Here is a 53,878-nt window from a genome sequence, read left to right as displayed (position 1 = left end):
TGAGGCCAGGCGCAGCGCCACGGCGCCGCCGAGGCAAACCACGATAATCAGCAGCGCCGCGATCATGGCTTGAGCAACCCGCTGAAGCCCATGAACGCCAGGGACATCAGCCCGGCGGTGATCATGCCGATGGCCGCGCCCTTGAACGGCTTGGGCACGTCGGCGATGGCGATGCGCTCGCGCAGGGCGGCGAAGAGCACCAGCACCAGGGTGAAGCCCAGCCCGGCACCGAAGCCCTGGAAGGTGGATTGCAGGAAGCCGAACTCGGCCTTGCGCGCATTGAGCAGCGCAACGCCCAGCACGATGCAGTTGGTGGTGATCAGCGGCAGGAAGATGCCCAGCGTGCGGGCCAGCAGCGGGCTGGTCCTGTTCACCAGCAGTTCGGTGAACTGCACCACCACGGCGATCACCAGGATGAAGCCGATGGTGCGCAGGAACTCCAGGTCCAGCGGTTGCAGCACGTAGCGCTGCAGGATGTAACTCAGCGCCGAGGCGAGGGTGAGGACGAAGGTGGTCGCCAGGGCCAGCGCGAGCGCCGTCTCGATCTTGCGCGACACGCCCATGAACGGGCAGATGCCGAGGAACTGCACCAGTACGAAGTTGTTGACCAGGATGGCGCTGACCAGGATCAGGGCGAGTTCGGTCATGGCCGGCGCCCCGTGCTCGGATGTGGGCTGTTCATGCTCAGATTCCGCTGATCAGCAGGTCGATGGCGGCGATGATCTCCAGGCGCAGGTGCGCCAGACTGCCCACCGGCTCGCCCAGCTCACGGCGGGAGATACCGGCCATCTGTGGGGTCAGCAGCAGGAGCGTCTCATCGCCCACGTGCACTTGCGGCATCAGTCGATGGATGCCGGCCAGGCCCCTGGCGCGGCTGAGCGGGATCACCATACGCGTGTTCAGCGAGGCCAGCAGGTCGCTCTGTACGTCCAGCAGCAGCGGGATCGCCTCGCAGGTGCGCGGGTTGGCGTTGCGGTAGAGATCGAACTGCTTCATCAGAAGCTCCGCAATCCATCGCTAAACACGCCGGTTTCCTCGACGTGCTGGTTGTAGGTTTCGATGGCTTCGCGGTTCTGCTCCAGCCAGCGCTGGCCCAGGCGCTCCTTGACCACATCGGCCAGCGCCTCCTCCAGCACCGCCGAGAGGTTCACGTCCAGCTCACGAGCCTGTTTCAGCAGGTCACTGTTGAGGCTCAGATTGGTGGCTTTCTTCGGCGCCTGGGGGTCGTAGATCATGTGCATGAGCACCTCCACGGTAGATGCGCATAGGTTATGCGCATTGCTCAGCGGGGACAATCTTGCCGCGCTGTAAATCAGTTGCGGTGCCAGGGGCGGCCGGAGGAATATCGGCGGCTGCCGAACCTGATCGGTTCCTCTCACGGAAGTCGCGATGCGCACCCCCTTGTCCGGACGCTTCATAGCCCTCTACCTGTTGTTCTCCAGTAGCCTGGCTTCGGCCGCACCCTTCACCACCGCTGACCTAGTCGGTTGGCCGCGCATGAATCTCGCTGACTTCGCCTGTCTGCTGGAGCAGCGTACCGGCCACGCCGACGCACAGTTCAGCTGCGCCGCCAGCAAGAAGCTGAGCAACTGGGGCGATGCCTGCCACGACACTGACCTCAGCTACGCCGGCCCGCAGTTGCCCGAAGCGCTGGTGCGCCAGATCGACCCGCGCATCGCGGCGGTGGACCTGGACTGGGAGTTCGGCCGGCTGCAATCGGTCAACGTCACCTTCGAGAGGATCATGACCGCCGAGGAGGTCGCCGATATTTTCCCGCAGGTGAACCTGGAAGACCCCACTTCACGGGACAACCTGAGCAACGCTTCGCTGCAGGACTGTGCGTCGGATGCGTCGTGCCTCTACCTGGAAGGCTTCGAGCACCTGGGTGGCGGCGACGTGGACTGCGAAGACGCTCAGTAGGTCATGCACGCGGCGTTGAGCAGGCCGATGCACAGCGAGGCGCCGCCGAGGAATACGCCGTGGGCCAGGGTGTTGCTTTCGATGCCGCCCTTTAGCTCCGGCACCAGGCGCGACAGGCCGAGGAACACCAGCACCTGCACCAGCATGGCGATCACGCCCCAGATCAGCATGTCGACCAGGCTGACGCTGTGGGCGATGGCGCTGGCCAGCGGCAGGGCGAAGCCCAGCAGGGTGCCGACCAGGGCCACGGCGGCGCTGAGGTTGCCCTGGCGGATCAGCTGGATTTCCGCGTAGGGCGTCAGGCGGATGTAGAGGCTGGTGAACAGCCCGAACAGCCCGAACAGGCCGATGGCCGAGGCGAAGTAGGCGAGGAAGTTGGGCAGGGTCTGCAGCAGGTTCATGGCGGATCCTTCAGACGAAATAGTGGGGAACGAAGCGGCTGCTGTCGCGGGTGATGGCGCTGGCGTCCTCGCGGATGCCCAGGCCGGCGGCCTCGCCGTCGATCACCCAGCAGCCGAGCACGGCGTAGTTGCCATCGTTGTTGGCCAGCGGCGCATAGCCCTGGTAGATGCAGGGCGCGTCGGCGTGGGGGCCGTTGCTTTCCAGCTGCAGGTCGCCGGCGACGATGCGGATGTTCTCGCCCTCGCGGGAATACAGCGGCTTGCGTACGTAGGCGCCGGGAATGTCCTGGCGATAGCTGGCGGGCAGCAGGTTGGGGTGCTGCGGGTTGAGCTTCCAGAGGATCGGCAGCATGGCCTTGCTCGACATCAGCAGCTTCCACGCTGGCTCCAGGAAGCGGACGTCACTTCGCTCCAGGTGCTCGGCGAAGCTGTCCTGCAGCAGCCATTCCCAGGGGTAGAGCTTGAAGCAGTGGCGGATGTCCTGCTCGTACTGGTCGATGAAGGTGCCGCGTCCGGCGTGATGGCCGATGAACTCCAGCGGCAGGTAGCGTGTGGACAGGCCGGCCTGGTGCGCGGTGTCGAGCAGGTAGAGGGCGTTGCCGGTGTCTTCCTCGTGGCCGTCGATGGCAGTGAAGTGCAGCAGGCCATCCGTGGCGATGGCCTTCCAGCGCGCGATCAGCTTCTCGTGCAGCGAGTTGAACTGGTCGGCGGCCGGGTTCACGTCGTTCAGCCACTGCCACTGCACCACGCTGGCTTCCAGCAGGCCGGTGGGTGTGTCGGCGTTGTACTCGAGCATCTTCGGCGGGCCTTCGCCGTTCCAGGCGAAGTCGAAGCGGCCGTACAGGCTCGGGTCCTGGCGGTTCCAGGAGCGGATGATTTCCTCGCGCGCACCCGGCGGCAGCTGGAAGGGCTCGAAATGACCGGTACGGATCACCCATTCCACGCATTCCAGGTAGCGCTGGTGCAGGTCTTCGCTGGCGGCCTCCAGCGTCTCGATCTGTTCGAGGCTGAATTCGTAGGCCACCGATTCGTCCCAGTACAGGCCGTCGATGCTGTGGAAAGTGAAGCCGACCGCCTCGCAACGCTCGCGCCAGTCGGTACGCGGCGTCATGACCAGGCGACGCATCAGCCGCCCCCGGAGAAGCGCGCGCCGGAGTGGCCGAAACCGCCGCGGGTGACCAGTTGGCGCGATTGCACCTGGTAGGTCTGAGCGGTCCTCGGCCGCGAGCCGTCCTCGTAGCTCGGCCCGCGATAGCGCCCAGAGCTGCCGACGTAGCTGCCGCCACCGCTGCTGGTGGATTCCGGCTCGCAGGCGTTGGGCGTCGTGCCCCAGTCCTTCAGGCAGTCCTCGCGATTGGCGTAGAGATCACGGTACACCGGGTTGTGGTGCAGCACGCTGTAGAGCACCCCGCCAGTAAGCAGGGTGGTGAAGACGATGTTGGATTTCTTCATGCTTGGTTCGTGGCGCGCCGGGTTCCGAGTTTTCGCCATAGCCAGCGCAGGAGCAGGCCGGCGATCAGCAGCACGACCAGCAGTGGCAGGCCATACGCGGCTGTCTGGATGGCATTGACGGTGCCGTCGGTGAGTTCGTCGAGCGAGTTGCCGAAGGCCTTGCCGATGCGCGACCAGCGACCGCTGGGCTGGTATTCGCTGGAGAAGTCCAGGGTCAGCAGGTTGGTGGAGATGCGCCGTTGTTGCTGTGCGGCGTCCTGGCTTGCGGCGTGCAGTTGCTGCTCGACCTCGGCGGTGGCCTTCGCCAGGGCCAGCAGGTCGCTGACGCTCATGTCCTTGCGGCCCTGGAAGCCCTGCAGGGTCTGGTACTCGCGCTCCAGCCGCTCGCGCAGTTGCTGGTTGTCGCTGACCGCCTGGGCGAGGTCTTCGGCGCGGGTGCTGCGACTCTGCAGTTGCCCGCCTTCGGCTGCGAGGGCGACGAGTTTTTCCACGCCTTCGGGAACGATGCGTACGACGAGGTGCGCTCTGCGCATCTGGCTGTCGCCGCTCTGCTCGATGGCGATCAGCTCGCACTGGCCAAAGTGGCTCTGCGTGCAGGCATCGCGGGAGGCAGCCAGTTGCGCGTCGATGCGCTCGCTGGCCAGGCGGATGCCGACCTGATGTTCATAGGCGAGGAAGGAACCGGCTTTCGCCGCTTCCCCCTGGAAAGCGGCGCCGGAGCCGGCGGCGTGCTCCGAGGGAGCGCCGCAGCCGGCGAGGGCGGCGCTCAGGCCGAGCGCTGCCCAGAGGTGCAGTTTCATCGATGGCCTCCTTGCCTTGATGAGGTGCGCTTACTTGACGCGCTGGCCGGGTTTGGCGCCGCTGTCGGGGCTCAGCAGGTAGATCTCTTCACCGCCGGGGCCGGCGGCCAGGACCATGCCTTCGGAGATGCCGAACTTCATCTTGCGCGGGGCCAGGTTGGCCACGTACAGGGTCAGGCGGCCTTCGAGCTTGCTCGGGTCCGGGTAGGCGCTCTTGATGCCGGAGAACACGTTGCGCTTCTCGTCGCCGATGTCCAGGGACAGGCGCAGCAGCTTGTCGGCGCCCTCGACGAACTCGCACTTCTCGATCAGCGCGATGCGCAGGTCGACGGCGGCGAAGGCGTCGAAGTTGATCTCCGCGGCCAGCGGGTCCTTGGTCAGTTCGCCATTACCAGTGGGCTGGTTGGCGGCGGCGAGGTCTTCCTTGGAGGCTTCGATCATGGCTTCGATTTTCGCAGGCTCGATACGGGTCATCAGCGGGTTGAACGGGTTCAGTTGGTGGTTGGCCAGCAGTTGCTCGTGGTCGGCCCACTTCAGCGGGGCGACGTTGAGGAAGGCTTCGGCGGCTTCGGCCAGCTTCGGCAGCACGGGCTTAAGGAAGATCACCAACTGACGGAACAGGTTCACGCCCAGGGCGCAGATGGCCTGGACTTCGTCCTGCTTGCCTTCCTGCTTGTTCAGCGACCACGGGGCCTTGTCGGCGATCCAGGCGTTGGCCTGGTCGGCCAGGGCCATGATCTCGCGCATGGCGCGGCCGAAGTCACGGGCTTCGTAGGCGGCGGCGATGCTCGGCGCGGCAGTGCGGAAGGCCTCGACCAGTTCCGGCGCAGGATTGGCGTCCACCAGCAGGCCGTTGTTGCCCTTGTGGATGAATCCGGCGCAACGGCTGGCGATGTTGACCACCTTGCCGACCAGGTCGGAGTTGACCTTCTGCACGAAGTCTTCGAGGTTCAGGTCGAGGTCGTCCACGCCGCGGCCCAGTTTGGAGGCGTAGTAGTAGCGCAGGTATTCCGGGTCCAGGTGGTCCAGGTAGGTGCGCGCCTTGACGAAGGTGCCGCGCGACTTGGACATCTTCTGGCCGTTGACGGTCAGGTAGCCGTGCACGTTGACCGCGGTCGGCTTGCGGTAGCCGGCGCCCTGGAGCATGGCGGGCCAGAACAGTGCGTGGAAGTTGACGATGTCCTTGCCGATGAAGTGGTACAGCTCGGCCTCGGAGCCCTCTTTCCAGTAGGCGTCGAAGTCCAGTTCCGGGCGGCGCGCGCAGAGGTTCTTGAAGCTGGCCATGTAGCCGATCGGTGCGTCCAGCCAGACGTAGAAGTATTTGCCCGGTGCGTCGGGAATTTCGAAGCCGAAGTACGGCGCATCGCGGGAGATGTCCCACTCCTGCAGGCCGGAGTCCAGCCATTCGGCGAGCTTGTTGGCCACCGAGTCCTGCAGGGTGCCGCTACGGGTCCACTGCTGCAGCATGTCCTGGAAGTCAGGCAGCTTGAAGAAGTAGTGCAGCGATTCCTTGAGCACCGGGGTGGCGCCGGAGATCGCCGATTTCGGGTCTTTCAGCTCGGTCGGGGCGTAGGTCGCGCCGCAGGCTTCGCAGTTGTCGCCGTACTGGTCGGCGGTGCCGCACTTCGGGCAGGTGCCCTTGATGAAGCGGTCGGCCAGGAACATCTGCTTTTCCGGGTCGAAGTACTGCGTCACCGGACGGGTGGCGATGTGGCCGGCGTCGCGCAGCTTCAGGTAGATCGCCGAGGACAGCTCGCGGTTCTCTTCCGAATGGGTCGAGTGGTAGTTGTCGAAGTTGACCATGAAGTCGGCGAAATCGGCCATGTGCTCGGCGCGCACACCGTCGATCAGTTGCTCGGAAGTGATGCCTTCGCGCTCGGCGCGCAGCATGATGGCCGATCCGTGGGCATCGTCCGCGCACACGTACGCCGCCTGGTTGCCACGCATCTTCTGGAAGCGCACCCAGATGTCGGTCTGGATGTACTCCAGCATGTGACCCAGGTGGATCGAACCATTGGCGTAGGGCAGGGCGCTGGTGACGAGGATCTTGCGGGCTTCGGACATGATGATCGGCCGTTCCGGTTAAAACGAGGGAATCGGCAACTATATAGGGGCGGGGCGAAATTTTCATCCGTGGCCCGCTTGGCTGCAGGGGCGAATTCACCTTTGAGCATCAGGCGCTTGGGCTGTTCGCGAGCAAGAACTAGGCGTCCCCCTCGTTCCTACGAAGAGCGGCAACTCTGCATGAACCTGTAGGAGCGAGCTTGCTCGCGAACCGGGCCTACCCCCGATGACCCGAGCAAGGCCGCGGCGAGAGGCGTAAGATACCCGCCCATTCTGCTCAGTCTTTCATCGGGAGTACCCATGGGCGCCGCCAACCGAGCCACGGTGGAAAACCTTCTCCGCCAGATCAACGACCCTCATACCGGCCAGAACCTGCTGGACGCCGGCTACCTGCGCGAGCTGGACATCCAGGGCGGGCGTATCTCGCTGACCCTGGAACTGGGCTACGCCGCCGGCCTGTTCAAGAACGGCCTGGCGCAGACCGTGCAGATGGCCCTGGAAGCGCTCGACGGCGTCGACTCGGCCCTGGTCAAGGTGGAAACCCGCATCGCCGCGCACAAGGCCCAGGCCCAGGTGCCGGGCATGAGCAACGTCAAGAACATCATCGCCGTGGCCTCCGGCAAGGGCGGCGTGGGCAAGTCCACCACCGCCGCCAACCTCGCGCTGGCATTGGCCCGCGAAGGCGCCAAGGTGGGCATCCTCGACGCCGACATCTATGGCCCGAGCCAGGGCATCATGTTCGGCATCCCCGAGGGCACCCGGCCGCAGATCCGCGACCAGAAGTGGTTCATCCCGCTGGAAGCCCACGGTGTGGAAGTCATGTCCATGGCCTTCCTCACCGACGACAACACCCCGGTGGTGTGGCGCGGCCCGATGGTTTCCGGCGCGCTGCTGCAGCTGATTACCCAGACCGCCTGGAACGACCTCGATTATCTGGTCATCGACATGCCTCCGGGCACCGGTGACATCCAGCTGACCCTGGCGCAGAAAGTCCCGGTGGCCGGCTCGGTGATCGTCACCACCCCGCAGGACCTGGCCCTGCTCGACGCGAAGAAGGGCGTGGAGATGTTCCGCAAGGTCAACATCCCGGTGCTGGGCGTGGTCGAGAACATGGCCGTGCACATCTGCTCCAACTGCGGGCATGCCGAGCATCTTTTCGGAGAAGGCGGCGGCGAGAAGCTGGCCGCGCAGTACGGCGTGGAGCTGCTGGCCTCGTTGCCGCTGTCCATGGCCATCCGCATGCAGGCCGACGGCGGCAAGCCCACGGTGATCGCCGACCCGGAAAGCCAGCTGGCGATGATCTACCAGGAAATGGCCCGCTGCGTCGGCGCCCGCATCGCCCTGAGCGAGAAGGCCGCGCCGGACATGCCGAACATCTCCATCAGCGACGACTGATCTGTGACCACGCCGCCGGGCGTGCCCCTTTGCCGGGCGGCGCGCCTGCCGGTAAGATTCGCCTTCTTTTTTCAACCGCCGCACAGGACACCCGCCATGAGCATCAAATCGGACAAGTGGATTCGCCGCATGGCTCAGGAACACGGCATGATCGAGCCGTTCGTCGAGCGCCAGATTCGCGGTGCCGATGACAGCCGGGTGATTTCCTACGGTGTTTCCAGCTACGGCTACGACGTGCGCTGCGCCGCCGAATTCAAGGTGTTCACCAACATCCACTCGGCGGTGGTCGACCCGAAGAACTTCGACGAGAAGAGCTTCGTGGACATCAACAGCGACGTCTGCATCATCCCGCCGAACTCCTTCGCCCTCGCCCGCACCGTCGAGTACTTCCGCATCCCGCGCGACGTGCTGACCATTTGCCTGGGCAAGAGCACCTACGCGCGCTGCGGCATCATCGTCAACGTGACTCCTCTGGAGCCGGAGTGGGAGGGCCACGTGACCCTGGAGTTCTCCAACACCACCAACCTGCCGGCGAAGATCTACGCCCACGAAGGCGTGGCGCAGATGCTGTTCCTGCAGTCGGACGAAGCCTGCGAAGTGTCCTACCGCGATCGCGGCGGCAAGTATCAGGGCCAGACCGGCGTCACCCTGCCCAAGGCCTGATCGCGCCGCACAGAGAGAAACGGACATGACCTCGCAAGGATTGCGGGGCCTGCTTTGCGCCCTGTTGCTGGGCGCCAGCGGCCATCTGGCGGCAGCCGAACTCAACGTCACTCCCGGTGGCGAAGTGCTCGGCCTCCCGTCCAACGCTCCCCTGAACCAATTCGTCGAACGCCTGGGCGAGCCCACGGCGCGCTTGCCCATGCGCGGCGGCGAACAGGGCCTGCTCTACGGCAACGCCACGCTGCTGGTGTTCAAGGGCCAGCGCCTGACCGAGCTGCGCTGCTGGCTGCATAGCCGATTCACGCCGTCGTTGTTCCTCGGTTGGCTGGATCAGGTCGAGCCGGGCAAGGACCCGCTGACCTTCGCCGTGGATGACACGCTGCATCTGGGGCAGGAGCGCGGTGCCGCGTCCGGCTGGCTCAATGGCCACGAAGGTGACGGTGACGAGCTGTCCGATGTCCGCATGAGCGGCAACAGCGAAGTCTGGCTGGGTTATGGCAACTCCGACGACTACGGCATCCAGGGCGAGAGCCGTCAGGTCGTGGTGTCCCTCAGTGTGAGTATTCCCGAACCGCCTGCTGCCGCTGCCTCAATGGGCGTGATGAGCCGTCCCTAGGACTTCCAGTACGAAGGCCGCTCGTTCCTCCAGGCTCGCGAGTGGCAACTGCACGACGCGATACCCCAGCGCCTCGTAGACTGCGGCCATCACCGCCGCCGTTCGCCGCGCTTCGCTGAAGTCCTGCCAGCGTTCGGCGTCGTTGCGGTAGATGGCTTCCCACGCTGGTGCCAGGAACACGGTCCGCCCATAGCGCAGTGCCTCTGCAGCGGTTTCCAGCGCATTGGGAATCGGCAGCCCGCATAGCCGCGCGTATCCCAGCACATCCGGCAGGCCGCGATCGAACAGCCATAGTCCACCCGCGGCGAGCGCTTGTTCGCGGGTCGTCAGCGCATGCTCGAACATTTCCCGGCAGAAAGCCTCCCGGTTTGCCCACGGCAGTGCATCGCCGCCACGGGCCAGTTGCTCGCGGATGATCGCGCGGCCACCTTCCTCAACGATATTCAGGCCGTGATGCTGGTGCAGATGTTCGAGCAGCGTGCTCTTGCCGGCGCCAGGGCCGCCGGTGATGACGATGAGAGATTCGGACATGACGATGACTCCTGTGGGAAAGGATGCGAGGGAGTACCGGCCGGAGAAGAGTGTTGCGAAGGGAGGTGCAGCGGAAACGAAGCGGGGAAAAAAGAAAGGCACCCAGAGGGTGCCTGAATATGATCATGGAGTAAGTCGACAAATCTGATTCCGGGGCGGGGACCAAGTTCCCGGTCCCCGGAAATATTTTTCAGATCATCACTTCTCCGGCACCAGTGTCAGGCGTTTCACGCCGTAGACCTTCTCCAGGTTCTGCGACTGGAAGGGGAAGCTCATGTAGTTGCCTTTCAGCCAGGCATCAATGCCGTCCGCGTAGTGCGGACTGGCCGGATTGCCGGACTGGCCGCTGCTGTTGAGGCCGATCATCGGCTCGCTCTGGCCGAAGTCGACGACGATGCGCATGGCCGGGATCAGCCAGGTGTTGAAGTCCTGGCCCCAGTGGTAGGCCGAGACGTTCAGCGTGCTGTGGTCGCCGCCGGCCGGGTAGGGGCCGCGGTCCAGATAGCCCTTGATCGCGCCCAGGCTGGCACGGTCGCCGGCGCTCAGGTTGGGCGCCATCTTGGTGCTGTCGCTGACCCACTCGTAGGTGTGCAGCTTGCCCCACTGCCAGGCGTGGCGGTCGCTGCCCAGCTTCTGCTCGCAGAAGGCGGTGGCGGCAGCCAGGCTGCGGGCGAGGATCGCCGGCTTGTCTTCCTTCTGCGGGGTGCGTGTGTCGTCCCAGAACGGGCTGTCGTCACGGCCCAGCAGGTGGTCGGCCTGGGCCGAGTAGGAGAGGTTGGCAGTCTCGACGAAGGCCTTCCACGACGGGCTGTCTTCCGGGCCCAGTTCGTCGAGGAAGATCTGTTTGGTGCTTTCCTGCAGGAAGGCTTCGTAGAGCGCGGCGTCGCCGGAGGTGGCCGAGAGCTTGCCGTCGAATGCCATGATCCGGTCCAGCGCTTCGCGGGCGCGGGCGCGCTGGTCGGCGGGCAGGGCGTCGATGGCTTTCTTCAGCGGCTGCGCCATGCCCGGTGCATCCAGCATCGACTGCAGCTTGCCGGCGAACGGCGTGGTCTGGTCGTACTGCATGGCGATCATGCTGCGGTAGTCGTGGCTCTTGCTGCCGCCGGCGAGCTGGGCAATGCGCTCGTAGCGCTCCGGGTAGTACCAGGAGCTGGACAGCTGCGCGCCGTAGCCCGGCTGCACGCTGCGGTGGTTCGCGGTGCCGAGCCAGCCCTGCGCGGGGTCCTGGTCGGACGGGTGCAGGATCGGGTCGGCGTAGCCGTCCCAGTCATAGCGGCCGTCCCAGCCGGGGGAGGGCAGCAGGCCGCGGCCTTCCTTGCGGTTGGGGAAGCGCCCGGTGACCTGCCAGCCGATGTGTTTTTCGTCGGCGAACACGATGTTCAGCGCCATTGCGCGCACGTCGCGGGTGGCGTCGAAGGCCTGCTCGACGTTCTTCGCGCGGGACAGGTCGAAGAAGGCGTCGAGGGTGCGGTCGGTTTCGCCCTGGATGCTCTGGTAGGCGATGCCGTAGCCGCTGGACAGCGGCAGCGGTTGCAAGTCGTGCTTGCGCTCGCCCAGCGCGCTATTGAGCAGCGGGCCGTGGCGGGTCTCGTAGATGACTTCGCGGACCGGGCTCTGCCCCTTGATGAAGAAGGTCTCGTTGCGCTCGATGGTGGGCTTCCACTGGCCGTCGGCGAGGTAGTAGAGCTTGCTGCCCTGGCGCTTCACCTGCTCGAGGAAGAGGTCCTGGTTGTCGCCCATGACCATGGTCATACCCCAGGCCAGCTTGCCGTTGAAGCCAGCAACCACGCCCGGCACGCCGGCGATGGAGACGCCCGCGGCGTTGTACTTGGGCGAGCGGATCTGCACGTAGTTCCACACCGAAGGCATGGACAGCGGCAGGTGGGTGTCGTTGGCCAGGATGCTCTTGCCGCTGCGCGTGCGCTGCGGGGCGATGGCCCAGTTGTTGGAGGCGGCGACGCCCATCATCTGCAGCGAAGCAACCTGCCCGGCGGCGCGGTCGAGGGCGTCGAGGCCAGCGATTTTTCCATCCAGGCGCAGGCCCTTGAGTTTCTCGGCTTCCTCGAAGGGCAGAGCTTCGTCCGGGTAGATCGGCGTCAGCCAGGGCAGCTTGTCGGCGCCGACCTTCTGCGCGAGCACCAGGGAGGCGATCTCCTCTTGCAGGTTCACCGCCAGGCCGAAGTTCAGCAGGCTGAAGACCAGCGCGGAGTCTTCCGGCTTCCAGTATTCGGGACGGTAGCCTGACTCGGCGAGGTCCATCGGCAGCTTGTCGCGGTAGCGGTACAGGTAGGCGTTGACGCCGCGCGCGTAGGTCTCGAAGAAGCGCTTCAGGCGTGGCGAGGAGCCGGCGTAAAGCGCATCGGCGGCCTTCTTCAGGTTCACCGTGCGCATGAAACGGTCGGTCTCCAGGGCGCCGGGGCCGACCATCTCCGACAGGCGTCCCTGGGCCATCAGGCGCAGGCCGACCATCTGGCTGATGCGGTCGCTGGCATGCACGTAGCCCAGGGTGAACAGCGCATCGTGGAAGGTGCTGGTCTCGATCAGCGGCATCCCCAGGCTGTTGCGGCGGATCGACACGTTGTCCGCCAGGCCCTTGATTGGCTGCACGCCGTAGCTCGGCGGCAGGCTGCCTGCATAGCGGTCGTTGAGCCAGCCCTGGCAACCGGTGAGGCTGACAGCGGCGCTGAGGGTGGCGGCAAGGCCGAAGCTGGGAAGCCGGCGGAAGGCTCGCGGGGCCATGGGAATGTGCTCCTGCACGAAGAGGATCGCGGAAAAGGCGCTACGTTAGTGAGCCGAGGAAAGCTGCGCAAGCCGCGCGCGGCGGGATTTTCAGCGGCAGGCGAATAGTTGGGCCGGACAGCAGAAGGCCCGCGCTTGGCGGGCCTTCTTCGCAGTACTCGGGGCCTGGGTCAGGCGCCGTGGCACTTCTTGTACTTGCTGCCGCTGCCGCAAGGGCAAGGATCATTGCGGCCCACGTCCTTGAGCGGGTTACGCGCCGGCTCCTGGCTGTGGTTGCAGTGCGGGCCGTGCACGTGGCCGTGATCATGGTGGTGGTCATGATCGTGGTCGTGGTTGCAGTTCGGACCGTGTACGTGGGGTTCCTGGCTCATGGTGACGCTCACTCGGGGATGAAATCGCCGGGAATTATCTCGCCATTACGGGCGATGTGCACGCTCTGTCCGAAAAGCAGGCCGGTCTTCACCTCGCCGGTGAGGTTGTACCTGATCGGCTTGTCCGGGTCTTCCAGCAGCTTGACGATGTACTTCATGTGCCGCCACAGGTTGGTGGTCACGGGCACCTCGAAGGTTTCGTAACCATTGGCCGGCACTGTGAACCAGTTATTCGACTCGCCCTCGGCGAGATCGACATCATTGAGCTTGACCTTGTAGGCCAGGCCGCGAACCGGAAGGCTGAAGTCGTTCGGGTTGTCGATGCGGAAATGCAGGACGAATTCCTGCTCCAGCAAACGAGCTTTCACGACGTCGACTTTCTGCAGCTTCACGTCGGGTTGCTCGAAATTGCCTGACATCCAGCCGCAGCCGGAGACTAGGCCGAACAGCCAGAACAGGCTGAGAATTCTTATCATTTGCGCCTGATAATTCATGTCTACCCCTCAAGACGCCCCAGTGTACCAAGCACCTGCTCGGCCGCAAGTTGTTGTTACGTTAAAAGAAGCTGCACCATACTGGCCGAATGTAACCGGCGGGTTAACACAGGAGAGTGAAGATGAGCCGCTATGAGATTGCCTTCTCGGGACAGACCGTACCGGGTGCTCAGCTCGAAACGGTGAAAGCCAACCTGGCCAGGCTGTTCCAGGCCGACGCGCAGCGCATCGAACTGCTGTTCTCCGGCCGGCGCATGGTGATCAAGAACAACCTCGATGCCGAGGCCGCGGAAAAGTACCGCAGTGTGATCGAGCGCGCTGGCGCCGTCGTCGAAGTGGTCGACATGGACGCGCAGATCGAGGAAATCGAACTGGCCCCGCCGCCGCCCGCCGAGCCTGTCAGCGCACCCGTACAGCCTGCTGCGGCGCAGGGTCGCCTGAAAGTGGCGCCGCGAGACGAATACATGGCGGCATTCGCCGACGTGGATGCTCCGGACTTCGGGCTGGCGCCGGTGGGCACCGACCTGCAGGACGAGAAGCCCGACGCCCAGGCGCCGCGCGTGGACCTCAGCCAGTTCAGTGTCGCCCCGGTGGGCAGCGACATGGGCCAGGCCAAGCCCGAGCCTGCTGCGCCTGCGCCAGATACCAGCCACCTCAAGCTACAGGACTGATCAGTCGCCCTGGTGCGGGTCGTCCTTGTAGACGAACTTGGGCATTTCCCAACGGAAGCGGATCGCCAGCATGCGGAACAGGAAGCCGGCAAACAGGGTGATCAGCATGGCCTGCTCCTTGGGCAGGTCGATCTGCAGGCAGATCAGGTAGCACCAGGCGCTGGCGAACGACACGCTGGCGTACAGCTCGCGGCGGAAGATCAGCGGCACGTCGTTGCAGAAGATGTCCCGCAGGATGCCGCCGAATACTCCGGTAATCACCCCGCTCACGGCGGCGATCAGTAGGCTGTGGCCCATCTCCAGGCTGACCTGGCAACCGATCAGGGTGAAGGCCACCAGGCCCACGGCGTCCAGCGCGAGGAACATCGAGCGCAGGTGGCGCATCAGCGGCGCGATGAACACCGTGACAAGCGCCGCGCCGGCCGTCAGTGCCAGGTACTCCGGGTGACGCACCCAGGTCAGCGGATAGTGGCCCAGTAGCATGTCGCGCACTGAACCGCCACCCAGGGCGGTGACGCAGGCCACCAGCACCACGCCGAACAGGTCCATGCTCCGCCGGCCGGCGGACAGCGCGCCGGTCATGGCTTCGGCGGTGATGGCGATGATATAGAGAACGGTCAGCAGCATGGCGAGGTCCGGCAGGAGTAGCCGGTGCGGCGAAACACCGCCGCCCCGGAAAAAAGCGCGGATTCTAGCCCAGACACCGAACGCCCCCAAGTGGGGCGAGTTCGCGCCTTACTCGATGCTGTCTACTCAATCCAGGGCCCGCAGCATTTCTTCAGCTTGCCGCCGGCGCCGCAGGGGCACGGGTCGTTGCGTCCCAGCTTCATCGCTACGGTGGGGTCGAGGAAGTACCAGCGCCCGTCGCGCTGGACGAATCCCGAACACTCGCGGTGGCTGTGTTCGCCGCCGGCATCGTGCCAGCGTGCAATGAAGGTCACTCGTGCATGTTCCGGCTGGCCGCCGAGCACTTCATGACTCACCACTTCCAGGCCCAGCCAGGTGCTGCCCAGGCTCCAGGTACGGATCGCGTCCAGGTCCAGGCCCTGTTGCTGGGCGGGCAGCGTCGTGTCGCGCAGGTAATCCACCAGGCCCAGCGCGTAGGCGCTGTAGCGCGAGCGCATCAGCGCCTCGGCGGTGGGCGCCGCGACGCCGGCATGGAAGCGCCCGCAGCAGTCGGGTAATGGGCGGCCGCTGCCGCAGGGGCAGGTCGGTTCGATCATGGTCACCACCAGTACTTGCCGAAGTTTTCCGGGTTGGCCCAGAACTTCGCATTGAGCCAGTCCGGGACCTGTTTGTATTCGTGCAGATCGTAGGTGAACAGGGTGATCACCTGCTCGTCGCGCTGGAAGCGCTCGCAGGCCTGCATGGCCAGGGCGTAGAAGTCGGCGTCCTGCGCCTGGGCCGCGTCGAGGTCTACCAGTACCGCCACGCGGCTGCTGTTGAGGTTGCGGATGCCGCCCACCAGTTGCTGCGCTTCGCGCCGCGGCAGGTGCTCCAGGCAGTCGGCCAGCAGTGCGAGGTCGTAGCGCTGGCCGGCCAGTTCGGCGGGCAGCGCCCCGGCGTCGGCGTGAAACAGTTCGCAATCCGGATGCGCCGCGAGGAAGGCATCCACCGCCGGGATCTGGCTGGCACCTACCACCAGGAGGCGCTGCGGCGCGTAGCGATCAAGCAGGGCGGCCAGGGCTTGTTGCGGCGTGCGTGTCGAAATCATGGGGCTCGTCGAAGGCGAAAAATAATGAACGAAGACTAGCGTGTGACACCCATATGGCCTAGTGCTGGCGCATTCTGTCAGTCACGTCTTTACTCGGTAATTGTCGGTCAAGACCCGATCATTAGAGGAGACATAACTTTATGAGCATCACAAGGACCGCTTTACCCCTGCTGCTGGTAAGCACGTTGCTCACCGGCTGCGCAGGGTTGCAGAAGTCCGATTGGCCAACCTGCGCCGTGGTTGGCGGTGTCGGCGGCGCCGGTCTGGGTTCCATCGAAAGCAGCGCCTGGGCTGGTTGGGGGGCCCTGATTGGTGGCGTGCTGGGGGCGTCCTACTGCTGGGTGCATGGCGCCGCAGAGCAAGTGGCCGAGGTTCCGCCGCCTGCACCGGCTCCTGAGCCTGCTCCGGCTCCGCTGCCCAAGGAAGAGACCATCGTGGTGCGTGACCTGCACTTTGCCTTCGACTCGTCGAAGATCGATGCGCAGGACAAGGACAAGCTCGATACCATCGCTACCCGCCTGAAGGGTGAGGCCGCGACCACCGAGCTGAACATCGGCGGTCACACCGACAGCATCGGTACCGACGCCTACAACCAGAAACTGTCCGAGCGCCGCGCCAACGCCGTGTCCAACTACCTGGTCGACTCTGGCGTACCTGCCAGCAGCATCAAGTCGGTCGTCGGTTATGGCGAGAGCCAGCCGGTTGCGGACAACAAGACCAAGGAAGGCCGCGCCGAGAACCGTCGCGTGGAAATCAAGATCACCCGTCAGTAAGTCCGGCGTGATCTGTACAAAGGGGGCCTTCGTGGCCCCCTTTGTCATTCCCGGTTGCCACTGGCACAGGCGGGGGCAGAGGCGTATGTTCCCCGGCAAAGAAAAACACGGGGGCACTTCATGAAAGCGTTGTTGGGGCTGGGCAAACTGATTGCCCTGTTGTTCTGGCTGGCGGTGCTGGCGAACCTGATCCAACCCTTCGCACATCCCTTCGCGCTGCTGCTCAATGCGGCGGGGGCGCTGATCCTGCTGATCCACATTGTCGAAGTCTTGGCGCTGCGCAAGCGTCTGCAGGGCCGCCCGCATCCGGGCATGGACCGCCTGCAGATCCTGCTGTTCGGCGTCTTCCATTTCGCTACCCTGCCGCAGCCAGCAGTGGAACAACCGGCATCCGCAAAAGTAGAAGGAGATACCCATGCGTAAGTCGATGCTGGGCCTGGCGCTGTTCGCACCGCTGGTGTGTTCGGCCGCCGGCACTGTCTCGGTGGAAGCCAATACCGTGCTGCGCCTGCCGGTGAAGGGCGAGAGCCTGAGCCTGGACCGCATCAGCGTCGGCCCGGAAGGCGCGCTGCTGATTCCGTCGCGGGTGAAGGAACTGAAGATCGGCGAGCTGGACCTGGCGAAGAATGCGCGGATCGGCGTGTTCCCCGGCAACGATGCGCTGCAGATCGACGTGCAGCACGGCAACCTCGCAGACGGCAGCGTGATCGCCGCGCAAGGCAGTTCTGGCAGCTTCGACAAGCCTGCCAGCAGCGGCCGCAACCTGGTGCTGCGGTTGCAGGACGTGCAGGTGGAGAACCTGCTGATCGACGTCCGTGGCGGCGTCGGCGCGCCGGGCTATGACGGCCTGGATGGCGGCAGCGCGCAGACTTCCGGCTGCCTGTGGGGCAGCGGGAAGTCCGCCGGCGACGGCCAGAACGGTGCTGACGGCCAGACTGGCGCGTCCGGCGGCGTGGTGCGCCTGGAAGTGCCGGAGCAGTTCGACGTCGAGAAGATCAGGGTGCGCCTGGAAGGTGGCGCTGGCGGAGCGGGCGGCAAGCCCGGCAAGGCAGGCCCGCGCAGCAGTGAGAAGGGCTGCTGGTTCTATTCGGTGGCGGGCGAGAAGCCCGGCGCGGAAGGCCAGGGCGGTGCGGAAGGGGCGAAGGGCAGCGAAGGCCGCCTGGACGTGAAGCGCTTCTGAGTCGAGGTCATGAAAAAGCCCGCCTGGTGAAAATCAGGCGGGCTTTTTTTGTCCCGGCGGAGTGGCGTCTTACCAGTGCGGACGCGCGGCGACGAAAGCCACCAGCGCCATGCCGATCAGCAGGTTCAGGCCCACGGTCTTGCGGATCTTGCCCAGCGCGGCGCCGCCGGCCGGCCAGTCCTCGGCGCCCACCGCGCGGCGCAGCTCCGGCAGTTGCAGCGCCTGGATGCGCAGGAACAGCGCAAGCATCGCGACATACAGTCCCATCATCACCTGCACGTAGCGTGGCGCGCCGGCCATGCCGTTGAAGCTCAGGTGCAGCATGCCCACGCCGGTCACCGGCAGCAGGATCACCGCGGCCCACACCCAGCGGAAGAAGCGCGGGAACACCTCCAGCCACAGCTTCAGCCGGGGCGGCGCCTCCAGCGCGACGACGGCGGCCGGGCGCAGGATCATCCAGGCGAAGAACATGCCGCCCACCCAGACCAGGGCGGCCAGGACGTGCAGGGCATAGACGAGGGCAAAGGGTGTCATTCGGACGATCTCCGCTGGCGATTGAAGTCAAGCGCGCTATCATAGCCGCCGATTCGAACCACTGAAAATTTATCCAGCATCCGGATGTGTCCTCGAGGCACGCTCCGGGGCCCGGGAAGTCCATGCTCAGCACCGAACTCAAGGCCACGATCCAGGGCGCCTACTCGCGCTTCCTCGAGGCCAAGGAACTCAAGCCGCGCTACGGCCAGCGCCTGATGATCGCCGAAGTCGCCAAGGTCCTGGGGACCATCGCCAGCGACGAGGAAGGCCATCGCCTGGGCGATGCCGCCGTGGTCGCCGTGGAAGCCGGCACCGGCACCGGCAAGACCGTCGCCTACAGCCTCGCCGCCATCGCCTGCGCCAAGGCCGCCGGCAAGCGTCTTGTAGTCGCCACCGCCACCGTCGCCCTGCAGGAGCAGATCGTCCACAAGGACCTGCCCGACCTGCTGCGCAACTCCGGGCTGTCGTTCAGCTTCGCCCTGGCCAAGGGACGCGGTCGCTACATGTGCCTGTCCAAGCTCGACCACCTGCTGCAGGAAGGCCAGGCGCAGAGCGCCACCGCCCAGCTGTTCGAGGAGGAAGGTTTCCGCATCGACGTGGACGAGACCTCCAGCAAGCTGTTCAACCAGATGATCGAGCGCCTGGCGGGCAACCGCTGGGACGGCGACCGCGACTCCTGGCCCGAGGCAATCGAGGACGCTCAGTGGGCGCAGGTCACCACCGACCACAGCCAGTGCACCAATCGCCATTGCCCGAACTTCCAGCAGTGCGCCTTCTACAAGGCGCGCGAAGGCATGACCAAGGTCGACGTGATCGTCACCAACCATGACCTGGTGCTGGCCGATCTCGCCCTGGGCGGCGGCGCGATCCTGCCGGACCCGCGCGACACCCTCTATGTGTTCGACGAAGGCCACCACCTGCCGGACAAGGCCATCGGCCACTTCGCCCACTTCACCCGCCTGCGCGCTACAGCCGACTGGCTGGGTCAGGTGGAGAAGAACCTGACCAAGCTGCTGGCGCAGAACCCGCTGCCGGGCGACCTCGGCCGCCTGATCGAACAGGTGCCGGAGCTGGCCCGCGAGCTGCGCACGCACCAGCAGTTCATGTTCACCGCCTGCGAGGAAGTTGGCGATTTCCGCGCCGGCGAGGACATGGAAGGCCGCGAGCGGCCGCGCCATCGCTTCGAGGGCGGAGTGATCCCCGAGCACATCCGCGAGATGGGCATCGAGCTGAAAAAGGGCTTCTCCAAGCTCACCGACCTCTTCACCCGCCTCACCGAAGTGCTCAAGGAAGCCATGGACGGGGAGGGCAGCGTCGGTATCGCCAGCCACCAGGCCGAAGAGTGGTACCCGCTGTTCGGCAGCCTGCTGTCGCGCGCCCAGGGCAACTGGGAGCTGTGGACCGCCTTTACCAGCGAAGACCCGGAAGACAGCCCGCCCATGGCGCGCTGGCTGACCCTCGCCGAGAGCGGCACCTTCTACGACATCGAGGCCAACGCCAGCCCGATCCTCGCCGCCGAAACCCTGCGCCGCAACCTGTGGAACGTGGCCTACGGCGTGCTGGTGACCTCCGCCACCCTCACTGCGCTGGGCACCTTCGACCGCTATCGGATGCGCGCCGGCCTACCGCGCGCCGCCGTTACCGCCGTGGTGCCGAGCCCGTTCCACCATGCCGACGCCGGCGTGCTGCGCGTGCCGGACCTCAAGGCCGATCCGCGCGATGCCGCCGCCCACACAGCGGCGATCATCCGCGAGCTACCGGAGATCGTCGAAGGTTCGCGCGGTTCGCTGATCCTGTTCTCCTCGCGCAAGCAGATGCAGGAAGTCTTCGACGGCCTGGACCGCGACTGGCGCAAGCGCGTGCTGATCCAGGGCAACCTGTCCAAGCAGGAAACCCTGAACAAGCACCGTTCGCGGGTCGACGATGGTGAGCCGAGCGTGCTGTTCGGCCTGGCCAGCTTCTCCGAAGGCGTGGACCTGCCTGGTGCCTATTGCGAGCACGTGGTGATCGCCAAGATTCCCTTCGCCGTGCCGGATGACCCGGTGGAAGCGGCGCTGTCGGAATGGATCGAGGCGCGCGGCGGCAATCCCTTCATGGAGATCGCCGTGCCCGACGCCTCGCTGCGCCTGGTGCAGGCCTGTGGCCGCCTGCTGCGGACCGAGCAGGACCGCGGCACCATCACCCTGCTGGACCGCCGTGTGGTGACGCAGCGCTACGGCAAGGCCATCCTGAACGCGTTACCCCCATTCCGCCGAGAAATCGCTTGAGTGTGCGGGAGCGAGCTCCCGCGCTTGCTGTCAAACGAACGCCCGCCGTCCGGCGGGCGTGTTGCAAGGACTCGAATCCATGACATCGATGCGTTGGCATCTGCCTCTGCTGCTCACCCTGGCCATCGCCAGTGCCCCGGCCTGGTCGGCTGGCGGCAATGAAACCCTGTTCAACTTCGTCAAGCCGATGGCCGTGGTCAGCGTCACCACTCAGAACGCCGACCTGCCCAGCTCCACCGCCGAGGCCACGCCCGAAGGCGAGATCCTGCGCCGGGTGAACTTCAACCCCGCGCCGCAACCGACCTTGCGTCTTGCGCCATCCAGCGGTAGCTGGGACTGGTCCCAGGCCGACAGCATCAGCCTGCGCATCCAGAACGCCATGGACTGGGCCATCACCCTGGAAGTGGAAATCGAAGGCGTTGCCGGTGCCCCCGGTCTGCGCGCGAGCATCGCCCTGCCGCCGGGCCCGGCGCAGACCTTGGTGATCCCGCTGCACGCCATCGCCCCGGAAGACTTCGGCATGCGTGCAGGCGTGCCCATGCCCGTCACCCAGGACGGCCAGCGCCTGCTGCTGGCTAGCAAGGTCACGGGCGAGCTGAACCGCAGCCAGGTTGGCGCGGTGAAGTTGTTCCTCACCTCGCCCAAGGCAGCCCAGGACATCCTCGTCGGCCGCTTCGGCACCCGCGCCGGCAACGACGAATACCACAAGGCCTACACCGGCATCGTCGACGCTTTCGGCCAGTCCACCCGCAGCGACTGGCCGGAGAAGGTGAAGAGCCCCGAGCAACTGGCGAGCGCCTGGAAAGCCGAAGGCGAGCAACTGAAAAAGTGGCAACCGGCGCCCGGCCGCGACGCCTTTGGTGGCCTGCTGGATGGCCCTGCCTTCGAGGGCACCGGCTTCTTCCGCACCGAAAAGCGCAACGGCCGCTGGTGGCTGGTGACGCCGGAGGGGCATTCGTTCTGGTCCGTGGGCGTCAACGCGGTGAATGCCGATAGCAGCCAGACCTACGTGGAAGGCCGCGAGTACATGTTCGCCAGCCTGCCGAAAGAGGACGAGCCGCTGGCCGCATTCTACGGTCAGCGCGATGACCGCAGTGGCGTCGGCGCCCAGCAGGGCCGCGCGTTCGGCAACGGCCGCTGGTTCGACTTCTACGCCGCCAACCGCTTCCGCGCCGACGGTGGTCTGAGCGCCGAAGCCGCCGCGGTTGCCTGGCGCGAGCGCACCGTGCAGCGCCTCGGTTCCTGGGGCTTCAACACCCTCGGTGACTGGAGCGATCCGGCCTTTGCCGACGAGCCACGCATGCCGTACAGCGTGCCGCTGTCGATCAGCGGTGACTACGCCACGGTCAGCACAGGCTACGACTGGTGGGGCGCCATGCCCGATCCGTTCGACCCGCGCTTCGCCATGGCCGCCGAACGCGCCATCGCCATCGCCGCCCGCGACCACCGCGAGGACGCCTGGCTGCTGGGTTACTACGCCGACAACGAACTGGCCTGGGCCGGCCGTGGCGACGATGACCAGGCGCACTTCGCACTGGCCTTCGGCGCGCTGAAACTGTCCACCGACAGCCCGGCCAAGCGCGCCTTCATCAAGCAGCTCAAGGACAAGTACGAGGATCATGAGCAACTCGCCGAGGCCTGGGGCGTGCAGTTGGGCTCCTGGGAGGATCTCGACGCGCCGGGCTACCAGGCACCGGTCCCGAGCGAGGCGCACCCGGCCATCGCCCAGGACTACAGCGCCTTCCTGCGCCTGTACGCCGACCAGTACTTCAAGACCCTGAAGGACTCGCTGAAGTGGCACGCGCCGAACCACCTGCTGCTCGGCCCGCGTTTCGCCGTCAGCACGCCGGAAGCACTGGCCTCCTGTGCGCAGTATTGCGACATCCTCAGCTTCAACCTCTACGTGCCGCTGCCGCAGCAGGGTTTCGACGCCAACTACGTGCGCAGCCTGGACAAGCCGGTGCTGATCACCGAATTCCACTTCGGCTCCCGCGATCGTGGGCCGTTCTGGGGTGGTGTCGCCGAGGTGTACAACGAGCAGCAGCGTGGCGAGGCGTACCAGCGCTTCCTCGCCGAGGCCGCGAAGGAGCCAAACATCGTCGGCGCGCACTGGTTCCAGTACCTCGACCAACCGGTGACCGGCCGCCTGCTCGACGGCGAGAACGGCCACATCGGCCTGGTCGGCATCACCGACCTGCCGTTCACCGGCTTCGTCGATGCCGTGCGCAAGGCCAACCAGCAGACGCTCAAAGGTATCGACGAGCAAGCCCGCGCCGCCGCCAAGGTGGCGCCGGAGCTGCAGCCAAAACCCACGCCGGCCTCCGACGACAGCGGCGACGAGGAACAGGCCTCGGAGCAATGATCCGACATTCGTGAGACCGCACCCTGCCTTCGGCAGGGTTCCCAGGGGCGGGGTGCGCTGAAAGAATGGCGCCTCCCGCCCTTGTGCATTTCCGGAGCTTGAGATGACCCTGAACGGCCACTGTGATCCGCGCTTCACCCCTGTTGCCGATGCTTTCAGTGCGCTATTCGAGGACCCGCAGGAACGCGGCGCGGCGCTGTGCATCCAGATCGGCGGCGAAACCGTCGTCGATCTCTGGGCCGGCAGCGCAGGCAAGGAGCCGGGCCAGGACTGGCAGGCCGATACGCTGCTCAACCTGTTCTCCTGCACCAAGACCTTCGCCGCCGTCGCCGCGCTGCAACTGGTGGGCGAGGGCCGGCTGGAACTGGACGCACCGGTTGCGCGCTACTGGCCGGAATTCGAGCAGGCCGGCAAGCAGAACATCACCGTGCGCCAGCTCCTTTGCCATCGCGCGGGCCTCCCGGCGATCCGCGAGCCGCTGGCTCCCGAAGCGCTGTATGACTGGTCGAGCATGACCGCCGCGCTGGCCGCCGAAACGCCCTGGTGGACGCCGGGCGCCGAGCACGGCTACGCGCCCATCACCTACGGCTGGCTGGTCGGCGAAGTGATCCGCCGTGTCGACGGTCGCGAGCCCGGCGCGGCCATCATCGCGCGCACCGCCGAGCCGCTGGGGCTGGATTTTCATATCGGCCTGGATGACGCCGAATTCCACCGCGTCGCGCACATTGCCCGGGGCAAGGGCAACCTGGGCGACGCCGCCGCACAACGCCTGTTGCGGACCATGATGACCGATGCCACCGCGCTCTCCACGCGTGCGTTCACCAATCCTCCTTCGGTGCTCACCAGCACCAACAAGCCCGAATGGCGGCGCATGTCGCAGCCGGCGGCCAACGGCCACGGCAATGCGCGCTCGCTGGCCGGTTTCTACACGGGCCTGCTGCAGGGCCGGTTGCTTGACGAAGCGCTGCTGGCCGAACTCACCCGCGAGCATGCCGTTGGCGAGGATCGAACTTTATTGACCTGTACGCGCTTCGGTCTCGGTTGCATGCTTGACCAGCCGAGCGTGGCCAACGCCACCTACGGCCTTGGCCCGCAGGCCTTCGGGCATCCGGGCGCCGGTGGTTCCATCGGTTTCGCCGATCCCGAGCGCGAGCTGGCGCTGGGCTTCGTCGTCAACACACTCGGCCCCTACGTGCTCATGGACCCGCGCGCCCAGCGCCTGGCGCGTCTCGCCGGCGACTGTCTGTAGCGACGAGCGGGAGGAACCTTCCTCCCGCTGCGCCTTCTTAAGGTCGTCCGCATTTGCCGTCGCGCTGGCCGCGACGGCCTTCCCTTGCGCACAGGTATGCGCCGCTCGTCAGTTCGGGATTAAAATCTCGTTCCAACTGAGTAAGTTATGTACAACTCTTAAGCTGATTGCTGAAGTCAGGGTGCCGGGCTTGCCCGTCGCGCCCGGCCTCCCGTCATGTTCCGCCTTTATGGAATCGCTCCCATGAACCTGCTGTTCTCGAATTCGCTGAAAGTCTCCACCCTTGCGCTGTGTGTCGGTCTGTCCGCCTGCAGCCAGTTCCAGTCTCAGGCCAAGGACCCGGCGAATAGCACGGAAAGTGCGGCGGCGGCTGCCAAGCCCGGCACCGGCCACTGGTGGTGGCCGTTCGGTGGTGACGAGGCAGTGAGCGCCGCGGCTCCCGCTCCGGAGAAGAAGCCCGTCGAGGCGGCCAAGGTCGCCGACGCCGGCAGCAAGCAGCCTGGTGGCCACTGGTGGTGGCCGTTCGGCGTGAGCGAGAGCAAACCGGGCACCGACAAGGCCATCAAGCCGCAGGACACCAAGGTCAGCAAGGAATGGCTGGATCAGCACGAGAAGTCCCTGCGGGCAGCGGTGGCTGGCAGCAAGTTCACCGTCGAGCGCCGCGAGAACGCTCTGGTGTTGATCGCACCGGTGGAAGGCTCCTTCAACCCCAAGCGTCCTGAACTGCTGCTGCCGATCACCCTGGCGCCGCTGGGCAACGTGGCGAAGATGCTGCAGAACGATCCGGAAAGCGGCGTGCTGGTGCTCGGTCACAGCGACAGTTCGGGCGACAAGGCGCTCAACGACAAGGTCAGCCTGCAACGTGCCCAGGCTGTGTCCTCGATTTTCCGCCTGAGCGGCCTGGGCGCCGATCGCCTGCGCCTGAAGGGCGTCGGCTCCAGCCTGCCGCGCGCCGACAATGGCAGCGCCGAAGGCCGCGCGCTGAACCGCCGCGTCGAAGTGCTGGTGACCCAGCGAACCAGCCTGCTGGCGCTCGCCCAGGCTAACTGATCCCTTGTGCGCACAGCGTCATTCCAGCCGGAATGACGCTTGTCGTGGATCAAGCGCGAAGGCGCAACTCTGGATAAGCTTAAGGACTTCTTCTGCAGGAGATTTCCGATGGCTCAGACCCTGGCCGATATGCGCCGCGAATATACCCGTGACGGACTGACCGAGACCCAGGCACCCGCCGAACCCTTCAGCCTGTTCAGCCAATGGTTCGAGGATGCGGTAAAGACCGAGCAACTGCCGGTCGAACCCAACGCGATGATGCTCGCGACCGTGGACGCCGACGGCCAGCCGCACTGCCGCGTGCTCCTGCTCAAGGGCCTGGACGAGCGCGGCTTCACCTTCTTCAGCAACTACGAAAGCGCCAAGGGCCAGCAACTGACGGAAAACCCGCGCGCGGCCATGACCTTCTTCTGGCCGGCGCTGGAACGCCAGGTGCGCATCGAGGGGCGGGTCGAGAAAGTCTCTGTCGAAGAGTCAGTCGCTTATTACCGCGTGCGCCCGCTGGGCAGCCGCCTGGGTGCCTGGGCTTCGCCGCAGAGCCGGGTGATCGACGGTCGTGGCGAGCTGGAGCAATTGCTGGCCGAGACCGAGCGACGCTTCGCCGACAGCGCGCCGACCTGCCCGGACTTCTGGGGCGGCTACCGCCTGCTGCCGAGCCGCATCGAATTCTGGCAGGGCCGCCCGAGCCGCCTGCACGACCGCCTCAATTTCCGCAACGAAAACGGCGCCTGGGTGCGCGAGCGCCTCGCTCCCTGATTCGCTGTTTGTTTATCGTAGGAGCGAGCTTGCTCGCGAACCAAGCCTCGCTGAAGCGGTTCGCGAGCAAGCTCGCTCCTGCAAAAGCATGTCCGTCTGTTGTGCGGTGTAGGATGCCCTCCATCCTCCCGCTCAACGGACCTGCCCCATGAAAGTCGTCATCGCTCCCGACTCCTTCAAGGAAAGCCTCTCCGCCCCTGAGGTCGCCGAGGCCATTTCCCGTGGCTGGCTGCGTGCGCGGCCCGGCGACGAAACCCTGCTGCGGCCCATGGCCGACGGCGGCGAAGGCACGGTGGACGCGGTGCTGGCGGCGCGGCCGGGCGAGCGCCGCGAGCTGGACGTCTGCGGCCCGCTGGAACAGCCGGTGAAAGCCCACTGGGGCTGGCTGGTCGACGCCACGGCGGTCATCGAGATGGCGGCCGCCAGCGGCCTGCACTGGGTCCCGGAAGGGCAGCGCGACGCGACTCGCACTACCAGCCGCGGCACCGGCGAGCTGATCCGCGCAGCGCTGGATGCGGGAGCGAGGAAGATCATCATCGGCCTGGGCGGCAGTGCGACCAATGACGGCGGCCTGGGCCTGCTGCAGGCGCTGGGCGTGAGTTTCCTCGATGACCAGGGCAAGGAGCTGGGTGCTGGCGGCGCGCGGTTGGTCGAGCTTGCGCGCATCGACCTGTCGAACCTCGACCCGCGGCTGGACTCAGTTGAGGTCGAAGTGGCCGCCGACGTGAACAATCCCCTTTGCGGTCCCCACGGCGCCTCGGCCGTCTTCGGCCCGCAGAAAGGTGCGAATCCGGCGCAGGTGCAGCAGCTGGATGCCGCACTCAAACGCTTCGCTGAAGTCGCTGCGCTCGCACTCGGGCAAGATCACAGCCTATTCCCCGGTGTCGGTGCGGCGGGTGGCCTCGGCTTCGCCTGCCGGGCTTTTCTCCAGGCGCGCTTCCGTCCGGGCATCGAGCTGATCGCCGAGCTGTCGGAGCTGGAGCCGGCGCTGGCCGACGCGTCGCTGGTCATCACCGGCGAAGGGCGGCTGGATGGCCAGAGCCTGCATGGCAAGACGCCGGTGGGCGTGGCCCATGTAGCCCGGCGCGCGGGCGTGCCGGTGATCGCGCTGGCGGGTAGCGTCGGCGAAGGGCTGGCTGAGTTGCGTGAAGTGGGGATCGAGGCGGCGTTCAGCCTGGCGCCAGGGCCCATCACCCTGGCCGACGCCTGCGCACGGGCGGCGCAGGAACTGGAAAACCGCGCCGAGGCGCTGGCGCGCTTCTGGTCGCTGGCTCAGGCGGCGCGGTAGTCGTCGGCGGCGCGCTGCAGCCAGTCAGGCAGGTCGCTTCGCTTCACCTTCTCGCGCTTGGCGTCAGCCAGGCGTTGCAACAGGTAGATACGTTTTTGCGGATCATCGCCAGCCAGCGACAGCGCCAGGTCTCGGTCCATCCAGCGGCGGATGCGCCAGTAGATCCACCAATGGAAATACAGCCCGGCGGCAGTGGTGACGACGATGATGAAGTAATCCATGTAGATATCCGTGTGGGGTGCTTCTGCTGCGCGCACCAGCCTAACCGATACCCGGGTGCGAAAAACTGAGCCATGGCAGGCGTTTTCGGTGGATATGGCACAAACTGTACGAAAGCTGAATCGAGATCAGCATGTTTCATGACCTGGCGTGACAGGCGGGCTGCTGCCGGAGTCTAATAGTCGTAGCCCTACTCGGAGGTTTCCTAATGCGTAAAACTGCCCTGATCGCCGTGACTTTCGCGGCCCTGGCCATGACCCTCGGCGGTTGCCAGTCCAGCCTGACCGGCGACACCTACACCCGTGAAGAAGCGCGTACCGTGCAGAACGTGCGCATGGGTACCATTCAGGCCCTGCGCCCGGTGAAGATCGAAGGCACCAAGACTCCCATTGGCTCCGTGGCCGGCGCCGCCGTTGGCGGTATTGGCGGCAGCGCGATTGGTGGCGGCAGGGGCAGCTATGTCACCGCCATCATCGGCGCCGTGGCCGGCGGCCTGCTCGGTGCGGCTACCGAAGAAGGCCTGACCCGCACCCAGGGCGTGGAAATCACCGTTCGCGAAGACGACGGCAGCACCCGCGCCTACGTCCAGCAGGTCGACGAAGGTGCCGTGTTCCGCGTTGGCGAGCGCGTGCGCATCTTGACCGTCAACGGTACCAGCCGCGTCGCCCACTGACCGGCAACGGCTGCCCGCCCGTGGCAGCCAGCGAAACCCAGCGCGCGGCAGTCGTTTCGACTGTCGCGCGCTATCGTTTGGGAGATAGGAAAACCTGCCGTAGCCCACTGCGGGCGCGGGTCAAGCTTGCAATTTCGTAATAATTCAATCCATGACGCGTAATCGATAGATATGGATAATCGTCGCCTTTGCAAGTCGGCCGCCTTTGCGCGGTGTTGCCTGTCTGAACGCCGTCCGGCGGTGAAAAGGAGTGGGTCATGACATTGGCGCTGATCATCGCGCTGCCTTTCTTCGGGGTATTGCTGCCGCTGCTGGCCGAGCGTTTCGGCCGTACCGCTTGCGCCGCCGCTACCGGGTTGGTGCCGCTGCTGGGCCTGGTCCTACTGATGGGGCAGCGCTCGGTGCTGGGCGCCGATCCACAGGTACAGCGCCTGGAGTGGCTGCCGGAACTGGGCCTGAACCTCAGTCTGCGTCTGGACGGCCTGGGCTTCCTGTTCGCCCTGCTGATCCTCGGCATCGGCCTACTGGTAATCCTCTACGCCCGCTATTACCTGTCCGAGAGGGAACCCGCGGGGCGCTTCTTCGCCTTCCTGTTGCTGTTCATGGGCGCGATGCTCGGCGTGGTGCTGAGCGAAAACCTGCTGCTGATGCTGGTGTTCTGGGAGCTGACCAGCCTGTCGTCGTTCCTGCTGATCGGCTTCTGGGGCCATCGCTCGGACGCGCGCAAGGGCGCGCGCATGTCGCTGGCGGTCACCGGTGGCGGTGGCCTGGCGCTGCTCGCCGGTATCCTGCTGATCGGCCATGTGGTCGGCAGCTTCGAACTCTCCACGGTACTCGACGCCCGCGAGGTGCTGCAGGCCAGCCCGCTGTTCCCGCTGGCGCTGTGCCTGGTGCTGCTGGGCGTGTTCACCAAGTCCGCGCAGTTCCCGTTCCATTTCTGGCTGCCCCACGCGATGGCGGCGCCGACGCCGGTGTCGGCCTACCTGCACTCGGCGACCATGGTGAAGGCCGGCGTATTCCTGCTGGCGCGCCTGTACCCGCTGCTGTCGGGCAACGACCTGTGGTTCTACCTGGTCAGCCTGACCGGTCTTGCCACCCTGCTGATGGGCGCCTTCATGGCGCTGTTCCAGAACGACCTCAAAGGCCTGCTGGCCTACTCGACCATCAGCCACCTGGGCCTGATCACCCTGCTGTTCGGCCTGGATTCGCCCATGGCCAACGTCGCGGCGATTTTCCACATCATCAACCATGCCACCTTCAAGGCCTCGCTGTTCATGGCTGCCGGGATCATCGACCACGAGACCGGTAGCCGCGACATGCGGCGCATCAACGGCATGTGGAAATACATGCCGCACACCGCCGTGCTGGCGATGGTGGCGTCGGCTTCGATGGCCGGCGTGCCGCTGCTCAACGGTTTCCTCAGCAAGGAAATGTTCTTCGGCGAGACCCTGGCGCAGAACATGATGGGCAGCTTCAACTGGGTGATCCCGGCGCTGGCGACCGTGGGCGCGCTGTTCTCGGTGAGCTACTCGGTGCGCTTCATCCACGACGTGTTCTTCAACGGCGAGCCGATCAACCTGCCCAACCCGCATCCCCACGAGCCGCCGCGCTACATGAAGGTGCCGGTGGAAATCCTTGTGCTGATCTGCCTGCTGGTGGGCGTCATGCCGGGGGTTATCGTCGGCCCGCTGCTGGCCGGCGCCGCCGCGTCGAGCCTGAACGGCGTGCTGCCCGAATACAGCCTGGCGATCTGGCACGGCTTCAACGCGCCGCTGGCGATGAGCTTCGTCGCCACCGCCGGCGGCGTGCTGCTCTACGTGCTGCGCAAGCCGCTGTTCGACTGGTACGCCGGGCTGCCGGCGATGGACGCCAAGCTGGTGTTCGAGCAGCAGGTGCAGCGTGTGGTGCGCTTTGCCACCCGAGTGACCGGCTACCTGGAGAACGGCTCGCTGCAGCGCTACGCCATGCTGCTGGTGCTGGCTGCCGTGGTGGTAGTGTTCGCCGGCCTCGAGCCGCTGCCCGCTATCGAAGGTGATCGCGCGCAGACGCCGCTGGATGGCATCACAGCGCTGGGCCTGGTCCTGCTGGCGATTGCCGGGCCGCTCACCGTTTGGTTCCATCGCCAGCGCCTGACCGCGCTGGTGATCCTCAGCATCGCCGGGTTGCTGGTGGCGCTGGCCTTCGCCCGCTTCGCCGCACCGGACCTGGCGCTGACCCAGCTGTCGGTGGAAGTGGTGACCATGGTCCTGCTGATGCTGGCGTTGTACTACCTGCCCGCGCGCACGCCGAAGACCTCCAGCAGCCTGCGCCGCCTGCGCGATTTCGTGATCGCCATTGGCGCCGGCGTGATGGTTACGCTGCTGACCTATGCCGTGCTCACGCGCCCCTACGACAGCATTGCCGGCTACTACCTGGAAAACAGCGTTTCCGGTGGCGGCGGGCACAACGTGGTGAACGTGATCCTGGTGGACTTCCGCGGCTTCGATACCCTCGGCGAGATCACCGTGCTGGCGATTGCCGCCGTTGGCATCTTCGCACTGCTCGACGGCCTGCGCCTGCTGCGCCGCGAGGGTGACGACGAAGGCCGCGCCTGGGCGAAAGACCGCTTCCCGCCGATCCTCGCCACGCTGTCGCGACTGCTGCTGCCGCTGGCGCTGCTGGTCTCGGTGTTCATCTTCCTGCGCGGCCACAACCTGCCGGGTGGGGGCTTCATCGCCGGCCTGATCACTTCGGTGGCGCTGATCCTCCAGTACATCGCCTGCGGTAGCCGCTGGGTGAGCACGCGCCTGCCGCTGGACTACAGCCGCCTCGCCGGCCTCGGGGTGCTGATCGCCGGGCTGACCGGGCTGGGCGCCTGGTTCTTCGGCTTCCCGTTCCTCACCTCGGCGTTCGGCCACTTCCACATTCCGCTGGTGGGCGACGTCGAACTGGCCACGGCCATGCTCTTCGACTTGGGCGTGTACTTCACCGTGGTCGGTGCGACGCTGTTGATCCTCTCGGGCCTCGGTTCTGTCACTGCACCGCCCCCCTCGTTAGAGCCAAGAGAACCGCTGTTGTCCAAGGAGGCGCCCTGATGGAAGCGCTGTTCGCCATCGCCCTCGGCCTGCTGACCGCCAGCGGCGTCTACCTGTTGCTGCGTGCGCGCACCTTCCCGGTGGTGCTTGGGCTGACCCTGCTGTCCTACGCGGTCAACCTGTTCCTCTTCGCCATGGGCCGCCTGGCCGGCGACCCGGCGGTGATCGGCAAGGTCGCCAACGCCGGTGACCCGATCCCCCAGGCGCTGGTGTTGACCGCCATCGTCATCGGCTTTGCCATGACGGCCTTCGTCATCGTGCTGGCCCTGCGAGGGCTGGCGGATACCGGTGGTGATCATGTCGATGGCGGCGAAGGGGAGGACGGTCGATGAACCACTGGCTGATCCTTCCGGTCCTGCTGCCGCTGTTCGCCGGTTGCGCACTGCTGCTCGTGGGCGAGCGCCTGCAGCGCGGCCTGTCGCTGCTCGCCACCCTGGCCCTGCTGCCGCTTTCCGCCGTGCTGCTGCAACAGGCCGACAGTGGCGTGGTGCAGTTCTACGCGCTGGGCAACTGGCAGCCGCCGTTCGGCATCATCCTGGTGCTGGACCGCCTCAGCGCGCTGATGATCGCTGCCACTGCGCTGCTCGCCAGCCTGTCGCTGATCTACGCGGTGCGCGGGGATGACCGGCGCGGCAAGCGCTTCCATGCGCTGTTCCAGTTCCAGTTGCTGGGTCTGAACGGGGCGTTCCTCACCGGTGACCTGTTCAACCTGTTCGTGTTCTTCGAGATCCTGCTGATCGCCTCCTACGCGCTGCTTCTGCATGGCGGTGGGGCAGGGCGGGTGCGAGCGGGTATGCACTACGTGGTGCTCAACCTCGTCGGCTCGGCGTTCTTCCTCCTCGCGGTAGGTACGCTCTACGGCATCACCGGCACCCTGAACATGGCGCACATGGCCGAGCGCGTGGCCCAACTGAGCGCCGAGCAGGCGCCGTTGGTGCGCGCGGCGGCGTTGCTGCTGCTGGTGGTGTTCGGCCTGAAGGCGGCGCTGCTGCCGCTGTACTTCTGGTTGCCAAAAGCCTATGCCGAGGCCAGCGCGCCGGTGGCGGCGCTGTTCTCGATCATGACCAAGGTGGGTATCTACTCGATCCTGCGGGTCTACACGTTGATTTTCGGCGAGCAGGCCGGCGAGCTGGCGAACCTCGCGCAGGCCTGGCTGTGGCCGCTGGCGCTGGCCGGGATAGTCGCCGGGGCGCTGAGTGCGCTGGCGGCGACCACGCTGCAAGGCCTGCTGTCTTACCTGGTGGTGGTCTCTGCTGGCACATTGCTGGCAGCTATCGCGTTGGGCACGCCGGAGGCGCTGTCCGCCGCGCTCTATTACCTGCTGCACAGCATCTGGGTGGCTGGCGGCCTGTTCCTGCTGGCTGACCTGATTGCCCGCCAGCGTGGGGAGAAGGGTGGCCGACTGGTTCAAGGGCCGGCGCTGCTGCAACCGCACCTGCTCGGTGGCGCGTTCTTCTTCGGTGCCATTGCCGTTGCCGGACTGCCGCCGCTGTCGGGTTTCCTCGGCAAACTGATGTTGCTGCGCTCGGTAAGCGGGGGCGGCGAGGCCATCGCGCTGTGGAGCGTGGTGCTGGTCAGCGGGCTGGTGACCATCGTCGCGCTGAGTCGCGCCGGCAGCACGCTGTTCTGGCGCACCGGCCTGAGCGTGCTGGGCAGCGCCAATCGCGAGCCGGTGAAGATGCTGGCGTGCTTCGGCTTGCTAGCGAGCGCACCGCTGATGGTGGTCGCCGCGCGGCCGCTGATCACTTATGCACAGGCCACGGCAGTGCAGTTGCTGGATGCAGGCCTCTACCGTCAGGCGATCCTGCTGGGAGGTGGCGCATGATCCGGCGCATCCTTCCGCACCCGCTGCTCAGCGGCGTGCTGCTGCTGAGCTGGCTGCTGCTGGTCAACGATTTCTCACTCGGCCACTGGCTGCTCGGCGCCTTCCTCGGCCTGACCATCCCGCTGCTGTGTCGCAACCTGCTGCTGGCTGCGCCGCGTATCCAGCGGCCGGGGCTGCTGCTGCGCTTCATCGGTCTGGTGCTCTACGACATAGTCGTGGCCAACCTGCAGGTGGCGAAGCTGGTGCTGGGGCCGAAGGCGAACCTGCAGCCGGGCTTCGTCGAGATTCCCCTGGAGCTGACCGATGACCTCGCCATCAGCATCCTCGCCAGCGTCATCACCCTGACCCCAGGCACCTGTTCCGCCGACCTCTCTGCCGACCGTCGTACGCTGCTGGTCCACGGTATCGACGTGCCGGACCCGCAGGCGCTGGTGTTGGACATCAAGGCGCGCTACGAGGCGCCGCTGAAGGAGGTGTTCGCATGCTCGGCATCGTGATCCCGATCTGCCTCGCGCTGCTGGGCATCGCGGTGCTGCTCACCGTGGCGCGGCTGATTCGCGGGCCCTCGGTGGCGGACCGCATCCTCGCGCTGGACACCCTGTCGGTGGAAGCCATCGCGCTGATCGTGCTGTTCGGCATCTGGAAGGGCAGCGGCCTGTACTTCGAGGCGGCGCTGCTGATCGCGGTGATGGGCTTCGTCAGCACCGTGGCCCTGTGCAAGTTCCTGCTGCGCGGAGACATCATCGAATGAACGGCGAAATCGTTATCGAAGCGCTGGTCTGCCTGCTGCTTTTGGCCGGTAGCCTGTTCGCCCTGCTCGGCGCCATCGGCCTGTACCGGCTGCCGGATTTCTACACGCGGCTGCATGCGCCGACCAAGGCTTCGACCCTGGGGGTGGGCGGGGTGGTGCTAGCTTCGCTGCTGTACTTCAGCACCCGTGGCGAGGGTGTCGGCCTGCATGAAATCCTGATCACTGTGTTTCTCTTCATCACCGCGCCGGTGAGCGCGCACCTGCTGGCCAAGGCGGCGATGCAGCAGCGGGTGCCGGTGGAGCGGGGGACCAAGGGCTGGCCCTGGGACTGATCTCGAGCCTTGTTTGTGCTGCTTCTGGATTGGGTGTTTTGCGTCGCTTCGGTGTGCGCTGGGACTTCTGGTTTCGCCCCCTCGGGCGACCTACTTTGGCAAACTCCCCAAAGTAGGCAATGGTCTTGCCCCGGACATCCGGTTTTTCGCTTAGGCGAAAAATACCCTCGTTGAATTGAAGTTTCAGGGGCACGCCGCGAAGGGCCATCCCTGGCCCATCGCGGCTTTCGCGACATCCATGTCGCTCAACCCCCGAAACTCCAATTCAACGAGGCCTCCTGAACGGGGCGTTCGGCGCGTGCGGATGTTTCTCTGAAAGTCTTTGAAAGCCAGGGGCGGGCGAGGCATTGGCTCGCTCCTACGAAAGTTCTCCAGCCCATACAGTTTCCCCACGATTCTGTACCTGTCGGTCGCCGGTGCGGGCCTCCTATACTCCGGGGACTTTTTGACTGGAGCGTCCCGTGCAGCAATCCCGGCCGTTCGCCCTCGCGTGCCTGGTGCTGGCCATGGCGCTCTGGGGCAGTTCCTTCATCGCGCTGAAGTTCGCCTTCCAGGAAATGCCGGCCATGTGGGTGATCTTCGCCCGTATGGCGCTGGGCAGCCTGATCTTCCTCGCCGCTTGGCGCTGGCGCGGGCGCATCGACTACCGCGCCGGCGACTGGAAGTGGCTGCTGGCGCTGGCCGCCTGCGAGCCCTGCCTGTACTTCATCTTCGAGTCCTTGGCGCTGCAGCAGACCAGCGCCGCGCAGGCCGGGATGATCACCGCGCTGCTGCCCCTGCTGGTGGCGGTCGGTGCGTTCTTCCTGCTGCATGAAAAGATCGCCCGCAACACCTGGCTCGGCTTCGGTCTGGCGGTGCTCGGCTCGCTCTGGCTGACCCTGGCCAGCGAGCCGGACCGCCACGCGCCCAACCCGCTGCTGGGCAATTTCTACGAACTGCTGGCGATGCTCTGCGCCACCGGCTACACCCTGTTGCTCAAGCACCTGTCGGCGCGCTACTCGCCCTTCATCCTCACGGCCATGCAGGCGTTCATCGGCTCGCTGTTCTTCCTGCCGCTGGCGCTGGCGACCTCCGGGCTGCCGGCGGCACCCGGCCTGACCGGCTGGTTCGCCCTGGTCTACCTGGGCAGCGTGGTCACTGTCGGCGCCTATGGTCTGTACAACTTCGGCGTCAGCCGCCTGCCGGCGAGCCAGGCGACAGGCTTCATCAATCTGATCCCGGTGTTCACCTTGATCTTCGCCGCGCTGCTGCTGGGCGAGGTGCTCAGCGGCCAGCAGGCGCTGGCCGCCGGCCTTGTGTTTGCCGGCGTCGCCCTCAGCCAGTGGCGCAGCGCGCCGCCCACAGCGCCCGCCGGTGTGCTGGACTGAACCCATTGAACCGCTTGCCCTGCCAGGAGAACGACACGATGGCCACCCAGGAACGCAACTGGACCCGTGAGGCGATCCGCATCATCGAAGCGGATTTCCAGCGCAGCGCCGATACCCACTTGATCCCTCTGGAGATGCCCGGCCTGCCCGGCGTGGACCTGTACTTCAAGGACGAGTCGAGCCACCCCACCGGCAGCCTCAAGCACCGGCTGGCGCGCTCACTGTTCCTCTACGCGCTGTGCAACGGCTGGCTTAAGCCGGGCGCGCCGGTGATCGAGGCGTCCAGCGGCTCGACGGCGATCTCCGAGGCGTATTTCGCGCGACTGCTTGGCCTGCCGTTCATTGCCGTGGTACCGGCAAGCACCTCGAAGGAGAAGATCGCGCAGATCGCCTTCTACGGCGGCCAGGCGCACCAGGTCGATGACCCGACGCAGATCTACGCCGAGTCCGAGCGCCTGGCGAAGGAAACCGGTGGCCACTTCATGGACCAGTTCACCTTCGCCGAGCGCGCCACCGATTGGCGGGCGAATAACAACATCGCCGAATCGATCTTCCAGCAGATGCGCCACGAGCGCTTTCCCGAGCCGGCCTGGCTGGTCTCCAGCCCTGGCACCGGCGGCACCCTGGCAACCCTGGGACGCTTCGCCCGCTACCGCCGGCATGACACCCGCGTGCTCTGCGCTGACGCCGAGCGCTCGGTGTTCTTCGACTCCTACAAGACTGGCGACCGCGACCTGACCCTGAGCTACGGCTCGCGCATCGAAGGCATCGGTCGTCCGCGCGTCGAGGCCTCCTTCCTGCCCAATGTGCTCGACGCCTGCTGCAAGGTCCCGGACGACCTGTCGCTGGCGGCCATGCACTACCTGGCGCAGCGCCTGGGCCGGCGTGTTGGCGGCTCCAGCGGCACCAACCTGATCGGCGCGCTGCTGGTGGCGCGGCAGATGGTGGCGCGGCGCGAGAGCGGCTCGGTGGTGGCGATCCTCTGCGACGGCGGCGAACGCTACGAGACCACCTACTACAACCCGCTGTGGCTGATTTCCCAGGGCTTCGACCTCGACCCGCTGATCGAGGCCGTGCGCCAGTGCGCCGAGCAGGGCGTGGCGCTGCCCGGCGAGCTGCCCTGCATCGGGCTGGACTGACCCCATGGAGACTCGCATGAAAACCATCGGCCTGATCGGCGGCATGAGCTGGGAATCGACCATTCCCTACTACCGGCAGATCAACGAACGCATCAAGGAACGCCTGGGCGGCTTGCACTCGGCGAAGGTCGCGCTGTACAGCGTGGACTTCCACGAGATCGAGCGCCTGCAGCATGCCGGCGACTGGGACGCCGCCGGCCGTGTGCTGGCTGACGCCGCCCGTTCGCTGAAGGCGGCAGGCGCGGACTTCCTCGTGCTCTGTACCAACACCATGCACAAGGTGGCGCCGGCCATCGAGGCGGCGGTGGATATCCCGCTGCTGCACATCGCCGACCCGACCGCCCAGGCGATCCGTGCGGCGGGTGTTGCAACGGTCGGGCTGCTGGGCACGCGCTTTACCATGGAGCAGGCGTTCTACAAGGATCGCCTGGTGGACAGGTTCGGGCTGAAGGTTCTGACGCCGAGCGAAGCCGACCGCCAGGTGGTGCATCGGATCATCTACGAGGAGCTGTGCCTGGGGCGGATTCGCGACGAATCGCGGGAAGAGTACCGGCGCATCATCGCTGCGCTGGCGGAGCAGGGCGCCGAAGCGGTCATTCTCGGTTGCACGGAGATTTCCCTGCTGGTCGGCCCGGCGGATGCCTCGGTGCCGCTGTTCGACACCACTGCACTGCATGCCCTGCACGCGGCCGACGCCGCCATTTGAGAAGGACTCACCGCATGAGCTTCATCAGCCTGAGGGTACGCGCAGCATTCATCATGCACGGCTACGACGAGCAGAACCGCGAAGTGATCGAGCAGGTCGCGGACCCGGACTTCGTCGAGAAGCTGGTGCGCATCGAGCGCATCCAGTCGATCAGCGAGAAGTACGTGCTGGTGACCGCCAGCGATGGCCGGCTGGCGTACTGGGAATACGACGGGGAATTCGCCGTGCTGAAGGCGCGGCTGGTGGCGGCGGGGTTGTTGGTTTAAAGCGGGCCCGTAGGGCGAATAACGCGTCAGCGTTATCCGCCGCGGGAAACCGGCGGATAACCTGTTCCAGGTTATGCGACCTACGGCCTGAGCTTCACCGGCGGTGATCAGTCGCCGCTGGAGCCGCCCGGATAGGCGCAGCCGCGCATCACCTTGTTGTCCAGGCGCAGCTCGGCGGACAGGTTGCTCAGCGCGCCGCTCATGCTGTCCTGGCAGCGTGCCGGAGCGACCCATAACTCGACCTTCTCGCCGTTGGCCTCGCTGGAATAACTGGTGCTGCCGTCGGGCACGCCTTCGGCGATGTACGGCAGCGCCAGCGATTCCTTGCCCGGCTGCTCGATCAGCATGCCCTGGCTGTTCACCAGCACGCTCCAGCCCGGCTCGTTGCCGTGGGCGCGGACGACTGCGCGCTTGAAGTTCGGGTCGTCGCAGCCGGAACCCTCGTTCTGCAGGCGATAGACCTTGGCCACTTCCAGCTTGCCGTCGGTGCCCTGGGCGCTGCTGCCGCTGAAGCTGCCGCGCAGGTCGGCGTACAGCGAGCTGGCGCCGTCATTGAACATCTCCAGCGCGTCGCGAGGCAGGCCGGTGTTGCCGGTGTCCTCGATGCTGAATAGGCGTTGCTCGGTGCAACTGCGGAACACCAGCTTGCCGTCCTGGCGGGTCAGCTCGCCCTGCAGTCGGGTGGAGGCGTTAATATCGGTCTTGTTCGGCGTCCACACCTGGCAGGCGGCGAACAGGGGCAGCAGGCTGAACAGAATGAAACGGCTGGATCGCATGGAACGGGCTCCCTCGAAAGTGCGCCCACGTTACCCAGCGAAGCCGGCCACCTCAAGCTGACATGGAGGATTTCGGATGATTCGTTGCAAGCGCGCCTACGAGCCGGCGGCGCAGGAAGACGGCCCGAGGGTGCTGGTGGACCGCCTGTGGCCACGGGGCATTCGCAAGGAAGACCTGCACATGGAGCAGTGGGCCAAGGAGGCGTCGCCGTCCAACGAACTGCGCCAGCGCTTCCACCACGATCCGAGCTTGTTCGAGGATTTCCGCAAGGCTTACCACCGCGAGCTGAATGCCCATCCGGAACACTGGATGGGCCTGCTGGACCTGGCACGCAAGGGCCCGCTGACGCTGCTCTATGCGGCTAAGGACGAGAAGCACAACAACGCCCGCGTGCTGGCTGAGTTTCTCGAGGATGAGCTGGAGAAGCAGGGCGAGGGGAGTTCGCCGGTGTGTTATGCCGGCAAGACCGAGTAGGGGACTGTTCGCGAGCAAGGAAGGGGGCCGAAACGTCACCAGCATCGTAGGGCGAATAACGCGCCAGCGTTATCCGCCGCGATGGGGTTAGCGGATCACCTGTTCCAGGTTATGCGCCCTACGAGGACGTTCTGTTACCAGATCTTGTACACCTGCCCGCTCTGCTTGCCCTCTACGCTACGGGCAAAGCCCAGCGCGGCGTCGGCGGCCGGCACCGGCTTGAAGCCGCGGAAGAATGGCGCGTAGCCCTCCATCGATTCCACCAGCACGTTCGGGCTCACCGCGTTGATCCGCTGGCCGCGCGGCAGTTCCAGGGCGGCGCTGCGCACGAAGCCTTCCACCGCGCCGTTGACCAGACTGGCCGAGCTGCCCAGCACGATGGGCTGTTCGCTGAGGATGCCGGTGGTGAGGGTGAAGGAGGCGCCGTCGTTGGCGTACTGGCTGCCGATCAGTACCAGGTTCACCTGGCCCATCAGCTTGTCCTTCAGGCCGACCGCCATTTCCGCCTCGCCCATTTCAGACAGTGCGCCGAAGTGCACCTTGCCGGCGGCGCTGATCAGCGCATCGAAGCCGCCGACCTGTTCGAACAGTGTGCGAATCGAGGCGCTTTCGGTGATGTCCACGCGATAGTCGCCGCTGTTGCGGCCGACGCGGATGATCTCGTGGCGCGGGCCCAGTTCGTTGGCGACGGCCTGGCCGAGGGTGCCGCTGGCACCGATCAGGATGATTTTCATGAGGCACTCCAGTGTGAGGTTTGGCTGAAAGTGAATTCAGTCTAGAGTGGTCTTCTGTTTTTATAATCCAGCCAATCGATAACCTTTGGTTTTCATATGGAAACAATCGCCAGCGACCTGGAAGACCTTTCCGCCTTCGCCGTGCTGCTCGAATGCGGCAGCTTCACCCGCGCGGCGGAGAGGCTCGGCTGCAGCAAGGGCCAGCTGTCCAAGCGGATTTCCGCGCTGGAGCAGGCGTTGGGTGCGACCCTGGTGCACCGCACGACGCGGCGCCTGTCCCTGACTGCCGCAGGCGCCGCGCTGTTGCCCGAGGCCCAGGCGCTCAATGCCCAGGCTGCGCGGGCACGGCAGGCGGTGCTGGCGTTGCAGGAGGAGGCGCAGGGTAAGGTGCGGCTGAGCGTGCCGGTGTCCTTGGGCGAGACCTTCTTCGATGCCTGGCTGATGGAGTTTTCCCGCCAGTACCCGGACATCCGCCTGGAGCTGGACCTGTCCAACGAACGCCGCGACCTTGTGGCCGACGGCTTCGACCTGGCGATCCGTTCCGGCAGCCTGGCGGTGGACGAGCGCCTGGTGGCGCGGCCGCTGTTCGCCGTGCAGGAGCTGACCTGTGCCACGCCGGACTACCTGGTCGAGCACGGCGTGCCGGAAGCGCCGGCGGAGCTGGCCGGGCATTCCTGCCTGCAGAACACCCATTATCAGGACAGCGACGTCTGGCTCTACCAGCGCCACCACGAACTGTTTCGGGTGACGGTGAGCGGCCTGCTGGCGAGCAACCACTACACCCTGCTGAAGAAGGCGGCGCTGGCGGGCGCGGGGATCAGCCGGCTGCCCTCCTACATGATTCAGCAGGAATTGGCTGAAGGCAGTCTCGTCTGGCTGCTGCGCGACTACCAGACTCGGACCCAGCCGGTGTTCCTCATCCACGCCTACCAGAGCCGCCTGCCGCGCCGCACGCAGCTGCTGGCGGACTACCTGCTGCGCTGGTTCGAGCGCAGCCGGATGCAACTGGTCGCGCTGGAAGGCTGACAGCTGTCAGTAAAATCATTCAGTCGTTCAGCTTCGTTCAGCATTGGTTCAGAGAGGGTTCAGGAGGAGTTCAGGGACCGATCGTTAGGCTTTCACCATCACTTTTGAGAGCCTTCCGAGGTCAACATCATGAACCGTCCCACTCTGCTTCTGACTGCCCTGTTTGCCAGCGCCGCTCTGCTGAGCGGCTGCGCTTCCAACCTGTCGGGTTCTTCCTATTCCCGTGCTGACGCCCGCGCCGTGCAGAACGTGCGCATGGGCACCATCGAATCGCTGCGCCCGGTACAGATCGAAGGTACCAAGACGCCCATCGGCACCCTGGCCGGCGCAGCAGTTGGCGGCATTGCCGGCAACTCCATCGGCGGCGGTCGCGGCAAGGCCATCACCACCATTCTCGGCGGCGTCGCGGGCGGCGCGGCGGGCTCGGCGGTGGAAGAGGGCATCACCCGCACCCAGGGCGTGGAAATCGTGGTCCGCGAGGATGACGGCGGCACCCGCGCCTACGTCCAGGCGGTGGACGCGAACCAGCAGTTCCGCATCGGTGATCGCGTGCGCATCATGACCGTCAACGGCGCCAGTCGCGTCACTCTCTGAGCGGAGGACGCCCCATGCGCCGCCTGTTGATCGCCGCGCTGGCCCTGCTCGGCTGTGGCATCGCCATGGCCGACGATGGGGGCTTTTGGTACCTGCAGACCAGCGTCTACACCACCCACTGGAACCACGACCCGGACCACAACAATCACCAGGAGCTGATAGGCCTGGAGCGCAACCGCGCCGATGGCCTGGTCTGGGGCGGTGCGACCTTCAAGAACTCCTTCAGCCAGCGTTCCAACTATGTCTACGCCGGCAAGCGTTTCGACTGGGAAGGCACGCCTTTCTACGCCAAGGTTACCGGCGGTGCGCTGCAGGGCTATCGCGGCGAGTACCGCGACAAGATCCCGCTCAATCACCTGGGCGTGGCGCCGGCGATCATTCCCTCGGTCGGCGCGCACTACGGGCCGGTCGGCGCCGAGTTCGTGGTGCTGGGTAATGCTGCCGCGATGGTGAATGTCGGCGTACGCTTCTGACCCTTCTGCCAGCCGAAATGCAACGGGCCGCGATGAGTGTTCATCGCGGCCCGCGTCGTTCCTGAAGGATGAAAGCGTCAGGTAGTAACGTCCTTCAGCGACTTGTCCAGGCAATCGATGAACAACTCGGCATGTTCCTGCTCGAAGGCCAGCAGCGGACGGATCTTCAGGATGTTCTCCAGGGGCCCGGCGGCGCTGATCAGCACGCCGCGCTCGCGCATGCCGTTGACCACCTGGCGGGTCTGGTTGGCGGCGGGAGACTTTGACGCGCGGTCGGTGACGAGTTCGACGCCGAGGAACAGGCCCGCGCCGCGCACGTCGCCGATCAGTTCATGGCGCTCGGCCAACTGGCGGATGCCGTCGACGAGGAAGGCGCCGATGCGCTGGGAGCGCTCCTGCAGTTTTTCGTCGCGGATCACGTCGAGCACTGCCTGGGCCGCCGCGCAGGACACCGGGTTGCCGCCGAAGGTATTGAAGTAGCGCACCTCGCGACCGAAGCTTTCGAGGATTTCCGGGCGCACCACCACACCGGCTATGGGCTGGCCGTTGCCCATGGGTTTGCCGAGGGTGACCAGGTCCGGCTTAACGCCGTGGCGCTGGAAGCCCCACATGGCGTCGCCGGTGCGGGCGAAGCCGCTCTGCACTTCGTCGGCGATGTACAGCAGGCCCTCGTCCTGGGCGACTTTCACGGCTTCGGCGAGGAAGCCGGCCGGGCCGGCCAGGACGCCGTCGCTGGCGAAGATGCCATCGAGCAGCAGCGCAGCGGGTTTGATGCCGTGGGCGCGCATGTCGGCGATGGCGGCGCGCACGTCGGCGGCGAATAGCTTGCGGACGTTCTCCGCACCCAGCCGGTAGGCGTCTGGCGCAATCACGGTGCGCGCGTGGGCGGGGAGGGTGATGCCGGCGCCGAGGGACGGCGACAGCTCGGAAATGCTGCCGGTGACGCCGTGGTAGGCGAAGCGGGTGATGATCACTCCGGTGCCGCCGGTGTACTGGCGGGCGATGCGCAGGGCGAGGTCGTTCGCCTCGCTGCCGGTGCAGGTGAACATCACCTGGTCCAGGCCATCGGGGAAGGTGGCGAGCAGGTCTTCGGCGTAGTCGAGGATGCCTTCCTGCAGGTAGCGCGTGTGGGTGTTCAGCACTGCCGCCTGGCTGGCGATGGCTTGCACCACGCGCGGATGGCAGTGACCGATGGAGGCAACGTTGTTGTAGGCGTCGAGGTAGCGGTTGCCCTGATTGTCGTAGAGCCACACGCCTTCGCCGCGCACGGTGTGCAGCGGGCGCTCGTAGAACAGCCGATAGGCCGGGCCGAGCAGGCGCGCGCGGCGTTCGATCAGGCGGCGCTCCTGTTCGCTCAGGCGCTCGGCGTCGGCGGCGCTGAATCCGTTGGGCATGGTCATGGGCGGGGTTCCTCTTGATGGGCACAGGCAGCGGCGATCTGTTCCTGCGCCTGTTCCCGGCTGAGGCCGGCCAGGCCTTGCAGGCTCTGCCAGGCGTGGCGGGTATTGCGCAGGATGTAGTCGCGGTTCTCGGGGTGCAGGCTGGCGCGCCAGGCGGTGATGCTCAGGGTCATGATCAGCCGCGTGGCGATCAGGTCGGGGAGGATTTCCTGTTCCTCGGCCAGCAGCGGGCAGCGGCGATGGTAGGCGGCGATCATCTCGCAAGCGGTGGCCAGCGGTACGTCCGGCTCGCCCACCTGGTAGGCGGCGGCGACGCCGAGGTCGTTGATCAGAGGGGCGTGGACCATGTCGCCGAAGTCGAGGATGTTACGCACCTGGTCCGGGTGCTGCGCATCGACGATAACGTTGTGCGGGTTCAGGTCGTTATGGATGACCTGGGCGCGCAGCGTGGCCTGCCGCGGCAGGGCGTGGCGCTCGAAGTTGTCGAGGAAGCGCTCGACCAGGGCGCGCTGTTCGCGGTCCTCGATGTAGGTCAGCAGATTGCGCAGGCGCGACGCGTGCTTGAGGTCCCAGAGCAGTTCGTGACCGACGGTGGCCGGGTGCTCGAAACCCTTGAGCGCCAGGCCCAGGCGGGCCAGGTCGTCGCCCAGGTTCTCGCGCAGGGCACGGCTGCGTTGCGGGAAGCGGTGCAGGGGGACGCCGTCGACGAAGGAGAACAGCCGGGCAATCATCGGCTGGCCGTCGACTTCGATGGGAATCTGGTGCTCGCCATTGAGCGAGGGGTAGACGCGCTGCACCGCCAGGGACGGATCCTCGGCCTCGACTCGCAGCAGGGCGCGGGTCTGGAAATCCACGACCTGCGGGTCTTCCAGCGGGTGGGAGAGCTTCAGCAGGCGGTCGTCACCATGGCCGTGGGCGATGTGGAAGTTCAGGTCGCGCTCGCCAGCAAGGCGGTGCAGCGTGCCGTGCTGGCCGAAGTATTCCTCGGCGATGGCAGCGGCCTGTGCGTCGCTCACCTGGGCGGGGGCCGCTTCCAGCAGGTGGTCGTGGACGGGAGCGGTATTGAGGGGCACAGGTACATCTCCAGCAGGGTTCAGCGGGTGTAACAAGGTTCAGCGGGACAACGGTCATGCCATGGAGCGGTGGCGCCCGCCCGGCGCTGGGCCGAGCAGGCGCGTGGGGCTTACTTGCTCGCCCAGGCGTTGAAGCGTGTTTCCAGCTCCTCGCCGTGGTCGATCCAGAACTCGGTGTCCATGGCGCGCGCGTTCTCCAGGTTCTGCGGCGCGGTCGGCAGCTTCGGCGCAATGGCCGCATCGATCAGCGGAATGGTGTTCTTGTTGGTCGGGCCGTAGGGAATGTTCTCGGCGAAGACCTTCTGGTGCTCGGGCTTGTTGGCCAGCGCGATGAACTGCTCGGAGAGCTCCTTCTTCGGGCTGCCCTTGACGATGGCCCAGTGGTCCAGGTCGTAGATGCTGCCGTTCCACTGGATGGCGAAGTCGCGGCCTTCCTTCTGCGCGGTGGCAACGCGGCCGTTGTAGGCGCTGGTCATCACGACGTCACCGGCGGCCAGCCACTGCAGCGGTTGCGCACCGGCTTCCCACCACTGGATGTACGGCTTGATCTCGTCGAGCTTCTTGAACGCGCGGTCCACGCCTTCCTTGGTGCCCAGCACCTTGTACAGGTCGGCCTGCTTGACGCCGTCGGCTTCCAGGGCGAACTCCAGGGTGAACTTGGCGCCGCGACGCAGGCCGCGCTTGCCCGGATACTTCTTCACGTCCCAGAAATCGGCCCAGCCGGTGGGCGCGCTGGCGAGTTTCTTGGCGTCGTAGGTGAGGACCGTGGACCAGATGAAGATGCCCACGCCGCAGTCGCTCACGGCGGCGTCGAGGAAGTCCTCGCGCTTGCCCAGCTTCGACCAGTCGAGCTGCTCGAACAGGCCTTCGCTGCAACCGCGCATCAGTTCCGGGGATTCCACCTCGACCACGTCCCAGCTGGTCTTGCCGGTGTCGGCCATAACCTTGATCTTGGCCATCTCGCCGTTGTACTCGGCGCCCTGGACGGTGACCTTGGCCTGCTGCTCGAAGGGTTTGTAGAAGGCCTTTTCCTGGGCCACCTTGTTGTCTCCACCGAAGGACACCACGGTGAGTGTTTCGGCATGCAGCTGGGCGGCGCCGCCGGCCAGCATCATCAGTGCTATGGCTTTCTTGAACATGCGATGACTCCTGAGCGGGCCAATTCGGCCCATGAATAAGAGGGCAGCTTCAAGAGTGGGGCGCTGCGCCAGCCCGAGCTGAAAGGCCGGCTGATACGCCCTCGGACATCAGGGAGAAGAACGGGCGGAACGGGTGAGGTCGATCATGGGAATGTGCTCCGTTTCTTGTTGTTGTTCGGATAGCTCGTTGTAGGACCAAGCTGAGCCGATTAAAACACCTTCCAAAACATGATGCATCATGTTTTTATTGGCGACATCGCTTCACGGATGTTCACAGATCGCGCGCCCCGATGGGTGGCGCAGACAGCGGCTCAGACTTGAGAGGGAAGCACCATGAACCAGACCCGCACCCTGCTGCTCACCGGCGCCAGTCGCGGCATCGGCCATGCCACGGTGAAGCATTTCAACGCCGCCGGCTGGCGCGTGTTCACCGCCTCGCGCCAGGACTGGAGCGCCGAATGCCCCTGGGCCGAAGGGCTGATCAACCATATCCACCTGGACCTGGAGGACATCGACAGCGTCCAGGCCAGCCTGCCGATGATCCGCGAGAAACTGGGTGGCAGCCTGCATGCGCTGGTGAACAACGCCGGCATCTCGCCCAAGGGCCCGGAAGGCGAGCGCCTGGGCGTGCTGGGCAGCGACTACGCCACCTGGCTCAAGGTGTTCAACGTCAACCTGTTCTCCACGGCGCTGCTGGCGCGCGGGCTGTTCGACGAGCTGAAGGCGGCCAAGGGCTCGGTGATCAACGTCACCTCCATCGCCGGTTCCCGCGTGCATCCGTTCGCCGGTGCCGCCTACGCCTGCTCGAAGGCAGCGCTGGCGGCGCTGACCCGCGAGATGGCTCACGACTTCGGCCCGCACGGCGTGCGCGTCAACGCCATCGCGCCGGGGGAGATCGACACAGCCATCCTGTCGTCAGGCACCGAACTGATCGTCGAGCGCGACATTCCCATGCACCGGCTGGGCAAGCCGGAGGAGGTCGCCTCGCTGATCCACTTCCTCTGCACCAGCGGCGCGTCCTACGTGAATGGCGCGGAAATCCACGTCAACGGCGGCCAGCATGTGTGATCCTGCTGGCATCCGGTGCGCTCAATCCGCATCATGCGCGCCGCAAATGCCGCCGCACTCGATGAGAAAGCGATGAACTACCCGATCGAAGGCCTGAATCACTCCTATCTCGGCAGCGGCGTCTACGCGCTGCTGCGCGAGGCTTTGATCACCGGTCGCTTCAAGCCGGATGACCGCCTGCGCATCCGTGACCTGGCCCAGCAACTGGGCACCAGCGTCACCCCGGTGCGCGACGCCATCCTGCAGCTGGCCAAGGAGCAGGCGCTGGTACTGAAGACCCCGCGCGACATCCGCGTGCCGCTGCTCACCCGCGAGCAGTACCTGGAAATCCGCAGCATCCGCGTGGTGCTCGAAGGCCTCGCCGCCGAGACCGCTGCCGAGCGCGCGAGCGACGTTCAGTTGGACGAGCTGGAAGCCAACATCCGCGAGAACCTCGACGCGATCCACGCGGATGACCTGGTGCTGGCGCTCAAGCTCAACCAGGCCTTCCACTTCGCCCTGGCCGACATAGCCGGCATGCCGCTGCTGCGTGCTTTTCTCGACAGCCTGTGGATGCGCACCGGGCCGCTGATCGCCCAGGCCTACGCCGACTTCAACGAGCGCATGGCCATCGAGCACCATTGGGACGTCCTACGTGCTCTGCGCGAACGCAACGGCGCCGCCGCCCGCGAAGCGATCCACGCCGACCTGCTGGACGGCAGCGAGAAGATGCTGGAGTTCATTGCCCAGACCGAAGAGCCGGAGCAGGAAGCGGGCTGAGCCGCCGAGTTTTCTGTAGGAGCGAGCTTGCTCGCGAACCGCATTGCACGGAGCTCGCCGGTTGGATTGTTCGCGAGCAAACTCGCTCCTGCAAAGGAGAAGAGCAACCGATCAGACCGCGCCATCCTTGCGCAGCGCCGCGATGGCCGCCGCGTCGTAACCCAGTCCGCTCAGCACCTCATCCGTATGCTCGCCCAGCTTCGGCCCGATCCACTCGGCGCTGCCTGGGGTGTCGGAGAGCTTGGGAACTATCCCAGGCATGCGGAAGGGCTTGCCGTCCGGCAGCTTGGCCGAAAGGAACATCTCCCGGGCGAGGAATTGCGGGTCGCTGAACATGTCCTCGGCGGAGAAGATGCGGCTGGCCGGCACCTCGGCTTCGGAGAGCACCTTGAGCACGGTATCCAGCGATTCGGAGCGCGCCCAGCGGTCGATGATGCCGTACAGCTCGTCGCGGCGCGCATCGCGGCCGTCGTTGCTGGTCAGGGTCGGGTCGTCGGCGAGGTCGAGGCGGCCGATGGCAGTCATGAAGCGGCGGAAGATGGCATCGCCGTTGGCGGCGATCTGCACATGCTTGCCGTCGGCCGTGGTGTGCACGGAGGAGGGGGTGATGCCGGGCATGATGTTGCCGGTGCGTTCGCGGATGAAGCCGAACACGTCGAACTCCGGGACCATGGATTCCATCATGGCGAACACCGCCTCGTAGAGCGCCACGTCCACCACCTGCCCGGCGCCGCCGTTCACCTCGCGGTGCCGCAGCGCCATCAGCGCGCCTATCACGCCCCACAGCGCGGCGATGGAGTCGCCGATGGAGATGCCGGTGCGCACCGGCGGACGATCCTCGAAGCCGGTGATGTAACGCAGCCCGCCCATGGATTCGCCCACCGCGCCGAAGCCCGGCTGGTCCTTGTAGGGGCCGCTCTGGCCGAACCCGGACAGGCGCACCATCACGAGCTTCGGGTTCAGCGCGTGGATCACGTCCCAGCCCAGGCCGAGCTTCTCCAGCACGCCGGGGCGGAAGTTCTCGATCAGGATGTCGGCTTCCGCCAGCAGCTTCTTCAGCACTTCGCGGCCGGACTCGTGCTTGAGGTTCAGGGTCAGCGAGCGCTTGTTGCGCGCCTGCACGAACCACCACAGCGACGTTCCTTCGTAGAGCTTGCGCCACTTGCGCAGCGGATCACCGCCGTCGGGCGACTCGACCTTGATCACCTCGGCGCCGAATTCCGCGCACAGTCGCGAGGCGAAGGGGCCGGCGATCAGAGTGCCGAGTTCGATGACCTTGAGGCCGGCGAGGGGTTTGGCGGTGCTGTTCATCGGTCTGTCCGATCAGAGAGGAATCGCCGGACTCTAACGCTTGTGCGCCACTTCGAACAGGCCGCCGGGCAGGCGTCCGGCCACGGCGCTTTGCGCCGACCTTTGGCGCGCGTAGAGTAGCGACATCCAAGGACGTTTCTTACTCCTGCTCGCCGGTTTTCGGACAGGTACACCGTGATGCGTTTGCCCGTTTCCACACAGCCCGTTGGACTGCAGACATTCCCCGTCGAATGCGCGCAGGCCGGTGGAAAGGGGGCTGCATGACGTTGAACCTGCCGACGCTGGTAGTCGTCGACCTCTATGTACTGACCCTGGTCGGTGTGCTGATGGCTTTCGCCTGGCACAGCGGCCGCCGCGACCCCACCCTGGGCTACATGAGCGCCGCGCTGCTGCTGGGCGCCGTCGGCACCTTGCTCGCCACCCTGCGTGGCATGGGCATCGACTGGGTGGCGATCCTGCTGGGCAATGTCGTCCTGCACCTGAGTTCGGCGATGACCTGGACCGCCATGCGGGTGTTCGCCGGACGCAAGCCGAGCTGGCCTCTGATCGGCTCGGGCGCGGCGTTCTGGGTGGTGCTCTGCCTGGTTCCAGCCTTCTACGAATCTCTTGCTGCCCGCGTACTGGTCAGCACGGCGATCACCATCGTCTATTGCCTGGCGTCCATTGCAGAGCTCTGGCGCAGCCGTCGCAAGCTGGAGGTGGAGCTGCGGCCGACCCTCGTGCTGCTGATCTTCCACGCGTTGGTTTACAGCGTACGTCTGGTGGTGGACCGCGGCATGCCGTTCCAGAGCGTGGCGGACAATGGCCAGGGCTCGACCTTTTTCACCTTCCTGGTCTTCGAGACCATGCTGTTTGCCATCGGCATCGCTTTCGCCACCCTGGCGATGGTCAAGGAGCGCGCCGAACTGCAGTTCCGTAGCGCGGCCCTGAGCGACCCGCTGACTGGCGTGGGCAACCGCCGTGCCTTCATGGAGACCGGCGAGCGCCTGCTGCGCCTGTGCGAGGAGCGGGGCGAGCAGGCCTCGCTGCTGCTTTGCGACCTCGACAACTTCAAGCGCCTCAACGACTCCTTCGGCCATCCGGCCGGTGACCGCGTGCTGGTGGAGTTCAGCCGCATCACCGCCTCGCGGATGCGCAAGCACGATCAGTTCGCCCGCATCGGCGGGGAAGAATTCGCCTGCCTGCTGGTAGCGGCCGACACCGAAGGCGCCTGCCAGGTCGCCGAGCGGGTGCGCCGCGAGTTCGCCGAGCTGCCGTTCATGGCCGAGGGCCAGCTCAGCGTCAGCATCGGTATCGCCACCACGCGCGAGGCCGGGCATGACCTGCTACGCCTGCTGTCGCTGGCCGACCAGGCGCTCTACGCCGCCAAGGCCAAGGGCCGCAATCGCATTGAACTGGCCGCACCGGAGCCGGGAGCCGACCGGCGTCCACGGACATAAGCCACGGCGCCCGTGCTTTCGCGGTAGACTTGCCGCCTTCGAAAATTCGCCGGGAACCCCCATGGCCCTGTCCGCCACGCCCTACAAAGCCGATATCAGCCTGACCGACCTTGATCGTGGGGTCTACGAGACCCTGCGCTTCACCGTCGCCCGCCACCCCTCGGAAACCGAGGAGCGCCTGGCGGTGCGCCTGCTCGCCTACGTCATCTGGTACAACGAGCAGCTGGCTTTCGGACGCGGCCTGTCGGACGTGGAAGAGCCCTCGCTCTGGGAAAAGAGCCTGGACGACCGCGTGCTGCACTGGATCGAAGTCGGCCAGCCCGACGCCGACCGCCTGACCTGGTGCTCGCGCCGCTGCGAGAAGCTGACCCTGGTCGCCTACGGCAACCTGCGCGTATGGACCACCAAGGTGCTCGACAGCGTGCGCCACCTGAAGAACCTCAACGTCGTCGCCATGCCCCAGGAGGCGCTGGAGGAAATCTCCCGCGACCTGCCGCGCTCGATCAACTGGACCGTGATGATCAGCGAAGGAACGATCTTCGTGACCGACGAGCGCGGCCAGCACGAGCTCCAGGTGGAATGGCTGATGGGCGAACGCTGATCGCGCTAGCTGCGCGTCGGCCCGGCTGCGTTGGAAGTAGGCCCGGGCGTGCTCATTTACTAAAGTAAACTCCGCCGCCCGTGCCTACTTCCGCCTTGCCGTGCTCTAGCTCGCAAGGCGCGAGATAGAGTCGAAAAAGGAATAGTTGGAACCCTGATGCGCATCGAATCCCGCCCCCTCCCGCCAACCCTGCCCGACCTGGGCGACCTGCCGCCGCTGCTGACCCGTCTCTATGCAGCGCGTGGCGTGCAGAGCGCCGCCGAGCTGGACAAGGGGCTGGCGCGGCTGATCCCGTACCAGCAGCTCAAGGGCGTGGACGCGGCGGTGGAACTGCTGGTCGATGCGCTGGAGAAGGGCCAGCGGATTCTCTACGTCGGCGACTTCGACGCCGACGGCGCCACCGCCAGCAGCGTCGGTGTACTGGCGCTGCGCATGCTCGGTGCGGCCTGGGTCGATTACCTGGTGCCCAACCGCTTCGAGTACGGCTACGGCCTGACTCCGGAAATTGTCGCGGTGGCGCTGGAGAAGCGCCCGGAACTGCTGGTCACCGTGGACAACGGCATCTCCAGCATCGACGGCGTCGCCGCCGCCAAGGCCGCCGGCCTGCGCGTGCTGGTCACCGACCACCACCTGCCGGGGCAGGAACTGCCCGCCGCCGACGCCATCGTCAACCCGAACCAGCCCGGCTGCGACTTCCCCAGCAAGGCCATGGCCGGTGTCGGCGTGATCTTCTACGTGATGCTCGCCCTGCGCGCCCGCCTGCGTGAGCGCGGCTGGTTCGCCGCGCGTGGCATCGCCGAGCCGAACCTCGCCGAGCTGCTCGACCTGGTGTCCCTGGGCAGCGTCGCCGACGTGGTGCCGCTGGACGCCAACAACCGCATCCTGGTGCACCAGGGCCTCGCACGCATCCGCGCCGGTCGCGCCCGGCCGGGCCTGCGTGCGCTGCTGGAAGTCGCCGGGCGCGATTGCCGGCGGATCACTTCCACCGACCTGGGCTTCATCCTCGGCCCGCGCCTGAATGCTGCCGGCCGCCTGGACGACATGTCCCTGGGGATCGAGCTGCTGCTCTGCGAGGACGAAAGCGTCGCCCGCGACATGGCGGTGCAGCTCGACCAGCTCAACCAGGACCGCAAGGCCATCGAGCAGGGCATGCAGCGCGAGGCGCTGGCCCAGCTCAAGGAACTGCCGGTAGAGGAAATGCCCTTCGGCCTGTGCCTGTTCGACCCGGAATGGCACCAGGGCGTGATCGGCATTCTCGCTTCGCGCCTGAAGGAGCGTTACCACCGCCCGACCATCGCCTTCGCCGATGCCGGCGACGGCACGCTCAAGGGCTCGGCGCGTTCGGTGCCGGGCTTCCACATCCGCGACGCGCTGGACGCCGTGGCCGCCCGTCACTCGGGGCTGATCAGCAAGTTCGGCGGTCACGCCATGGCCGCCGGCCTGTCGCTGCCGCAGGAAAACTTCGGTGCCTTCGCCGCCGCTTTCGACGCCGAGGTGCGCCGCCAGCTGGATGAAGAAGACCTCACCGGCCGCCTGCTCTCCGACGGCCAGCTGGGTGCCGAGGAGTTCCACCTGGAACTGGCCCGCGCCCTGCGCCAAGCCGGCCCTTGGGGCCAGCATTTCCCCGAGCCGCTGTTCCACGGCATCTTCCAGATCGTCCAGCAGCGCGTGGTCGGCGAGCGCCACCTGAAGCTGGTGCTCAAGACCGAATGCGGCTCGCTGCAACTGGACGCCATCGCCTTCAACATCGATCGCGAAATCTGGCCGAACCCCACCGTGCGCTGGGCGGAAGTCGCCTACAAGCTGGACGTCAACGAGTTCCGCGGTAACGAGACCGTGCAACTGATGGTCGCGCATATCGCGCCGCGCTGAGTTCAGGGCGGCTTTTCGTAGGAGCGAGCTTGCTCGCGCACCCGGCTCCGCTGCGGCTCGTTCGCGAGCCAGAACCAGGCGTCTCATTTCTGCAGGCTTTCCCCGGCGTTTGTTGCGTAGGCGGCAGGCACGGTGGCGAGTAAACTGGCGCCTAGCCCGCTACCCGCCGAATCAGGAGCTGCCGTGTCACAAGATCATTCCTCCCTGGCCGCCTTCGCGCTGGAAACCCCGGCGCCCCTGTATGCGCGGGTCAAGGAGATCATCCTGCAGCAGATCCGCAACGGCGTCTGGAAGCCCAACTCCAAGCTGCCTTCGGAGAGCGAGCTGTTCGCCCTGCTGGGGGTGAGCCGCATGACCATCAATCGGGCCTTGCGCGAGCTGACCATCGAGGGGGTGCTGGTTCGCCTGCAAGGCGTCGGGACTTTTGTGGCGGAGCAGAAGGGCCACGCTGCGCTCTTCGAGATCCACAACATCGCCGAAGAAATCGCCGCGCGCGGCCACGAGCATCGTTGCGAAGTGGTGCTGCTCGAACCGCTGGCCGAAGGCGCGAACCTGGCCATGCCCTTCGAGCTGGAGAACGTCAGCCGCATCTTCCACTCGGTGGTGGTGCACTACGAGAACGAGGTGCCGGTGCAGCTGGAGGAGCGTTTCGTCAATGCCGAGGTGGCGCCGGAGTACCTGCAGCAGGACTTCACTCGCATCACGCCCTATGCCTACCTGATCCAGCTGGCGCCGCTGACCGAAGGCGAGCATGTGGTCGAGGCGATCAATGCCGAGGCCGCGGACTGCAAGCTGCTGCGCATCAAGCGTGGCGATGCTTGCCTGCTGATTCGCCGGCGTACCTGGTCGGCGAAAGGGCAGGTGGGGGCGGCTCGACTGGTCTATCCGGGGGCGCGCTATCGCCTCGAAGGTCGCTTCGGGCAGTAGCCTTTTTCGCCTCTTCTCCGGAGTGGAATTTTCGCTCCGGATGCACCGCTTTGTTACCTTCGCGCACCACGCTGTTACTTTTTTGCCTTTCCCTTCCGCCGCTTCGCTCGCAAACGGCAGGCCTTGAATCGTCCGTTCGGAAAATTCGAGGTTCTCTTATCTATTTGAAATAAAAGATCTTATTCCATTTCTCTGGCAGCCCAGGTGGCGCAGTGGCTGCTTCTGGCCCTCACTTTGCATTAGCTTGTATATACAGGTTGATATAAGGCCATATACATATTAGGTGACAGCAGATGACCAAGGCGTCTTCTGCCACCCGTTTCCGCCACGCCGGGATGCTCCCCGGCAATTGCCTGGCGCCACCACCCGCAACGAGGAAGACCCGATGAGCTCCACCGGACGTTACCGCGATACCGAAATCCGCGCCCCGCGCGGCACCAACCTGAACGCCAAGAGCTGGCTGACCGAAGCGCCGCTGCGCATGCTGATGAACAACCTCGACCCGGAAGTTGCCGAGAACCCCAAGGAGCTGGTGGTGTACGGCGGCATCGGTCGCGCCGCGCGCAACT

General features: G+C 65.9%; 59 protein-coding genes and 1 pseudogene (1 of these 60 cut by a window edge). 36 read left to right on the top strand and 24 right to left on the bottom strand.

Features of this window, described 5'->3' with window-relative positions; translation table 11 throughout:
* The 4 genes in view from rsxB to IB274_RS28270 are tightly spaced (at most 37 nt apart) and all read right to left on the bottom strand, a layout consistent with a single transcriptional unit that may run on beyond the window.
* On the bottom strand, positions 1-66 hold the start of the coding sequence (rsxB, locus tag IB274_RS28285; protein ID WP_192436102.1) for an electron transport complex subunit RsxB. It extends 489 nt beyond the left edge of the window; 66 of the gene's 555 nt are visible here — the first part of the coding sequence; it begins with the start codon at positions 64-66; its stop codon lies beyond the left edge, outside the window.
* A complete protein-coding gene (rsxA, locus tag IB274_RS28280) occupies positions 63-647 on the bottom strand; it encodes an electron transport complex subunit RsxA (protein ID WP_192436101.1) in 585 nt (194 codons plus the stop codon). Before rsxA ends, rsxB begins: the two co-directional genes overlap by 4 nt.
* Before the next feature lie 37 nt (positions 648-684).
* Positions 685-996, bottom strand: coding sequence for a CcdB family protein (locus IB274_RS28275; RefSeq protein WP_192436100.1), 312 nt, complete (start codon positions 994-996; stop codon positions 685-687).
* The gene (locus IB274_RS28270) at positions 996-1,241 is read right to left on the bottom strand and encodes a type II toxin-antitoxin system CcdA family antitoxin (RefSeq protein WP_192436099.1); all 246 of its coding nucleotides are present in this window, start codon (positions 1,239-1,241) and stop codon (positions 996-998) included. The genes IB274_RS28275 and IB274_RS28270 overlap by 1 nt, the downstream gene beginning before the upstream one ends.
* A gap of 148 nt (positions 1,242-1,389) precedes the next feature.
* Here IB274_RS28270 and IB274_RS28265 point away from each other — a divergent pair, with 148 nt between their 5' ends.
* The gene (locus IB274_RS28265) at positions 1,390-1,920 is read left to right on the top strand and encodes a hypothetical protein (RefSeq protein WP_192436098.1); all 531 of its coding nucleotides are present in this window, start codon (positions 1,390-1,392) and stop codon (positions 1,918-1,920) included.
* Here IB274_RS28265 and IB274_RS28260 read toward each other — a convergent pair.
* Genes IB274_RS28260 through metG form a run of 5 tightly spaced genes read right to left on the bottom strand, consistent with a single transcriptional unit; the run spans position 1,914 to position 6,637 of the window.
* Positions 1,914-2,321 carry a DUF350 domain-containing protein gene (locus IB274_RS28260; RefSeq protein WP_192436097.1) on the bottom strand — a complete coding sequence of 136 codons (408 nt, stop codon included), beginning with the start codon at positions 2,319-2,321 and terminating at the stop codon, positions 1,914-1,916. The two genes, IB274_RS28265 and IB274_RS28260, sit on opposite strands and share 7 nt — an antisense overlap.
* A gap of 10 nt (positions 2,322-2,331) precedes the next feature.
* Positions 2,332-3,447 carry a glutathionylspermidine synthase family protein gene (locus IB274_RS28255; RefSeq protein ID WP_192436096.1) on the bottom strand — a complete coding sequence of 372 codons (1,116 nt, stop codon included), beginning with the start codon at positions 3,445-3,447 and terminating at the stop codon, positions 2,332-2,334.
* Entirely contained in the window at positions 3,447-3,773 is a 327-nt protein-coding gene (locus tag IB274_RS28250; RefSeq protein ID WP_192436095.1) for a hypothetical protein, read from the bottom strand. The genes IB274_RS28255 and IB274_RS28250 overlap by 1 nt, the downstream gene beginning before the upstream one ends.
* Positions 3,770-4,567 (bottom strand): DUF4349 domain-containing protein, encoded by a 798-nt coding sequence (locus IB274_RS28245; RefSeq protein WP_401091526.1) that lies wholly within the window; start codon positions 4,565-4,567, stop codon positions 3,770-3,772. The genes IB274_RS28250 and IB274_RS28245 overlap by 4 nt, the downstream gene beginning before the upstream one ends.
* Positions 4,568-4,603: 36 nt before the next feature.
* Positions 4,604-6,637, bottom strand: coding sequence for a methionine--tRNA ligase (gene metG / locus IB274_RS28240; protein WP_192436093.1), 2,034 nt, complete (start codon positions 6,635-6,637; stop codon positions 4,604-4,606).
* 300 nt (positions 6,638-6,937) lie between these two features.
* Between metG and apbC the strand changes: the two genes are divergently transcribed.
* From apbC to IB274_RS28225, 3 genes are all read left to right on the top strand, one after another.
* Positions 6,938-8,032 carry an iron-sulfur cluster carrier protein ApbC gene (gene apbC / locus IB274_RS28235; RefSeq protein ID WP_192436092.1) on the top strand — a complete coding sequence of 365 codons (1,095 nt, stop codon included), beginning with the start codon at positions 6,938-6,940 and terminating at the stop codon, positions 8,030-8,032.
* A 96-nt stretch (positions 8,033-8,128) separates the two neighbouring features.
* Positions 8,129-8,695 carry a dCTP deaminase gene (gene dcd / locus IB274_RS28230; RefSeq protein WP_017521037.1) on the top strand — a complete coding sequence of 189 codons (567 nt, stop codon included), beginning with the start codon at positions 8,129-8,131 and terminating at the stop codon, positions 8,693-8,695.
* Between the two features lie 25 nt (positions 8,696-8,720).
* Entirely contained in the window at positions 8,721-9,311 is a 591-nt protein-coding gene (locus tag IB274_RS28225; protein ID WP_192436091.1) for a hypothetical protein, read from the top strand.
* On the opposite strand, the gene IB274_RS28220 is transcribed toward IB274_RS28225, so the two are convergent.
* The 4 genes from IB274_RS28220 to IB274_RS28205 all read right to left on the bottom strand — a co-directional run bounded on the left by IB274_RS28220 (position 9,285) and on the right by IB274_RS28205 (position 13,446).
* A complete protein-coding gene (locus tag IB274_RS28220; protein WP_192436090.1) occupies positions 9,285-9,842 on the bottom strand; it encodes an AAA family ATPase in 558 nt (185 codons plus the stop codon). The genes IB274_RS28225 and IB274_RS28220 overlap by 27 nt on opposite strands.
* A 198-nt stretch (positions 9,843-10,040) precedes the next feature.
* The gene (locus tag IB274_RS28215) at positions 10,041-12,581 is read right to left on the bottom strand and encodes a penicillin acylase family protein (protein ID WP_192436089.1); all 2,541 of its coding nucleotides are present in this window, start codon (positions 12,579-12,581) and stop codon (positions 10,041-10,043) included.
* Positions 12,582-12,751: 170 nt separating this feature from the next.
* On the bottom strand, positions 12,752-12,952 hold the full coding sequence (locus tag IB274_RS28210; RefSeq protein WP_045209858.1) for an SEC-C metal-binding domain-containing protein: 201 nt from the start codon (positions 12,950-12,952) through the stop codon (positions 12,752-12,754).
* A gap of 8 nt (positions 12,953-12,960) precedes the next feature.
* Complete coding sequence (locus tag IB274_RS28205) at positions 12,961-13,446, bottom strand: LEA type 2 family protein (protein ID WP_192436088.1); 486 nt, start codon at positions 13,444-13,446, stop codon at positions 12,961-12,963.
* A gap of 122 nt (positions 13,447-13,568) precedes the next feature.
* On the opposite strand from IB274_RS28205, the gene IB274_RS28200 reads away from it, so the two are divergent.
* A complete protein-coding gene (locus IB274_RS28200; protein WP_192436087.1) occupies positions 13,569-14,117 on the top strand; it encodes a hypothetical protein in 549 nt (182 codons plus the stop codon).
* Here the strand turns inward: IB274_RS28200 and IB274_RS28195 are convergent, their stop codons facing one another.
* From IB274_RS28195 to IB274_RS28185, 3 genes are all read right to left on the bottom strand, one after another.
* Positions 14,118-14,744, bottom strand: coding sequence for a trimeric intracellular cation channel family protein (locus IB274_RS28195; RefSeq protein ID WP_024765229.1), 627 nt, complete (start codon positions 14,742-14,744; stop codon positions 14,118-14,120). It lies immediately after the preceding gene.
* Between the two features lie 122 nt (positions 14,745-14,866).
* Positions 14,867-15,340, bottom strand: a complete 474-nt coding sequence (locus IB274_RS28190) for a YchJ family protein (protein ID WP_138212539.1) — start codon at positions 15,338-15,340, stop codon at positions 14,867-14,869.
* A gap of 2 nt (positions 15,341-15,342) precedes the next feature.
* Positions 15,343-15,831, bottom strand: a complete 489-nt coding sequence (locus tag IB274_RS28185; RefSeq protein ID WP_192436086.1) for a DUF6231 family protein — start codon at positions 15,829-15,831, stop codon at positions 15,343-15,345.
* A 140-nt stretch (positions 15,832-15,971) separates the two neighbouring features.
* On the opposite strand from IB274_RS28185, the gene IB274_RS28180 reads away from it, so the two are divergent.
* The 3 genes from IB274_RS28180 (at position 15,972) to IB274_RS28170 (ending at position 17,784) form a co-directional block, all read left to right on the top strand.
* Positions 15,972-16,604: an OmpA family protein gene (locus tag IB274_RS28180; protein WP_192436085.1), complete on the top strand. Its 633-nt coding sequence runs from the start codon at positions 15,972-15,974 to the stop codon at positions 16,602-16,604.
* Positions 16,605-16,724: 120 nt separating this feature from the next.
* Positions 16,725-17,027, top strand: coding sequence for a DUF1145 domain-containing protein (locus tag IB274_RS28175; protein WP_192436084.1), 303 nt, complete (start codon positions 16,725-16,727; stop codon positions 17,025-17,027).
* Positions 17,020-17,784, top strand: coding sequence for a collagen-like protein (locus IB274_RS28170; protein WP_192436083.1), 765 nt, complete (start codon positions 17,020-17,022; stop codon positions 17,782-17,784). Before IB274_RS28175 ends, IB274_RS28170 begins: the two co-directional genes overlap by 8 nt.
* Before the next feature lie 69 nt (positions 17,785-17,853).
* On the opposite strand, the gene IB274_RS28165 is transcribed toward IB274_RS28170, so the two are convergent.
* Positions 17,854-18,318 carry a CopD family protein gene (locus IB274_RS28165; protein ID WP_192436082.1) on the bottom strand — a complete coding sequence of 155 codons (465 nt, stop codon included), beginning with the start codon at positions 18,316-18,318 and terminating at the stop codon, positions 17,854-17,856.
* A gap of 122 nt (positions 18,319-18,440) precedes the next feature.
* Between IB274_RS28165 and dinG the strand changes: the two genes are divergently transcribed.
* From dinG to IB274_RS28135, 6 genes are all read left to right on the top strand, one after another.
* Positions 18,441-20,585: an ATP-dependent DNA helicase DinG gene (dinG, locus tag IB274_RS28160; RefSeq protein ID WP_192436081.1), complete on the top strand. Its 2,145-nt coding sequence runs from the start codon at positions 18,441-18,443 to the stop codon at positions 20,583-20,585.
* A 79-nt stretch (positions 20,586-20,664) separates the two neighbouring features.
* Positions 20,665-22,947, top strand: a complete 2,283-nt coding sequence (locus IB274_RS28155; RefSeq protein ID WP_192436080.1) for a beta-galactosidase — start codon at positions 20,665-20,667, stop codon at positions 22,945-22,947.
* 103 nt (positions 22,948-23,050) lie between these two features.
* On the top strand, positions 23,051-24,196 hold the full coding sequence (locus IB274_RS28150) for a serine hydrolase domain-containing protein (protein WP_192436079.1): 1,146 nt from the start codon (positions 23,051-23,053) through the stop codon (positions 24,194-24,196).
* A gap of 243 nt (positions 24,197-24,439) precedes the next feature.
* Positions 24,440-25,246, top strand: coding sequence for an OmpA family protein (locus tag IB274_RS28145; protein ID WP_192436078.1), 807 nt, complete (start codon positions 24,440-24,442; stop codon positions 25,244-25,246).
* 108 nt (positions 25,247-25,354) lie between these two features.
* Complete coding sequence (pdxH, locus tag IB274_RS28140; RefSeq protein WP_192436077.1) at positions 25,355-26,002, top strand: pyridoxamine 5'-phosphate oxidase; 648 nt, start codon at positions 25,355-25,357, stop codon at positions 26,000-26,002.
* 148 nt (positions 26,003-26,150) lie between these two features.
* Complete coding sequence (locus IB274_RS28135) at positions 26,151-27,290, top strand: glycerate kinase (RefSeq protein ID WP_192436076.1); 1,140 nt, start codon at positions 26,151-26,153, stop codon at positions 27,288-27,290.
* Here IB274_RS28135 and IB274_RS28130 read toward each other — a convergent pair.
* Complete coding sequence (locus IB274_RS28130; protein ID WP_192436075.1) at positions 27,275-27,511, bottom strand: hypothetical protein; 237 nt, start codon at positions 27,509-27,511, stop codon at positions 27,275-27,277. The two genes, IB274_RS28135 and IB274_RS28130, sit on opposite strands and share 16 nt — an antisense overlap.
* A 206-nt stretch (positions 27,512-27,717) precedes the next feature.
* On the opposite strand from IB274_RS28130, the gene IB274_RS28125 reads away from it, so the two are divergent.
* The 11 genes from IB274_RS28125 to IB274_RS28075 all read left to right on the top strand — a co-directional run bounded on the left by IB274_RS28125 (position 27,718) and on the right by IB274_RS28075 (position 37,642).
* Entirely contained in the window at positions 27,718-28,182 is a 465-nt protein-coding gene (locus tag IB274_RS28125) for a glycine zipper 2TM domain-containing protein (protein ID WP_192436074.1), read from the top strand.
* A gap of 257 nt (positions 28,183-28,439) precedes the next feature.
* Complete coding sequence (locus tag IB274_RS28120; RefSeq protein WP_192436073.1) at positions 28,440-31,256, top strand: monovalent cation/H+ antiporter subunit A; 2,817 nt, start codon at positions 28,440-28,442, stop codon at positions 31,254-31,256.
* Entirely contained in the window at positions 31,256-31,588 is a 333-nt protein-coding gene (locus IB274_RS28115; RefSeq protein ID WP_192289560.1) for a Na+/H+ antiporter subunit C, read from the top strand. The genes IB274_RS28120 and IB274_RS28115 overlap by 1 nt, the downstream gene beginning before the upstream one ends.
* Positions 31,585-33,081 carry a monovalent cation/H+ antiporter subunit D gene (locus IB274_RS28110; protein ID WP_192436072.1) on the top strand — a complete coding sequence of 499 codons (1,497 nt, stop codon included), beginning with the start codon at positions 31,585-31,587 and terminating at the stop codon, positions 33,079-33,081. Before IB274_RS28115 ends, IB274_RS28110 begins: the two co-directional genes overlap by 4 nt.
* Positions 33,078-33,578, top strand: a complete 501-nt coding sequence (locus IB274_RS28105; protein ID WP_192436071.1) for a Na+/H+ antiporter subunit E — start codon at positions 33,078-33,080, stop codon at positions 33,576-33,578. The genes IB274_RS28110 and IB274_RS28105 overlap by 4 nt, the downstream gene beginning before the upstream one ends.
* Complete coding sequence (locus tag IB274_RS28100) at positions 33,563-33,832, top strand: K+/H+ antiporter subunit F (RefSeq protein WP_138520768.1); 270 nt, start codon at positions 33,563-33,565, stop codon at positions 33,830-33,832. The genes IB274_RS28105 and IB274_RS28100 overlap by 16 nt, the downstream gene beginning before the upstream one ends.
* Complete coding sequence (locus IB274_RS28095) at positions 33,829-34,164, top strand: Na+/H+ antiporter subunit G (RefSeq protein WP_192436070.1); 336 nt, start codon at positions 33,829-33,831, stop codon at positions 34,162-34,164. The genes IB274_RS28100 and IB274_RS28095 overlap by 4 nt, the downstream gene beginning before the upstream one ends.
* 461 nt (positions 34,165-34,625) lie before the next feature.
* A complete protein-coding gene (locus IB274_RS28090; protein ID WP_192436069.1) occupies positions 34,626-35,531 on the top strand; it encodes a DMT family transporter in 906 nt (301 codons plus the stop codon).
* 38 nt (positions 35,532-35,569) lie between these two features.
* On the top strand, positions 35,570-36,670 hold the full coding sequence (locus IB274_RS28085; protein WP_192436068.1) for a PLP-dependent cysteine synthase family protein: 1,101 nt from the start codon (positions 35,570-35,572) through the stop codon (positions 36,668-36,670).
* A gap of 16 nt (positions 36,671-36,686) precedes the next feature.
* The gene (locus tag IB274_RS28080) at positions 36,687-37,376 is read left to right on the top strand and encodes an aspartate/glutamate racemase family protein (protein WP_192436067.1); all 690 of its coding nucleotides are present in this window, start codon (positions 36,687-36,689) and stop codon (positions 37,374-37,376) included.
* A 14-nt stretch (positions 37,377-37,390) separates the two neighbouring features.
* Entirely contained in the window at positions 37,391-37,642 is a 252-nt protein-coding gene (locus IB274_RS28075; RefSeq protein ID WP_081517755.1) for a hypothetical protein, read from the top strand.
* A 107-nt stretch (positions 37,643-37,749) separates the two neighbouring features.
* On the opposite strand, the gene IB274_RS28070 is transcribed toward IB274_RS28075, so the two are convergent.
* Positions 37,750-38,418: a COG3650 family protein gene (locus tag IB274_RS28070; RefSeq protein WP_192436066.1), complete on the bottom strand. Its 669-nt coding sequence runs from the start codon at positions 38,416-38,418 to the stop codon at positions 37,750-37,752.
* A gap of 76 nt (positions 38,419-38,494) precedes the next feature.
* On the opposite strand from IB274_RS28070, the gene IB274_RS28065 reads away from it, so the two are divergent.
* Positions 38,495-38,893: a DUF488 domain-containing protein gene (locus IB274_RS28065; RefSeq protein WP_192436065.1), complete on the top strand. Its 399-nt coding sequence runs from the start codon at positions 38,495-38,497 to the stop codon at positions 38,891-38,893.
* Positions 38,894-39,027: 134 nt separating this feature from the next.
* On the opposite strand, the gene IB274_RS28060 is transcribed toward IB274_RS28065, so the two are convergent.
* Entirely contained in the window at positions 39,028-39,627 is a 600-nt protein-coding gene (locus tag IB274_RS28060) for a short chain dehydrogenase (protein ID WP_192436064.1), read from the bottom strand.
* A gap of 96 nt (positions 39,628-39,723) precedes the next feature.
* Between IB274_RS28060 and IB274_RS28055 the strand changes: the two genes are divergently transcribed.
* From IB274_RS28055 to IB274_RS28045, 3 genes are all read left to right on the top strand, one after another.
* Entirely contained in the window at positions 39,724-40,653 is a 930-nt protein-coding gene (locus IB274_RS28055; RefSeq protein ID WP_192436063.1) for a LysR family transcriptional regulator, read from the top strand.
* Between the two features lie 129 nt (positions 40,654-40,782).
* Positions 40,783-41,247, top strand: a complete 465-nt coding sequence (locus tag IB274_RS28050; RefSeq protein WP_081517759.1) for a glycine zipper 2TM domain-containing protein — start codon at positions 40,783-40,785, stop codon at positions 41,245-41,247.
* A gap of 14 nt (positions 41,248-41,261) precedes the next feature.
* On the top strand, positions 41,262-41,720 hold the full coding sequence (locus tag IB274_RS28045; protein ID WP_192436062.1) for a sn-glycerol-3-phosphate transporter: 459 nt from the start codon (positions 41,262-41,264) through the stop codon (positions 41,718-41,720).
* 77 nt (positions 41,721-41,797) lie between these two features.
* Here the strand turns inward: IB274_RS28045 and IB274_RS28040 are convergent, their stop codons facing one another.
* From IB274_RS28040 to IB274_RS28030, 3 genes are all read right to left on the bottom strand, one after another.
* Positions 41,798-43,120 (bottom strand): aspartate aminotransferase family protein, encoded by a 1,323-nt coding sequence (locus IB274_RS28040; RefSeq protein ID WP_192436061.1) that lies wholly within the window; start codon positions 43,118-43,120, stop codon positions 41,798-41,800.
* The gene (locus tag IB274_RS28035) at positions 43,117-44,193 is read right to left on the bottom strand and encodes a phosphotransferase (RefSeq protein ID WP_192436060.1); all 1,077 of its coding nucleotides are present in this window, start codon (positions 44,191-44,193) and stop codon (positions 43,117-43,119) included. Before IB274_RS28035 ends, IB274_RS28040 begins: the two co-directional genes overlap by 4 nt.
* A gap of 110 nt (positions 44,194-44,303) precedes the next feature.
* Entirely contained in the window at positions 44,304-45,332 is a 1,029-nt protein-coding gene (locus IB274_RS28030) for an ABC transporter substrate-binding protein (protein WP_192436059.1), read from the bottom strand.
* 333 nt (positions 45,333-45,665) lie between these two features.
* Between IB274_RS28030 and IB274_RS28025 the strand changes: the two genes are divergently transcribed.
* Together IB274_RS28025 and IB274_RS28020 are read left to right on the top strand one after the other, a co-directional pair.
* Positions 45,666-46,400 carry an SDR family NAD(P)-dependent oxidoreductase gene (locus IB274_RS28025; protein WP_024765199.1) on the top strand — a complete coding sequence of 245 codons (735 nt, stop codon included), beginning with the start codon at positions 45,666-45,668 and terminating at the stop codon, positions 46,398-46,400.
* Between the two features lie 72 nt (positions 46,401-46,472).
* Positions 46,473-47,159: a GntR family transcriptional regulator gene (locus IB274_RS28020; protein ID WP_192436058.1), complete on the top strand. Its 687-nt coding sequence runs from the start codon at positions 46,473-46,475 to the stop codon at positions 47,157-47,159.
* 111 nt (positions 47,160-47,270) lie between these two features.
* Here the strand turns inward: IB274_RS28020 and IB274_RS28015 are convergent, their stop codons facing one another.
* On the bottom strand, positions 47,271-48,470 hold the full coding sequence (locus IB274_RS28015) for a CaiB/BaiF CoA transferase family protein (protein ID WP_192436057.1): 1,200 nt from the start codon (positions 48,468-48,470) through the stop codon (positions 47,271-47,273).
* Positions 48,471-48,730: 260 nt separating this feature from the next.
* On the opposite strand from IB274_RS28015, the gene IB274_RS28010 reads away from it, so the two are divergent.
* From IB274_RS28010 to IB274_RS27990, 5 genes and pseudogenes are all read left to right on the top strand, one after another.
* Entirely contained in the window at positions 48,731-49,909 is a 1,179-nt protein-coding gene (locus tag IB274_RS28010; RefSeq protein WP_192436056.1) for a GGDEF domain-containing protein, read from the top strand.
* Between the two features lie 61 nt (positions 49,910-49,970).
* Positions 49,971-50,510, top strand: coding sequence for a YaeQ family protein (locus tag IB274_RS28005; RefSeq protein WP_045209899.1), 540 nt, complete (start codon positions 49,971-49,973; stop codon positions 50,508-50,510).
* Positions 50,511-50,666: 156 nt separating this feature from the next.
* A complete protein-coding gene (gene recJ / locus IB274_RS28000; RefSeq protein ID WP_192436055.1) occupies positions 50,667-52,382 on the top strand; it encodes a single-stranded-DNA-specific exonuclease RecJ in 1,716 nt (571 codons plus the stop codon).
* Positions 52,383-52,565: 183 nt separating this feature from the next.
* Complete coding sequence (gene hutC / locus IB274_RS27995) at positions 52,566-53,309, top strand: histidine utilization repressor (RefSeq protein WP_192436054.1); 744 nt, start codon at positions 52,566-52,568, stop codon at positions 53,307-53,309.
* 385 nt (positions 53,310-53,694) lie between these two features.
* A pseudogene (locus IB274_RS27990) lies at positions 53,695-53,878 on the top strand (urocanate hydratase); the annotation flags it as partial.

It is taken from the genome of Pseudomonas sp. PDM18, assembly GCF_014852585.1.
In the GTDB taxonomy this organism is placed as follows: Bacteria; Pseudomonadota; Gammaproteobacteria; order Pseudomonadales; family Pseudomonadaceae; genus Pseudomonas.
This window is presented reverse-complemented; position numbering and strand designations above follow the sequence as displayed.

Excerpts from the sequence above, each read along its gene's own strand:
- dcd (WP_017521037.1), top strand. The coding sequence starts at position 8,129 with ATGAGCATCAAATCGGACAAGTGGATTCGCCGCATGGCTCAGGAACAC.
- IB274_RS28030 (WP_192436059.1), bottom strand. The coding sequence starts at position 45,332 with ATGTTCAAGAAAGCCATAGCACTGATGATGCTGGCCGGCGGCGCCGCC.
- metG (WP_192436093.1), bottom strand. The coding sequence starts at position 6,637 with ATGTCCGAAGCCCGCAAGATCCTCGTCACCAGCGCCCTGCCCTACGCC.
- IB274_RS28175 (WP_192436084.1), top strand. The coding sequence starts at position 16,725 with ATGAAAGCGTTGTTGGGGCTGGGCAAACTGATTGCCCTGTTGTTCTGG.
- IB274_RS28110 (WP_192436072.1), top strand. The coding sequence starts at position 31,585 with ATGAACCACTGGCTGATCCTTCCGGTCCTGCTGCCGCTGTTCGCCGGT.
- IB274_RS28070 (WP_192436066.1), bottom strand. The coding sequence starts at position 38,418 with ATGCGATCCAGCCGTTTCATTCTGTTCAGCCTGCTGCCCCTGTTCGCC.
- IB274_RS28040 (WP_192436061.1), bottom strand. The coding sequence starts at position 43,120 with ATGACCATGCCCAACGGATTCAGCGCCGCCGACGCCGAGCGCCTGAGC.
- IB274_RS28105 (WP_192436071.1), top strand. The coding sequence starts at position 33,078 with ATGATCCGGCGCATCCTTCCGCACCCGCTGCTCAGCGGCGTGCTGCTG.
- IB274_RS28020 (WP_192436058.1), top strand. The coding sequence starts at position 46,473 with ATGAACTACCCGATCGAAGGCCTGAATCACTCCTATCTCGGCAGCGGC.
- IB274_RS28145 (WP_192436078.1), top strand. The coding sequence starts at position 24,440 with ATGAACCTGCTGTTCTCGAATTCGCTGAAAGTCTCCACCCTTGCGCTG.
- IB274_RS28220 (WP_192436090.1), bottom strand. The coding sequence starts at position 9,842 with ATGTCCGAATCTCTCATCGTCATCACCGGCGGCCCTGGCGCCGGCAAG.
- IB274_RS28095 (WP_192436070.1), top strand. The coding sequence starts at position 33,829 with ATGAACGGCGAAATCGTTATCGAAGCGCTGGTCTGCCTGCTGCTTTTG.
- IB274_RS28190 (WP_138212539.1), bottom strand. The coding sequence starts at position 15,340 with ATGATCGAACCGACCTGCCCCTGCGGCAGCGGCCGCCCATTACCCGAC.
- IB274_RS28155 (WP_192436080.1), top strand. The coding sequence starts at position 20,665 with ATGACATCGATGCGTTGGCATCTGCCTCTGCTGCTCACCCTGGCCATC.
- IB274_RS28260 (WP_192436097.1), bottom strand. The coding sequence starts at position 2,321 with ATGAACCTGCTGCAGACCCTGCCCAACTTCCTCGCCTACTTCGCCTCG.
- IB274_RS28115 (WP_192289560.1), top strand. The coding sequence starts at position 31,256 with ATGGAAGCGCTGTTCGCCATCGCCCTCGGCCTGCTGACCGCCAGCGGC.
- IB274_RS28265 (WP_192436098.1), top strand. The coding sequence starts at position 1,390 with ATGCGCACCCCCTTGTCCGGACGCTTCATAGCCCTCTACCTGTTGTTC.
- IB274_RS28250 (WP_192436095.1), bottom strand. The coding sequence starts at position 3,773 with ATGAAGAAATCCAACATCGTCTTCACCACCCTGCTTACTGGCGGGGTG.
- IB274_RS28130 (WP_192436075.1), bottom strand. The coding sequence starts at position 27,511 with ATGGATTACTTCATCATCGTCGTCACCACTGCCGCCGGGCTGTATTTC.
- rsxA (WP_192436101.1), bottom strand. The coding sequence starts at position 647 with ATGACCGAACTCGCCCTGATCCTGGTCAGCGCCATCCTGGTCAACAAC.
- IB274_RS28060 (WP_192436064.1), bottom strand. The coding sequence starts at position 39,627 with ATGAAAATCATCCTGATCGGTGCCAGCGGCACCCTCGGCCAGGCCGTC.
- IB274_RS28165 (WP_192436082.1), bottom strand. The coding sequence starts at position 18,318 with ATGACACCCTTTGCCCTCGTCTATGCCCTGCACGTCCTGGCCGCCCTG.
- IB274_RS28180 (WP_192436085.1), top strand. The coding sequence starts at position 15,972 with ATGAGCATCACAAGGACCGCTTTACCCCTGCTGCTGGTAAGCACGTTG.
- IB274_RS28150 (WP_192436079.1), top strand. The coding sequence starts at position 23,051 with ATGACCCTGAACGGCCACTGTGATCCGCGCTTCACCCCTGTTGCCGAT.
- IB274_RS28195 (WP_024765229.1), bottom strand. The coding sequence starts at position 14,744 with ATGCTGCTGACCGTTCTCTATATCATCGCCATCACCGCCGAAGCCATG.
- IB274_RS28255 (WP_192436096.1), bottom strand. The coding sequence starts at position 3,447 with ATGCGTCGCCTGGTCATGACGCCGCGTACCGACTGGCGCGAGCGTTGC.
- IB274_RS28210 (WP_045209858.1), bottom strand. The coding sequence starts at position 12,952 with ATGAGCCAGGAACCCCACGTACACGGTCCGAACTGCAACCACGACCAC.
- IB274_RS28085 (WP_192436068.1), top strand. The coding sequence starts at position 35,570 with ATGGCCACCCAGGAACGCAACTGGACCCGTGAGGCGATCCGCATCATC.
- apbC (WP_192436092.1), top strand. The coding sequence starts at position 6,938 with ATGGGCGCCGCCAACCGAGCCACGGTGGAAAACCTTCTCCGCCAGATC.
- IB274_RS28010 (WP_192436056.1), top strand. The coding sequence starts at position 48,731 with ATGACGTTGAACCTGCCGACGCTGGTAGTCGTCGACCTCTATGTACTG.
- IB274_RS28135 (WP_192436076.1), top strand. The coding sequence starts at position 26,151 with ATGAAAGTCGTCATCGCTCCCGACTCCTTCAAGGAAAGCCTCTCCGCC.
- IB274_RS28025 (WP_024765199.1), top strand. The coding sequence starts at position 45,666 with ATGAACCAGACCCGCACCCTGCTGCTCACCGGCGCCAGTCGCGGCATC.
- IB274_RS28170 (WP_192436083.1), top strand. The coding sequence starts at position 17,020 with ATGCGTAAGTCGATGCTGGGCCTGGCGCTGTTCGCACCGCTGGTGTGT.
- IB274_RS28055 (WP_192436063.1), top strand. The coding sequence starts at position 39,724 with ATGGAAACAATCGCCAGCGACCTGGAAGACCTTTCCGCCTTCGCCGTG.
- IB274_RS28050 (WP_081517759.1), top strand. The coding sequence starts at position 40,783 with ATGAACCGTCCCACTCTGCTTCTGACTGCCCTGTTTGCCAGCGCCGCT.
- pdxH (WP_192436077.1), top strand. The coding sequence starts at position 25,355 with ATGGCTCAGACCCTGGCCGATATGCGCCGCGAATATACCCGTGACGGA.
- IB274_RS28225 (WP_192436091.1), top strand. The coding sequence starts at position 8,721 with ATGACCTCGCAAGGATTGCGGGGCCTGCTTTGCGCCCTGTTGCTGGGC.
- IB274_RS28275 (WP_192436100.1), bottom strand. The coding sequence starts at position 996 with ATGAAGCAGTTCGATCTCTACCGCAACGCCAACCCGCGCACCTGCGAG.
- IB274_RS28215 (WP_192436089.1), bottom strand. The coding sequence starts at position 12,581 with ATGGCCCCGCGAGCCTTCCGCCGGCTTCCCAGCTTCGGCCTTGCCGCC.
- dinG (WP_192436081.1), top strand. The coding sequence starts at position 18,441 with ATGCTCAGCACCGAACTCAAGGCCACGATCCAGGGCGCCTACTCGCGC.
- IB274_RS28045 (WP_192436062.1), top strand. The coding sequence starts at position 41,262 with ATGCGCCGCCTGTTGATCGCCGCGCTGGCCCTGCTCGGCTGTGGCATC.
- IB274_RS28065 (WP_192436065.1), top strand. The coding sequence starts at position 38,495 with ATGATTCGTTGCAAGCGCGCCTACGAGCCGGCGGCGCAGGAAGACGGC.
- IB274_RS28205 (WP_192436088.1), bottom strand. The coding sequence starts at position 13,446 with ATGAATTATCAGGCGCAAATGATAAGAATTCTCAGCCTGTTCTGGCTG.
- IB274_RS28125 (WP_192436074.1), top strand. The coding sequence starts at position 27,718 with ATGCGTAAAACTGCCCTGATCGCCGTGACTTTCGCGGCCCTGGCCATG.
- IB274_RS28100 (WP_138520768.1), top strand. The coding sequence starts at position 33,563 with ATGCTCGGCATCGTGATCCCGATCTGCCTCGCGCTGCTGGGCATCGCG.
- IB274_RS28120 (WP_192436073.1), top strand. The coding sequence starts at position 28,440 with ATGACATTGGCGCTGATCATCGCGCTGCCTTTCTTCGGGGTATTGCTG.
- recJ (WP_192436055.1), top strand. The coding sequence starts at position 50,667 with ATGCGCATCGAATCCCGCCCCCTCCCGCCAACCCTGCCCGACCTGGGC.
- IB274_RS28015 (WP_192436057.1), bottom strand. The coding sequence starts at position 48,470 with ATGAACAGCACCGCCAAACCCCTCGCCGGCCTCAAGGTCATCGAACTC.
- IB274_RS28005 (WP_045209899.1), top strand. The coding sequence starts at position 49,971 with ATGGCCCTGTCCGCCACGCCCTACAAAGCCGATATCAGCCTGACCGAC.
- IB274_RS28075 (WP_081517755.1), top strand. The coding sequence starts at position 37,391 with ATGAGCTTCATCAGCCTGAGGGTACGCGCAGCATTCATCATGCACGGC.
- IB274_RS28270 (WP_192436099.1), bottom strand. The coding sequence starts at position 1,241 with ATGCACATGATCTACGACCCCCAGGCGCCGAAGAAAGCCACCAATCTG.
- IB274_RS28200 (WP_192436087.1), top strand. The coding sequence starts at position 13,569 with ATGAGCCGCTATGAGATTGCCTTCTCGGGACAGACCGTACCGGGTGCT.
- IB274_RS28080 (WP_192436067.1), top strand. The coding sequence starts at position 36,687 with ATGAAAACCATCGGCCTGATCGGCGGCATGAGCTGGGAATCGACCATT.
- IB274_RS28185 (WP_192436086.1), bottom strand. The coding sequence starts at position 15,831 with ATGATTTCGACACGCACGCCGCAACAAGCCCTGGCCGCCCTGCTTGAT.